Here is a 45,971-nt window from a genome sequence, read left to right as displayed (position 1 = left end):
CGCGCCCTGCTGTGGGACAAAGTGGTGGACCGCATGGCCTGGAAGGGCTTTCGCAGCGCCCAGGTTGCGCAGAAGCCTTACGTCTACCAGACCAAGAACGATTAAGAGCCTTTTCAGGCCTTGGCGCCCGCCGAATCTGCGCGGGCAGCTCCTGATTTAATAGCATCATGACCTCCAGCACCGAAGGCGTTTCCTCCGGAGCCGCCGAACTCGGGCACATGCCTGACGTGGTGGATCAGGTGGCGTTGGCGCGCCTGTATGGCGAACCCCTGTTCGCCATGCCGCAGGACCTGTACATCCCCCCTGATGCGCTGGAAGTGTTTCTGGAGGCCTTCGAAGGCCCTCTGGACCTGCTGCTCTACCTGATCCGCAAGCAGAACTTCAACATCCTCGACATCCCCATGGCGGGCTTGACTCGTCAGTACCTGCAATACGTTGAAGAGATTCGTAGTCGCAACTTGGAGCTGGCGGCCGAGTACCTGCTGATGGCGGCGATGCTGATCGAAATCAAGTCGCGCATGCTGCTGCCGCCCAAGAAGACGGCCGCGGGTGAGGAGCCCGAGGACCCACGGGCCGAGCTGCAGCGGCGCCTGATCGAGTACGAGCAGATGAAGATGGCCGCCGCCCGCCTGAACGAACTGCCCCAGGTCGGGCGCGACGTGCTGCGGGCCCAGGTCTACATCGAGCAGTCGCTGCAGCCGCGCTTTCCCGATGTGAGTGCAGGCGACCTGCAGTCGGCCTGGCGCGACATTCTCCGGCGGGCCAAGCTGGTGCAACACCACAAGATTTCGCGCGAGGAGCTGTCGGTCCGCGAGCACATGTCCATCGTGCTGCGCAAGCTCCAGGGCCGACGCTTCGTCGAGTTCGAGCAACTCTTTGACACCACCCGCGGCGTACCGGTGATGGTGGTGACCTTCATCGCCATGCTCGAGCTGGCCAAGGAGTCACTGATCGACGTGACCCAGGCCGAGGCCTTCGCGCCCATCTACGTGCGACTGGCTTACCAACCGGCCTGATCAGTCGGACTGATCGGTCGGCCTGATCAGCTGCCGCGGGCCCCGGGGCGACAGCTCCCGCAGCCCCCGCCGGCGCGACGCGCCGGCCACAATCGGTCGCATGCCGGCCACCACCACAACAGAGTTTGACGTGCTCGTCGTCGGCAGCGGCCTGGCGGGCCTTTGCGCCGCCCTCCTGCTGGCCCCGCAGCGACGCGTGGCCCTTCTCACCAAACAGACCCTGGCCGACAGCGCCAGTGGCTGGGCACAGGGCGGCATCGCTGCGGTGATGGACCCTGGCGACACCCTCGAGGCCCATGTGCAAGACACCCTGGCCGCCGGTGTCGGCCTGTGCGACCTTGAAGCCACACGCTTCGTCGTGGAGCACGCACCCGAAGCGATTGCCTGGCTGCAGTCCCAAGGCGTGCAGTTTTCCGAAGAAGCCGGTCATCTGCACCTGACCCGCGAAGGCGGCCACAGCGCACGCCGCATCGTTCATGCGACGGACGCCACTGGCGCGGCGGTGCAGGCGGCGCTGCTCGAGCGGCTGCGCGAAACAACGGGCGTCACCGTGTTCGAACGGCACATGCTGGTCGACCTGATCACGACACCGGTAGGCACCACACCGGTAGAGGTACCGGGCGAAGCAGCGCAGGACCCAGCACAGGCAACAGGCGGCGAGCCGGACGCGCGGCGCTGCTTGGGCCTGCAGGCGCTCGATGAGGCCAGCGGCAGGCTGATCAGCCTGCAAGCCCCGCACACGGTGCTGGCCACCGGCGGCGCAGGCCAGGTCTATCGGCACACCACCAACCCGCCCACGGCCACGGGGGATGGCATGGCCGCCGCTTGGCGGGCCGGCTGCCGGGTGATGAACATGGAATTCATCCAGTTCCACCCGACCTGCCTGTACCACCCGGGGGCGAGGAACTTCCTTATCTCCGAGGCGCTACGCGGCGAGGGCGGGCGGCTGCTGCTGCCCGATGGCACCCGCTTCATGCCGGCCCACGACCCGCGCGCCGAACTGGCGCCGCGCGACATCGCCGCCCGCGCGATCGACGCCGAAATGAAACGCGGCGACCTGGCCTGCGTGTACCTGGACATCACCCACCGCGGCGCCGACTTCATCCGCGCGCACTTCCCGACCATCCATGCGCGCTGCCTGCAACTGGGCATCGACATCACACGCGAGCCGATTCCGGTGGTGCCAGCCGCGCATTACGCCTGCGGCGGCGTGCTGACCGACCTCTCCGGCCGGACCGACCTGGCTGGCCTGTACGCCATTGGCGAGACCGCCTGCACCGGCCTGCAGGGTGCCAACCGGCTGGCCAGCAACTCGTTGCTCGAGTGCATCGTTCTGGCGCGCTCCGCGGCGCAAGACATCCTGGTCCACCCGCTGGCCCACCCGCTGAAGACGCCCCTCGAACCGAGATTGACGCCACCAGAAATTTCGACTGCGGCGATGGCTACCACTGCGTCCACTGCTGCGACTGCGACGCCGCAGATGCGGCCAGTGCCATCGAGGCCAGAGCGGTCGCTTCACGGCAACAACAAGGAGTCGCAGCAAGTCGCCCAAGCCCAAGAGGCGCTGCGCCGCTGCATGTGGCAAGACGTGGGCATCGTGCGCAGCGACGCGCAGCTGGCAAATGCAGCACACCGCATCAGCCAGTTGCAGCAGGCAGCCGGCGACGTGTTATCTGCCGGCAGTCCCAGCCGCAGCGGGCTCGAGCTACGCAACCTGCTTGAAGTAGCGGCCCTCATCGTTCGCTCGGCGAGCAGGCGGCAGGAGAGCCGGGGACTGCATTTCAACCGGGACCATCCGGACACCCTGGCCGAGGCCAGGCCGACGGTGCTGGGCCCCAGGCGCTAGGCCTTTTCAGACCGCGCCGAGATCAGGCACCAGCGCGCCGGCCGGCTGGCCGTTCTTGAGGGCGGCGGTGAAGGCCAGCATGCGGTCAATCGGCAGGCGTGCCCGGTCAATGATGGCGGTGTCGACCGTGATCTCATTGGCGCCCGTTTCCAGCACGCGGGCGAGGTCGGCCAGGCCGTTCATGGCCATCCACGGGCAATGCGCACAGCTCTTGCAGGTGGCGCTGTTGCCGGCAGTGGGGGCTTCGATGAAGACCTTGCCCGGATTGAGCGCGCGCAACTTGTGCATCAGCCCGTTGTCGGTGGCGACGATGAACTCGCGCGCGTCCAACTCACGGGCGGCCTGCAAGATGCCGGAGGTGGAGCCCACCGCGTCGGCCTGAGCGATCACCTCGGCTGGCGCCTCGGGGTGCACCAGGATTTTGGCGCCAGGGTGGTGCTTTTTCAGGTCACCGAGCTCGAAGCCCTTGAACTCGTCGTGCACGATGCACGAGCCGTTCCAGAACACCATGTCGGCGCCGGTCTGGCGGCGCACATAGTCGCCCAGGTGGCGGTCGGGCGCCCAAAGAATCTTGTGGCCCTTGTCCCGAAGGGCAGAGACGATCTCCAGCGCACAGCTGGAGGTGACCACCCAGTCGGCCCGCGCCTTCACCGCGGCGCTGGTGTTGGCGTAGACCACCACCGTGCGGTCCGGGTGCTGATCGCAGAAGGCGCTGAATTCATCGATCGGGCAGCCCAGGTCCAGCGAACAGGTCGCGTCCAGGTCGGGCATGAGCACGCGCTTGGAGGGGGAAATGATCTTGGCGGTCTCGCCCATGAAGCGCACGCCGGAGACCACCAGGGTCTGGGCCGCATGGTCACGGCCGAAGCGGGCCATCTCGAGCGAGTCGCTCACCAGGCCGCCGGTTTCCTCGGCCAGGTCTTGCAGGTCGGGATGCACGTAGTAGTGAGAGACCATGACCGCGTTGCGCTCCTTGAGCAGACGGCGGATACGGTCCTTGAGCGCAGCGCGCTCGGCCTGCGAGGGTTCAGTGGGCACGCGGGCCCAGGCGTGACGGGTCGAGCAGGCCTCGCCTTCGGGCTGCTCGTACTCGACATCCTTGAGCGGCGCCGGGGCTCGTAAATTGGCGGCGCTCATCACAATTTCTTGAATCGCATGTAAAAGTCGGTCGCTTGGGCGTCCTGGGTCGGGGTACCGATCACGATGGGGTCGCCACCGCATTCCGTGACCATTTTCGCAGTGGCGGACGGGGCCGCGGGGGCCCACCCGAAAAACCTGGACACCCCGCGAGCATAGCCTGCCGCCAGCGACCCCGGCCGGCACGGGACAAGCGACCTCATGGGCTGGCGGCACAATGCGCCTCATGCGCACCGCCTACCAGGACCTGGGTACCACCCGCGAACACATCGAGGCCTTGCCGGGCCCCACCCTGCTGGAGTTCGGCACCAACTGGTGCGGCTGGTGCCAGGGTGCCCAGCCCCATATCGAGGCGGCCCTGGCAGAACAAACCGGCCTGCGGCACCTGAAGGAGGAAGACGGCAAGGGCCGGCGCCTCGGACGGGCCTTCGGCGTCAAGCTCTGGCCCACGCTGGTTTTGCTGCGCGACGGCCAGGAAGTGGCTCGGGTGGTGCGCCCCGCCAGCGCCGATGACATACGGCAGGCGTTGTTGCAGGGTTTAGCGCCGGGTTGAGAGCCGGGTTGAGCGCCGAGTTTGGGGCTGGGCTCAGGGCAGTTGCCGGACTGAACGACGCCCCGGTCTTCTCCGGAAAAGACTGGACTCCAGCCCCGCAGCAGCGCGATCAGCCCCGGCCTTCGGCGCGCGCCTCGCGCCCCATCAGCGCCGCCAGGGCCTCGGCCGGTTGCAGCCGACCGTCCAAGAGACCTACCACCGCCTGCGCGATGGGCATGTCGACCCCCAGGGAGGCCGCCCGCTGTACCACCGTGCGGGCGCAGTAGACGCCCTCGGCCACATGGCCCAGGGACTCCACCGCCTGAGCCAGTGTCTGCCCCTGTGCCAGCAGCAGGCCCACCCTGCGGTTGCGGGACAGGTCTCCGGTGGCGGTGAGCACCAGGTCGCCCAGGCCCGACAGACCCATGAAGGTCTCTGCCCGCGCGCCCAGCGCCAAGCCGAGGCGGCTGATCTCGGCCAGGCCGCGGGTGATAAGCGCAGCGCGGGCATTGAGCCCGAGCCCGAGGCCGTCGCACAAACCGGTGGCAATCGCCAGCACGTTCTTGACCGCCCCACCGACCTCGACCCCGGCGAGGTCGTCGTTGGCGTAGACACGCAGGCTGGGGCTGTGGAAGGCGGCCACCAGGGCCTCGCGCACCGCCGCATGGGGGCTGGCCGCGACCAGGGCCGTCGGTTGGCCGCGGGCAACCTCGAGGGCAAAACTGGGGCCGCTCAGCGCGCCAGCTTGGAGGCCAGGCGCCACTTCGGCCTGGATCTCGTGCCCCATCAGGCCACCTGTCGACGGACCGCCGGCCTCGAAACCTTTGCACAACCAGGCTACCGGAACCCGAACCCCGGCCAGGGCCTGCAACATACCGCGCAGGCCGGCCATGGGGGTGGCGATGATGACCAGATCGTGCGCGGCGGCGAGGCGGTCGAGCGCGCCAGCAGCCGGGCCTTCCACCTGGAGATACCCGGGAAAGCCGATGCCAGTGAGGTAGCGCGCGTTCTCGCGCGCTTGGCGCATCTGCGCCACCTGGCTCGCGTCACGTGCCCAGAGGGTCACCGGGTGCCGGCCGGCGGCGCTCACCGCCAGGGCCGTGCCCCAGGCGCCAGCGCCGAGGATCAGAATGCGCACGATCCCGGCCTCGGACAAGACGCGAGGGGCGGACTCAGCATGCTCGGGTAAGCAGCATGAGCGGGCATGACGCGTTCATCTGCAGCTTCTTGCTCAGGCGTTGGTGATGATGGGCGAGCCCTGCTGAGCGGCCTGCTGCTGCTCGTACATGGCCTGGAAGTTGATCTCGGCCAGGGTCACCGGCGGGAAGCCAGCGCGGGTGGTGAGATCACTCACGTTGCTGCGCAGGTCGGGGAAGACGATTTGCGGGCACATGGCGCCAACCAGGCCGCCCACCTGCGCGTCGTCGAAACCGCGGATCTCGAACAGCCCGGCCTGCTTGCACTCAACCAGGAACAAGGTACGGTCGCCCACCTTGGCGGTGACAGTCGCACCGACCGAGACCTCAAACAAGCCCTCGCCCGCCTGCTGCGCCTCCACGCCCAGCTGGATATCAATCGCCGGCGCCTCCTGCTGCTCCAGGCGAATTGCGGGGGAGTTGGGCTGCTCGATCGATGCCTCCTTCAGGTACACGGTGAGGATCTGGAACACGGGGGCCTGAGCGTCGGACATGGAAGTTTTCTCGTGAAGAAGCGGCCCTGCTGCAACTCGAGCGGGACCAGGATGGAGGGTCGGCGGATTATGTCAGGCGGCCTGGAGCAACGGCATCAGGCCGCCACGGCCGTCGAGCGCCACCAGGTCGTCGCAACCTCCGACATGGGTGTCGCCGATGAAAATCTGGGGCACGGTACGGCGCTGGGTCAGCGCCATCATCTCGTCGCGGCGGATGGGGTCGGTATCGATGCGGATTTCTTCGATCGCATCGACGCCACGCGCCTTGAGCAACTGCTTGGCACGCACGCAGTAAGGGCAGACGGCGGTGGTGTACATCTTCACGGCTTGCATGGTGACCGGCTCCTCAGGACTTCAGGACAGGCAGGTTGGCGTCTTTCCAGGCGCGCAGGCCACCGGCCAGCACCTGGGCGTTGGGGTAGCCCAGGCGGCGGGCTGTGTCGGCGGCCTTGCGGGCCCGCGCGCCGCTGGCGCACACCATCAGGAGGGGAACCGCCTTGTTTTTCGCCTGCTCGGGCAGACGGCTGGACAAGTCGGCCAGGGGAATGTGGCGAGCACCGTTGATATGACCGGCGGCGAACTCCTCTGCGCTGCACACATCCACGACCACCGCCTTCTCGCGGTTGATCAGGTTGACGGCGGCCGCCGGGGTCAGGCCCGCGCCGACGCCCCCACGGATCACGGGCACGAGCAGCATGAGACCGGAGGTCAGGGCCACGGAGAGCAGCATCCAGTTGTCGATGAGAAATTTCACGGGAGGGCGGTCCGGATGAGGGACGCGAGGGGGTGGAAACCGCTGATTCTAAAATCCCGGGCTATCCCCTTTCTTCCACAGGCGCTTGCCCATGTACAAACTTGTCCTGATTCGTCACGGCGAATCGACCTGGAACCTCGAAAACCGCTTCACCGGCTGGACCGACGTCGACCTGACCCCCACCGGAGTCGACCAGGCCAAGGCGGCTGGCCGCCTGCTCAAGGCCGAGGGCTACGACTTCGACCTGTGCTTTACCAGCGTCCTCAAGCGCGCCACCCGCACGCTCTGGCACACCCTGGACGAGATGGACCGCACCTGGCTGCCGGTGGTGCACAGTTGGCGCCTCAACGAGCGCCACTACGGCGCCCTGCAGGGCCTGAACAAGGCCGACATGGCCAAGCAATTTGGCGACGCCCAGGTGCTGATCTGGCGCCGCAGCTACGACACGCCGCCGCCGGCCCTGGAGCCCGCAGACCCGCGCAGCGAGCGCGGTGACCGCCGCTACGCGGACCTGGGCCCCGAGGGCACACCCCTCACCGAGTGCCTGAAGGACACGGTGGCCCGGGTGGTTCCCTTCTGGAACGAGTCCATGGCGCCGGCAATCCGCGCCGGCAAGCGGGTGGTGGTGGCGGCCCATGGCAACTCGATCCGCGCCCTGATCAAGCATCTGGACGGCATCTCCGACAGCGACATCGTGAGCCTGAACATCCCCAACGGCATCCCGCTGGTCTATGAATTCGACGCCGAGATGAAGCCGCTTCACCACTACTACCTGGGCGACGCCGAGGCCGCAGCCCGAGCAGCAGCCGCCGTCGCCGCGCAGGGCAAGGCCTGAGGCGGCGAGCCCCTGAGGCCTGAACCGCGGGGCTGGGGCATCTGGACGTCTGGGTGGGCGTCGGCCTAAGGCCCGGCCGTCGACTCGGACATCGAGCGCGACGCCGGTGTCGGAGGCCAACCCCGGGTGTATATTGCCTCCTGAGGATCAGGAACCAAAGCACCTCTCACCCCCATGCGTCAGAAACTCAAGATCGCCGGCTGGATTTCCGTGGGCGCGTTTGCCGGCGCCCTGACCACCGTCTCTTTGCAGACGGTTGCTCGTGGCGCGCTCGCGCCGCTCCCACTCGAGGAGCTGCAGCAACTCGCGGCTGTTTTCGGCATGGTCAAGAGCGACTATGTTGAAGCGGTCGACGAGAAAAAGCTGATCAGCGAGGCCATCACCGGCATGGTGGCCAGCCTGGATCCGCATTCCCAGTACTTCGACAAGAAGTCCTTCAAGGAATTCCGCGAAGGCACCAGCGGCCGCTTCGTTGGCGTGGGCATCGAGATCTCGCAGGAGGACGGCCTGGTCAAGGTGGTGTCCCCGATTGAGGGCTCACCCGCTTTCCGTGCCGGCCTGCAGCCCAATGACCTGATCACCCGGGTCGACGAAACACCGGTCAAGGGCATGACCCTGAATGAGGCCGTCAAGCGCATGCGCGGCGAGCCCAATACCAAGGTCGTGCTGACCGTGCTGCGCAAGTCTGAGGACCGGACCTTCTCCGTCACCATCACCCGCGAAGAGATCAAGACGGTCTCGGTCAAGGCCAAGGTGATCGAGCCCGGCTACGGCTGGATCCGGCTGACGCAGTTCCAGGACCGCACCGTGGAGGACTTCGCACGACGGCTGGAAGAAATCTACAAGGCCGAGCCTCAGCTCAAGGGTTTGGTGCTGGACCTGCGCAACGACCCGGGCGGCCTGCTAGACGCTGCAGTCGCGGTTTCGGCAGCCTTCCTGCCTGAGAATGTGACCGTGGTCTCTACCAACGGGCAACTGGCCGAAAGCAAGTTCGTCTACAAGGCCGCGCCCGAGTTCTACCTGCGCCGCCCCGGTAACGACCCACTGCGCAAGCTGCCAGCGGCCCTCAAGAGCGTGCCGCTGGTGGTGCTGGTCAACGAAGGCTCGGCCTCGGCCAGCGAGATCGTGGCTGGCGCCCTGCAGGACCACAAGCGAGCCACCATCATGGGCAGCCAGACCTTCGGCAAGGGCTCGGTGCAGACGGTGCGTCCCCTCGGTCCCGACACCGGCCTCAAGCTCACCACCGCGCGCTACTACACCCCCAGCGGCAAATCGATCCAGGCACGCGGTATCGTTCCCGACGTGCTGGTGGACGAGAGCTCAGAGGGCAATATCTTCGCCGTGCTGCGCACCCGCGAGGCTGATCTGGAAAAGCACCTGGGGAACAATCAGGGCGCTGCCGCGGCGCGCAACACCGCGCTCGAGGCCGCACGCGAAGCAGCGCGCAAGCGGGCCGAGGAAGAGGCCCGCAAGCCGCCCTCTGAGCGCACCCTCGCGCCGGAGTTCGGCGGCCCGAAAGACTTCCAGCTGATCCAGGCAATCAACCACCTCAAGGGACGCCCAGTCGTTGTGAGCAAGACCCAGGTCGTTGCCAGCAAGGACCAGAAAAAGGACAACTGATCGCCTGAACGCGCACTTGGCAAAGCCGGCCCCGGGCCGGCTTTTTTCCAGCCAATTCCACGACGCTTCCCTCCTTCAACGTACCTGCTCCCGCTCCTTCACTGCCGCCCCACTGCTTCTCCTCGGCCCTCTCGGTTTCCACCCGGCTGCTCGCAGACTGCTTCCTGGCTGCTGCGCCTGACTCCCGAGGCTTCCTTTCACCCGCCGACCCATGAACGACGACGAGCTCTTGCGCTACTCCCGCCACATCCTCCTCGACGAAATCGGGGTGGAGGGTCAAGCACGCCTGCTGGCGGGGCATGCGGTGGTCATCGGCGCCGGAGGCCTGGGCTCCCCGGTGGCGCTGTTCCTGGGCAGTGCAGGCGTCGGCCGTCTGACCCTCGTCGACCCCGACCAGGTGGATCTCACCAACCTGCAGCGACAGCTCGCCCATGCCACCGACCGGGTCGGCCAGCCCAAGGTCGAATCCGCTCGCGCGGCGGTGGCGGCGCTCAACCCTGGGGTTCAGGTGCAGACCCTGGCAGCGCGTGCCGACGACGCCCTGCTCGACGCATTGCTGCCCACCTGCGATCTGGTGCTGGACTGCTCGGACAATTTCGCAACCCGGCAGGCCGTCAACGCGGCCAGCGTGCGCCACCGGGTGCCGCTGGTCTCGGGCTCGGCACTGCGCTTCGACGGCCAATTGGCCGTGTTCGACCCGCGCCAGGCCGAAGCGCCCTGCTACGCCTGCCTGTTTCCACCTTCGCAGGCGCCCGAAGAGGTGCAGTGCGCCACCATGGGCGTGTTTGCGCCGCTGGTCGGAGTGATCGGCAGCCTACAGGCCGCCGAGGCGCTCAAGTTGCTGGCGGGTATCGGCCAACCGTCAACCGGCCGGCTGCTGATGTTCGACAGCCTGCGCCTGCAGTGGAGCGAGGTCCGCGTGCCACGCCAGATGGCCTGCCCGGTCTGTGGCTCCCACTGAGCCAAGCCCGCGCACTCATCGCAAACCCGTGGCCAGCGCCAGCAGCGCGGCCAGCAGCAAGGTGCCGAAAAAGAGAACGAAGCCGGTGGTAACGGTTTGCACGAGTCGCATCCTGGGACTGAGGTGAAAGAGACGGCCCAAGCTCGGGGCCGTGTGCATTTCCGACAGTGTGAGATGCGACAGGGTGCCGCCGGGGTCGGCGCGACTTGCCGACGCCTGTAGGCGCGCCGGCCGCCTGGCTGGGAACTCAGTCGATCAGCTTGTTCTTGAGGGCGTAATAGGTGAGGTCGCTGTTGGAGGAGAGGCTCATCTTTTCCATCAGCCGGGTGCGGTAGGTGCTCACCGTTTTGACCGAGAGCGAGAGCGCCCGGGCGATGTCGCCTGCCGTTTCGCCCTTGGCCAGCTTGAGGAAGACCTGGAACTCGCGCTCTGACAACTGCTCATGCGGCGCGCCACCTTCCTTGCGATTGAGCTGCTGTGCCAGCAACTCGGCGACCGCAGGCGAGATGTAGCGCCTGCCCAGAGAGATGGTGCGGATGGCGTTGACGATTTCCATCGGCTCGCATTCCTTGTTGAGGTAGCCGCTGGCCCCCTGGCGAATGAGATTCATCGCGTAATGCTCCTCCGGATAACCGGAGAGGATGAGGATGCCCACGTCCGGCGCCTTCGCGCGGATCATGCCCAGCGCGTCGATGCCGCTCTGACCAGGCATGGACAGGTCCATCACCAGCACATCGAGCTCGGTGGTGCGCACCAGGTCGATGGCCTCCCGGCCGCTGGCCGCCTCGCCCACCACCCGCAGGTCGACCTGCTCGGAGAAGAACTGCTTGAGGCCCGACCGCACGATGGCATGGTCGTCCACGATACCGACTTTGATCATCTGAACACTCTTTCCTTGACGGCATCCCTGTGTCGGTCGATGGGTCCGTGGGAGGGGTGGTCCCGACACAGTTCCGAAACCCCTCGAAATACCTCATTCGCACCAAAATCGACCGCAAGAATGAATCCCATTCTATTCATTAAAGAGTGGCAATGGAGTCGTTTGGCGCAGTCGCGCAGCTCTGGGCGGCGTGACCAGGCCGATTGATCTGCGCGCAGGGCTGCAGCAGCCCGCTGGCCTACCCGGTACAGGGCCGTGGTCGCACGGCATCACGGGTCACGCGCCTATCGAGTGAGGGGCTAGCGCGTCCTAGCGTGGACTCCCCTGCCCTGCGGCCCAGCCGCCAGAGGCACCCGCAGATCAAGCCACCGGAGGTTCGCCTATGTTCAATCACCCGTTCCGCATCGCCTCCCGTCACGCAGCACGCGAGCGTGCACAGCATTGGTCCGATGAGGTTGGCCACGCGGGCAACCGCTGGGCCGATAGCGCGCGCGAGTTCGCGGCCCAGGGGCTCGAACGTGCGGCCAGCCGCATGCGAGACCTGAGAGAGGGCGTGGCCGAGACCACCAGCGCCGCGCAGCGGCACATGGGGCATTACGCAGAGGCCACCCGCCGCTACGTGTCCGACCAGCCCCTGCGCTCCACGCTCATCGCCGCGGCGGCTGGCGGGGCCTTGGCAGCGCTCATCCTCAGCATCCGCAACCGCAACCGCAACGAACACGACTGAGCCCCGCGCCCGCGTGACGCCCACACCGCTTTCGTCCGCCAAACCCACGGTATGCCCCATGGCCCATCTTGCCACCCAGGCCCGCTTGGGCCTTCCTCGCCACCTTTGAAGGAGATCCCCATGACATTGCGCAGTTTCCCGCCGAGATCCACCTCCCTGAGCCAGCCCGGATGGGTTCTGGTTCTGGCCCTGCTCGGGGGCATGACGCTGGCAACCGGTGGCTGCTCGGTCCTCCAGGGCCAGCAATCCGTTGGCACCTACATCGACGACAAGACCATCACCGCCTCGGTTAAATCCAGCCTGGTGGGGGACAAGAGCACCAGCGCGATGGCGATCGATGTCGACACCCAGGAGGGCAACGTGATCCTCTCGGGGTTTGCCAAAACAGCGGCAGAAAAATCGCAGGCTGAGACCCTGGCGCGGGGCAGCAAAGGCGTCAAGAGCGTGCGCAATCTGCTCGTCGTGCGGCCCTGAGCAAAGCGGGGTCGGCCATGTCTGTCGGTCGCCCAAGAAGGTCGGCCGCCCGTGAGGGCCGTCGGCCTGCCTCAGGCGCTGACGATCCAGCCTTCCAGCGAATCGACCTGCGCTGGCAAGCCCCAACGCGGCGGGCCCTGAAGTTCGCCCCAGGCCGCCTGCATCAGGCACAGCACCGCGTCCAGGCGGTCACCGCTGGCGTCCTCGGCGAGGGCGTCGCGCTGGGCATGGGTCAGGCGCAGACGCAGGCCCAGCCGGCTCTGACCGGTTTCGAGGGCACAGACAAGGTCCTTACGCGCAATCAGGCGCTCCGGGGTCTGCTTGGCGCGGTCGTCGCTTTTGTAGCTGCGCCGGCCGATCAACTCGCGCGCCAGCAAACCCGGGTAGGCCTCAAGCGCCACCCGCCGCGGGTCTCCTGCGCATAGCCCCGGCAAATCCACACCGGCCTGCCGCAGCAAAGGCACCGCCGCGTGCAGCATGAAGGCCACCGGGGGGTTGACCCATTTCATCGACGGACTCGAGCCTGCCAGGCGGTCGAAGGCCCGGTGGGCGAACTTGCCACCCGCAGGCCGCGCCGCGCAAAAGGCGGCGAAGCGCTCGCGAATCTCGGCGCGGGACAGGCCGCAGTAGTGGTCCATGCAGCCGGCCCAGTCGGTCGGCCAATTCAGGGACTCGACCAACTCGCGCGGCAAGCCGAAAGGCAGATCGAAACCGCCGACCCAGTCGCCGGGCTGCGCGAGCCACTGGCCGAAGCCGGGCAAGGTGTCGAAACTCAGGATGCCAGCAAGCGTGACCGCCTCGCCCTTGCGCCGGCCCTGGGCCAGCATGATGGGCTTGCGCCGGCTCGGGCTGCTGGAAAAGTCGCAGCCGAGAAGGTTTGGCGCGGCCAGAACGGCGTCTGTCGTCATGTGCGGACGCAGGGGATCGAGGGGTCAGGGCCTGCCGGCGGGCAAGGCCCCTGGGGGCCGGGTCTGGCTCAGGCCCGGCCGCAGATCGCGGCGGTGGCCATCAGGTCTTCGAGCAACGCCAGCGAGACCCGGCCAGAGACCGAGTAGGGGTCGAGCTCGGGACGCTCGGAATATTTGAGCAGGATCGAGTGGTTGACCTTGCTCAGATTGACCTGGCCCATGGTCCAGCCGCCGAAGCGGCGCTCGGTAATCTCTTCGAAGTGCAGCAGGCACACGTCCTTGTGACGGCCGTCCCCCTGAATGGTGCCGAACAGGTCGGACACCGGTTGACGCCCACCTTCAATGGCCTGCAAAAAGATGCCGCCGCCATAGCAAAGGATCCCGGTGATGCCAGACTGCGGGTTGTGCTGACGCGACTGCGTCACGATGGAGTCAATGGCCGCCTGACTGTCGTCAACGGTACGGCTGCAATAGAGAAGACGCACGAGCATGGTGTGACCTCAGGGATTCTTGGGAATCAGCGACAGGAACTCCCGGCGCAAGGCGGGGTCCTTGAGGAACACACCACGCATCACCGAGTTGATCATTCGGCTGTCCATGTCCTTCACACCACGCCAGGCCATGCAGTAGTGGCTGGCCTCCATCACGATGGCCAGGCCGTCGGGCTGGGTCTTTTCCATGATCAGGTCGGCCAATTGCACCACTGCCTCTTCCTGGATCTGAGGACGGCCCATGACCCACTCGGCCAAGCGCGCGTACTTGGACAGGCCAATCACATTGGTGTGCTCGTTGGGCAACACGCCAATCCAGATACGGCCGATGACCGGACAGAAATGGTGGCTGCAGGCCGAGCGCACGGTGATCGGGCCGACGATCATCAACTCATTGAGGTGCTCGGCGTTAGGGAATTCTGTGATGCTTGGCGGCGCCACATAGCGACCGCGGAACACCTCGTTGACGTACATCTTGGCCACCCGGCGCGCGGTGTCGCCGGTGTTGTGGTCGTTGACGGTGTCGATGACCAGGCTCTCGAGGACGCCCTTCATCTTGCCCGACACCTCATCGAGGAGCGCCTCGAGCTCGCCGGGCTTGATGAACTCAGCGATGTTGTCGTTGGCGTGGAAACGCCGGCGCGACGCCTGGATCCGCTCGCGGATCTTGACGGAGACCGGCACGCCTTCGTCGGACGAATCAGCGGCGCCTGGGGGACTGGAGGGCGAATCGGCTTTCATGAGCATAGGGGATGCTAACACCGCCCCACCCGGAGTCCGTGCTTTCGGAGACGCGCGAACTTTAGGTTTCACAAGTAGCGTTTGCCTTGCACCGCGAGTGCCAGACGCATCACCACCAGCCCCAGACGCTCAAGCACCCGCTCCCGCCAGGGACGCATGGCGTATTGCATGGGGTCGGTCTCCTCGCCCTCGATGCGAATGACCTGGAGCAGGCGCTCGCGCAAGACGCCGGCGAAAACTGCGTCTTCCACCACCAGGTTGGCCTCACGCGCCAGCAACAGGCTGAGGGGGTCGAGGTTGGAGGAGCCCACCGTGGCCCAGCAGCCGTCGATCACCGCCACCTTGGCATGTAGAAAGCTTGGCGCGTACTCGTGAATGGATACGCCCGCGCGCAGCAGGCTGGCGTACACCGGCCGGCTGGCGTAGTACTGCATGAAATACTCGTAACGGCCCTGAAGCAGCAAGCGCACCTGCACGCCCCGCTGCGCGGCGCGCTCGAGCGCCAGGCGTAGCCGGCGCCCGGGCAGGAAGTAGGCGTTAGCAATCAGCACCTCCTCCCGCGCGCGACCAATCGCTCGCAGGTAGGCGCGCTCGATACCCGCGCGGTACCGGAGGTTGTCCCGCAGCAGCAGGGCGGCGCGCACCAGGCCTGCTACGGGGTTGGCAGGGCCCGGCGCGGGGCGGCGGTCGGCCGGTTGCGGCAACCAGGCCTCGGCCAGTGCCTGCCGCTGGAAGCCGTGCACCCCTGGCTGGCGCAGCCATAGCTGGTGCATGGCTTGGTAAATGTCTGCAACCAGCGGCCCACGCAACTGCACGCAAAAGTCGAGGCGAGGCGCAGGCAAAACGCCGTGACGCGGGTCATGCATGTCGTCGAGGATATTGATACCGCCGCAGAAGGCCAGCACGCCATCCACCACGCAGAGCTTGCGGTGCAGCCGGCGCCAGCTGCCCGGCCAGGCCAGGCGCAGCCGGCTGCCCAGGGGCTCATAGACCTGCCACTGCACCCCGGCCCGTGCGAACCTCTCGCGCCACGGAAGCGGAGGTGTCTCGCTTCCGAAACCGTCGACCAGGACCCGCACTTGCAGCCCACGCAGGGCAGCGCGCTCCAAAGCCTGGGCCACACCAGCCCCAGTGCCAGTGAAGTCAAAGATATAGCTCTCCAGCCAGATCTCGTGACGGGCAGCGTCCATGGCGGCCGCCAGTGCGGGAAAGAATTCAGCCGACCCCTCGAGCAATTGCAGTTGGTGGCCAGCGCGAAGCAATCCGGTCGGGCGTGACATGCGGTGGGTGCTCGATTCGTACTCAGGCTCTGCGCGCTTCGGCCTCAGAACCTCAGATCCGCGATCAGCGGCAGGTGGTCCGACATGCGGCGCCAGACAGGACCGTGGGGCACCGTCACCTCCACCACGTGCAAGCCCCGCGAGTAGACAAAATCGAGCTGGGCCAGCGGCAGCCGCGCGGGGAAAGTCAGCGGCCGACGCCCCATTTGGGCGCCGCAATCGGCCAGGCCCAGAGCCTCCATCGGCGCCTGCAACTTAGCGCCCCAGTCGTTGAAATCGCCGGCGACCACCAGCGGTACGCCTGCTGGCACCTCGCGCTCTATGAACCGCCCGAGCTGCGCCACCTGGCGACGGCGGCTGGCCGCGATCAGACCCAGGTGGACGACGATCACATGCAACGGCACCCCCTCGACCTCGACCTCGACATGGAGCAATCCCCGTTGCTCGAAGCGGTGGTCTGACATGTCCTCGTGGCCGAAGGCCCGCACCGGCCAGCGCGTGAGCAGGGCGTTGCCATGCTCCCCGTGACGGGTGACGGCATTGGTGCGATACACGGCGTGGTAACCGTCGGGAGCGAGGTAGTCGGCCTGCGGCAGCGCCGGCCAGCGCGGCAGGCGGCGCGCCTCGCGCTGGTGGAAGCGGCGCACCTCCTGCAGGCAGACGACGTCAGCGTCGATCTGTTCCACCGCCAGCTGCAGGTTGTGGATCTCGAGGCGGCGCCCGGGACCCAGGCCCTGCACACCCTTATGGATGTTGTAAGTGGCGACCCGCAGGGAACGTGTCATGCGGCCCATTGTGGCAGCAGCAAGATGGCCTCAGCGTTGGACGGTGAGAAGCAGACGTCGGCGGCCTCGCGCCAGGACAGCCAGCGGTGGTCGGTGTGCTCGAGAGGGTTGAGCCGTACCGGCGTGCCGGTGGGGACGCACAGGCTGAACAAATGCTCGGTGTTGTGCGTGACCTCGGGCGGGTAGCGGTGGCGCCACTGGGGCCAGATCTCATAGGTATTGGTCAGGCCCCATGGCAGCAGGCCAGTGTGCAGGGGGGTTCCTGGCCCGCAAGCGATGTCGGTCTCCTCGCCGACTTCGCGCCAGGCGGTGTGGTGCAGGTCGGCGTCGGTGGCATCGCGGCTACCCGTCACGCACTGCCAGTGCTCGCCGCCATCGGCGCGGCGGATCATCAGGACCTCCAGCGCGGGGGTGTGGATCACCACCAGGACGGAGACGGGAATCTTGAGTGGGCCAGGTCGCATGGGGCTTGAATGACAAAGGGCGCCCGTGTTCTCACGGGGCGCCCTTTGATTTTGCCGCAGCCATCCGGTGGGCCGCTGCATTGTGGACCCGCGGGGTCTCAGGCAGCCTGCGTATTGCGCAAGCGGATATGCAGCTCGCGCAGTTGCTTCTCGTCGACCGGGCCGGGGGCCTGGGTCAGCAGGCACTGGGCGCGCTGAGTCTTGGGGAAAGCAATCACATCGCGCAGGCTCTCGGCGCCGGCCATGAGCATGACGAAGCGATCGAGACCGATGGCGATGCCGCCGTGCGGAGGCGCGCCGTACTGCAATGCGTCAAGCAGGAAGCCGAACTTCGCCTGGGCCTCCTCGGCGTCGATCTTGAGCGCGCGGAAGACCTTGCTTTGCACGTCCTCCCGGTGGATACGCACCGAGCCGCCGCCGAGTTCGATGCCGTTGAGCACCGCGTCGTAGGCCTTGGCGACGCAGCGACCGGGATCGGTCTCCAGCCAGTCTTCGTGGCCGTCCTTCGGGCTGGTGAAGGGGTGATGCACCGCATTCCAGCGCTGGGCATCGTCGTCATATTCGAACATGGGGAAGTCGACCACCCACAGCGGCTTCCACGCGCCGTCGATCAGACCGCGGGCCTTGCCGAACTCGCTGTGGCCGACCTTCACACGCAGGGCGCCAATGGCGTCATTGACGATCTTGGCCTTGTCGGCACCGAAGAAGATCAGGTCGCCGTCCTGGGCGCAGGTACGCTCAAGGATGGCGGCAATGGAGGCGTCGTGCAGGTTCTTCACGATGGGTGACTGCAGTCCCTCGCGACCCTTGTTTGCCTCATTGACCTTGATCCAGGCCAGGCCCTTGGCGCCGTAGATCTTCACGAACTCGGTGTAGCCGTCAATCTCGCCACGCGTCATCTCGCCGCCGCCAGGCACGCGCAGGCCCACGACGCGGCCATCGGCCTGGTTGGCCGGAGTCGAAAAGACCTTGAAGTCCACGTCCTTCATCACATCGGTGAGCTCGGTGAACTCGAGCTTCACCCGCAGGTCGGGCTTGTCGGAGCCGTACAGGCGCATCGCGTCGGAATGCTTCATCACCGGGAAGGCTGGCAGGTCGACGTCGATGACGTTCTTGAAGGTGCTACGGATCATTCCCTCGAACATGACGCGGATCTCTTCCTCGGTGAGGAAGGAGGTCTCGATGTCGATCTGGGTGAACTCGGGTTGGCGATCGGCGCGCAGATCCTCGTCGCGGAAGCACTTGGTGATCTGGTAGTAGCGGTCGAAGCCCGCCACCATCAAGAGCTGCTTGAACAGCTGCGGCGACTGGGGCAACGCGAAGAACATGCCATCGTGCACGCGGCTGGGAACCAGGTAGTCACGCGCGCCCTCTGGCGTGCTCTTGGTGAGCATCGGCGTTTCGATGTCGATGAAGCCGTTGGCGTCGAGAAACTTGCGCGTCTCCATGCTGACCTTGTAGCGCAGCATGAGGTTGTTTTGCATGTACGGGCGGCGCAGGTCCAGCACGCGGTGCACCAGGCGGGTGGTCTCGGACAGGTTCTCGTCGTCGACCTGGAAGGGCGGGGTGACCGAAGGGTTGAGCACCGTCAACTCGTGGCAAAGCACCTCAATCTTGCCGCTCTTGAGACCCTCGTTGGTGGTGCCGGCAGGCCGGGCCCGCACCAGACCGGTGACCTGGACGCAAAACTCATTGCGCAGACCCTCGGCCGTCTTGAACGTCTCCGCGCGGTCGGGGTCGCACACGATCTGGACATAGCCCTCGCGGTCACGCAGGTCAACGAAGATCACGCCCCCGTGGTCACGCCGTCGGTTGACCCACCCGCACAGGGAGACGGTCTGGCCCATGTGGGCCTCGGTCACGAGGCCGCAGTAGGTGGTACGCATTTTCTGACTGGACATGGCTTGCTTCCGGCGCCTGGAGGTGGCGCTTTACTGGGGGAGGGTCGGAGTGGTGGGCTCGGCGCCGGCGGCGGGCGGCGGCGGTGCAACAACGCCCATGGAGATCACATAGCGAAGCGCCTCGTCAACGGTCATGCGCAGCTCAATGCAATCGGACTTGCGCAGCATGACGAAGTAGCCGCCGGTGGGGTTAGGGGTGGTGGGCACGTAAACGCTCTGGTAGTCATCGCCCAGATGATTGGGAACGTCGCCACCGGGCGATCCGGTGACAAAGCCGATGGTCCACACACCCGCGCGCGGCCACTCGATGAGCACAGCGGTGCGAAAGGCGTTGCCGTTTTCGGAAAACAAGGTGTCCGACACCTGCTTGACGCCCGAGTAGATCGAGCGCACCACCGGGATGCGATGCAGCACGCCATCGCCCCAGCTAAGCAGACGGCGACCGATGAAATTGCTGGCCACCGCGCCCACCACCAGCAAAATGACGAGCGCCAGCAACACGCCAAGACCAGGGATGTGGACGCCGATCAGCAGGTCAGGCTGCCAGTTCGCGGGCAGGATCAGGAGTGTCTGGTCGAGCGTGCCCAGGATCCACTGCAGCACCCACACAGTGATAGCCAGGGGCAGCACCACCAGCAGGCCGGCGAAGAACCATTTACGCAGAGCAGACATCATGGGCAGGAAACTCCGGGGGTTAGTGGCAGGCGCAAGAGGTACCGCAGCCACCAGCAGCGGCAGGCGCATCAGAGGACGCAGCGGCGGGGGCGTTTGACGCGGAGGATTCACCAGAGGTAGCTGCTGCGGCGCTACCGGCAGTAGCCGCCCCACCGGCACCGCCGCCAGTCTCGGCGCTGGCCGGCTCCGAAGACTTGGCCGCCCCGCTCGACCCACCGCGGAAGTCGGTCACGTACCAGCCAGAGCCCTTGAGTTGGAAGCCGGCGGCAGTTACCTGCTTGGAGAAGGCTTCCGCATTGCAAGCCGGGCAGGTGTCAAGGGGTGCATCGGAGATCTTTTGCAGGACGTCCTTGGCATGGCCACAGGACCCGCACTTGTAGGCGTAAATGGGCATGGCAGGGGTTAAGGGTGCAAAACCTTCAATTATAGGCGGGCTGCTTTTACAAACCCGCGTCCCCGGCGCTGCAGGGGAGCGCGCAAAGTGCCCTCCGCCCGTGCCAAGCCAGACCCGGCTCAGAGTCCGGCGAGCTTGTGGTGAGAGGCGTGGGCGTTGCGTATCGCCTGCGGGCCCAGCGACCCAACCAGCATGCCGAAGAGCGATGCCAGCAGCCCGGCGAGCTGTCCGGGGAAGGCCTCGCCCGCGGGGGTGACCATAAATAGCAGCCAGGTCACCAACCCCAGGACGATGGCGAAGATGGCACCCTGTGTGGTAGCCCGCTTCCAGTACAGACCGAAAACCAGTGGGATAAAGGCCCCCACCAAGGTCACCTGATAGGCACCCGAGACCATCTCGTAGATCGAGGTGCCCTGCATGTAGATGGCGTAGGTCAGGACGAATGTGCTGAAAACGAGCACGGTGATCCGCATGGTGCGCAACTGCTGCTGGTCGCTGGTGTGCGGACGGAACTGGCGCCAGATGTTCTCGGTGAATGTGACGCTGGGGGCCAGCAGGGTGGCCGAGGCGGTGGACTTGATAGCCGAAAGCAGCGCACCAAAAAATAGCACCTGCATGGCAAACGGCATGTACTCAAGCACCAGGGTAGGCATGACCTTCTGCGGATCCTCCTTGAGCAGGTCTGCCGTCTTCTCGGGCATCACGATCAGGGCGCTCACCACAATGAACATCGGCACAAAAGCGAACAGGATGTAGAACACACCCCCGATCACTGCACCCTTGCGGGCAGCGCCCTCGCTATTGGCGGACATGACACGCTGGAACACATCCTGCTGCGGAATGGAGCCGAACATGATGGTCACGGCGGCCGCCAGGAAGAAGGCGATGTCTGTGAAGGTAGGCTCGGGCCAGAACTTGAACAGGTCGCGGCTGGTGGCCAAGTCGATCACCTTGTCGGCGCCGCCGGCCATGTTGCCAGCAAAAATCGCGATCGCGGTCAGCCCCACCACCAAGATAATCATCTGGATAAAGTCAGTCAGGGCCACCGACCACATGCCGCCAAAGAGGGTGTAGGCCAGGATAGAGACCACGCCGATCACCATCCCCAGTGGAACGCTGATCGCCCCGGCAGACAGCACGTTGAACACCAGGCCCAGGGCGGTCACCTGGGCAGACACCCAGCCCAGGTAGCTGACCATGATGATCACCGAGCACACGACCTCGACCGTGCGGCCGAAACGCTCGCGGTAATAGTCGCTGATGGTCAGCAGGGTCATCCGGTAGAGCTTGCCGGCGAAGAACAGGCCCACCAGGATCAGGCAGGTGCCGGCCCCGAACGGGTCCTCCACCACACCGCCGAGGCCGTTCTCGATGAACTTGGCAGGTATCCCCAGCACCGTCTCGGAGCCAAACCAGGTGGCGAAGGTGGTCGTCACCACCATGATCAGGGGGAGGTGGCGGCCGGCGATGGCGAAGTCAGTGGTGTTCTTGACTCGCTTGGCCGCGTACAGGCCAATTCCGATGGTGACCAAAAGGTAGATGATGACCAACGTGAGCAGCATCTGCAGGACTCCTTCTAGGGCGAGGCGGTAGGGTGGGGCAAGCCGAGCGCGATGATTATGGTTCAGGTCATCCTGACCACGCACTCAGTACTGGGAAAAGTGCCCCAGTACCAGCATGGCCATCGCACCCAAAGCAAAACCCAAGCCTGTGTAGACGACGGACTGCAGCAAGCGGTGCGTGCGTCGCTGCTCCTCGAGCAGTTGCTGCAGGTCTCGTCGACTGATCCCCGGGGGCTGGCGCAGATAGTCGGTCAGCAGGCGTGGCAGGTCGGGCAGCAGCTTGGCGTACCGGGGCGCCTGGTCCTTGAGTTCGCGCCAGAAGCGGCCTGGCCCCACCTGGTCCAGCATCCAGCGCTCGAGGAAGGGCCGGGCGGTACTCCAGAGATCGAGGTCCGGGTCGAGCTCGCGGCCCAGGCCCTCAATGTTCAGAAGGGTCTTTTGCAGCAGTACCAGTTGGGGCTGGATTTCAACATTGAAGCGGCGCGAGGTCTGGAACAGGCGCATCAGCACCATGCCGAGGGAAATTTCCTTGAGCGGGCGGTCGAAATACGGCTCGCAGACCGAGCGGATGGCGGACTCGAGCTCGTCGACCCGGGTCTGCGGGGGAACCCAGCCCGACTCAATGTGCAACTCGGCAACACGCTTGTAGTCCCGACGAAAGAACGCGGTGAAGTTCTGCGCCAGGTACTCTTTGTCGAACTCGGTGAGCGTGCCGATGATGCCGAAGTCCAGCGAGATGTAGCGGCCAAAGGTCGCCGGCGCGAGGCTCACCTGGATGTTGCCCGGGTGCATATCAGCGTGGAAGAAGCCGTCGCGAAATACCTGGGTGAAGAAGATGGTGACGCCGTCACGCGCCAGCGCCTTCATATCGACACCGGCCTCGCGCAGGCGATCCACCTGGGAGATGGGCACACCGAACATGCGCTCCATGACCATCACCTCGGGATGGCAGAAGTCCCAGAACATCTCCGGTACCAGCACCAGACCCAGACCGTCCATGTTGCGGCGTAATTGCGCGGCATTGGCCGCTTCCCGCACCAGGTCCAGCTCGTCGTGCAGGTACTTGTCGAACTCGGCCACCACCTCGCGGGGCTTCAGCCGCCGGCCGTCGGCCGAGAGGCGTTCAACCCAGGCCGCCATCGTCCGCATCAGTGCGAGGTCCTTGTCGATCACGGTGAGCATGCCGGGACGCAGCACCTTGACCGCAACCTCCCGCAGCTGTCCATCGCGGGTGCGCAAGGTGGCGAAGTGCACTTGGGCGATGGAAGCGCTGGCCACCGGCTCTCGCTCGAAACTGGTGAAGACCTCGTCCACTTTGCGGCCGAAGGCGCGCTCGATCGTAGCCACCGCGACCTCAGGCGGGAACGGCGGCACCCGGTCTTGCAACAAGGCCAGCTCGTCGGCGATGTCTGGCGGCAGCAAGTCGCGCCGGGTGGAGAGCACCTGCCCGAACTTGACGAAGATGGGGCCCAGGTGCTCGAGCGCCTCCCGCAGCCTTTGCCCGCGCGGGGCTTGGAGCCGTCGGCCCACAGCCAGCAGCCGGGTCAGCGCCCTCAGAACAGGGTGCCGGAGCTGATCCATCGCGAGCTGGTCCAGCCCGAAGCGAACCACAACCCCGAGAATGAAAAGAACCCGCAGGGCCCGCCTCATCGCGGACCACCCGCGTCCGGAGAGCGCGTCCTGGGACTGACATCACCCGGGGAGCCGCTGCGAAGCGGGAAGCGCTCCGCAAGGGAGACGGCAAAGGCACGCAAGGCGGCCGCGGCCTGACGGCCCCCCTCCACCAAGGCATGCGCGGGGGCGTCGCCCAGCAGCCGTGCCAGGTCCTCCTCAAGATCCCAGCGCACATGGTCCACCAGCCAGTTGACCTCTGCGGCCAGCTGCACATCGCCCGCAATGCGAACCGGGGGTTTGTCGCCGCGCAGGGCGGCCTGGGCCAGGACCCAAGGCGAATCCTCGGCGATGGTCAGAGTGAGGTGGGCGGCGGCCCCCTCGGGGGCCTGCTCCAGCAGGCCGGCAGCAGAGGCCTGTAGCCGCAGGCGCCACTCACGCCATGACAGTTCGACCACGCGGCCCCTCTGACGCGCAAGACGCGCCATGGCCTCGGGTTCCTGCCCCAGCACATGGTTGAGGAGCAGAACCAGACGGTGGCGAACCTCACCCGCCGCCGGCTGGAGCAGGGGGGTGAGCACGGGAATAACACGCTCGGCGAGCGCATCAATAAATTCGGAAGGGGACGGTGTGGCCATGGCCCCGATTATTCCCGCAGCCGCGGGCCCGACCGGCCGAAGCTGCCGCGCCCGCTTCAGCGAAGGGTCACTGGAGCGCCTGCACGCCCGCCACGAGCCAACCGCTGCGGCCGTCCTTGAGCTTGGTCATGTTCCAGACTTCGCGGAAGGGGCTGGGACCCGCCGAGGGCTCCTCGCGGATCAGACCGGAGAATTCGACGCTGGCCATGTAGCCATCGCCCAGGTCCTCAATGCCCAGGAGCTGAGCCTCGAGCATGACCACATCCGTCTGGTTGGGGCCGGTGCCGCGCAAGGCGTCGCGTTCGGCCAGCTGGTTGCGGATCTCGCCGACCATGTCGTCGGTCATCATGACCCGCAGGGCCGCGACATCGCCACGGTCCCAGGCTTGCTGGAGAAGGACGAAATTTTGTTTGGCTGCATTCACGAAACCGTCGGCGTCGAAACCGGCCGGGATGCTCCAGTTGCCGCCCGCGAGGCCAGCGCCAATCCGCAGTCCACCTTGGGATGCGGCCTGTGGCGCCGGTGCCGCCGGCTCGAAATGGGTGTTTGCGCTCTCCCAGGGCCGGGCCGAGGCGTCGTTACCGACCTTGGCCGGGTTGTATTGCGGGACGCTGGCGGCTGAATCAGGGTAGGCGCCGCCGGCGCCGGCGTAAGCCATGCGCTGCGTCGAACGCCGGCGCAGGAAGAACATTACAGCCATCGCCAGGGCCAGGCCCACCAGGGCGAAGAGCAGGAACTGTCCGAACGCCTCGCCCATTCCGAGGGAGTGCGCCAGCCAGGCCAGGCCCAGGCCGGCCGCGAGGCCGCCCAGCATGCCGGCCCAGGGGCGGGAAGGAGCGGCCTGCGGCGGCGCACCAGCCGGGCGCTGAGCGGCCGCGGTCTGCGGGGCGGCCGCGGGAGCACCAGGGGTGGCCCCCGGCGCGGCGTTGGCAGGGGCGGTGTTGGAAGGCGCGGCGGGGCGGACGGCCTCGCGCTGGGTGACGTTGCCAGATTGGCGACCGACGGAGTTGCCACCGCCCATACGGCGTGCAGCCTCGGCTTGCATAGAGGCCACCAGCAAGACGCCGGCGACAAGCGCAGTCCAGAACTTCATCTCACGTCTTCCTTCAAAAGGCGCCCGGCTGTGGGCGAAGAGGTGCAAAAGGCGACCGAAGGCGTGCTGCCCACGGCTCTCAATCCGCCCTCGGGCATTGATCTGCAAATGCCCGAACTGGATTTAGGACCGTATTCCAACATGAAGCGCGACCACTCCGCCAGTGAGGTTGTGGAAATCCACATGACTAAAACCGCTTTCCTTCATCAGGGTCTTCAAGCTTTCCTGGTCGGGATGCATGCGGATCGATTCCGCCAGGTAGCGGTAGCTCTCGGCGTCGCCCGCCACCATCTGGCCCAAGCGGGGCAGCACATTGAAGGAATACCAGTCGTAGGCCTTGGCAAGGGGCTTGGCGATGCGGGAGAACTCCAGCACCAACAACTTGCCACCTGGGCGCAGCACACGGTGCATCTCGCGCAGGGCCACATCCTTGTGGGTCATGTTGCGCAGGCCGAAGGCGACGCAGACGCGGTCAAAGCTGGCATCGGGAAAGGGCAGCTTCTCGGCGTCGCACACCAGGGTAGGCAGCACCAGACCAGCGTCAACTAGGCGGTCACGGCCGGTGCGCAGCATGGCCTCGTTGATGTCGGTGTGCACGACCCGCCCGGTGGGCCCGACCTTGCGCGCGAAGGCCTCGGCCATGTCACCGGTGCCGCCGGCGATGTCCAGCACCTGATGGCCCGGGCGCAGGTCGGCCACCATGACGGTATAGACCTTCCAGGCGCGGTGCAGGCCCATCGACATGAGGTCGTTCATCATGTCGTAGCGGGAGGCCACGGAGTCGAACACACCGCGCACGCGGCGGGCCTTGTCCTGCTCGTCGACCTGCTGGAAGCCGAAATGGGTGGAACTCATAGAGGCGATTGTAGGAGGCGTGGCCCCCGCGGGCGGGCGAAAACCCCGGCCCGGCCGGGGCATGACTGACCGCAGGGCACAAAGGCCGCCTGCGAAAAGGCCGCATTCGCAAAGGCGGCAAAGCGGCCACCCAGAGCGGCGCTCGCTCCTCAGTGACTACAGGAGCCGCCAGCCGCTACCGGCATCGGCTCGTCCCGCCCCCGGCCGGCCTCAGCCAGGCGGCGCTCGTAGTCGGCCCACAGCCGGTCTTGCTCGGCCCCTAGCCTGTAGAGGTAGGCCCAGGAAAAGAGCCCGCTCGAATGCCCGTCGGAGAAGTGCGGCTGCACCGCGTAGTTGCCCACCGGCTCGAGCGCCTCCAGCGTGACCTCGCGCTTGCCAGTCTGCAGCACCTCTTGCCCGGGGCCATGCCCCTGCACCTCGGCCGAGGGCGAGTACACGCGCATCAGTTCAAACGGAATGCGAAAGTGGGCGCCGTCGGAAAAGGCCACTTCCAGCACACGGGACTGGCCGTGGGCGGTGACGGAGGTGGGAACGGGCGTATCGGCTTGAAGACCAGCCATGAATGAAGTGCTCGCAGTCAGAATCAGAATCGGAAGAAAAGGGCCAGGTACAGCCGCTCGTCACCCCGCTGCGGCGCGCTGGGCCGCACTGCCAGCGGAATGCGGCTGCCTATGATGATACGGCCCCAATCCAGCACCAACGCGAGCCTGGGGTCGCTCCAACGCAGGCCCAGCCCTGCGCTGGCGAGCCGGTCAAGCGCCGGCTCACCGTCCTGCGCGGGTTTGCTCGCGATGCCGCCGGCGTCGACGAAGGCGACGGCTCGCCAGCCATCTCGGGGCGGGGCAGCGAGTTCCACCGAGCCCTGCCAGCCGCTGTCGCCGGACAAGGGCCGCTCGTCACGGGTGCCGCGCACCGAGTTCAGACCACCGAGGCCAAACTGCTCGCCGGCGATCAGGGCGGTGCTGGCCAATTGGCCCTGCACCCGCCAGAGCAGGCGCCAGGCGGACAGGTCCCGGCCATTGGCGATCGACAGCCGCAGGGCCTGCCATCGCACCCGGTGCACGCGCGGGTCTTCCGACTGATAGGCCGCCAGGTCATTGCCGGCACCAGACCCAGTATTCGCCAGCCACTCGGCGGCCCACTGCCATTGCCCGGCCTCGGGCCGCAGGGCTGCCATGGGGCCCGCCTCGGGGGTCGCCCCAGGCTGGCCCTCCAGCCGCCCCGCATAGCGCAAGCCCAAGGGGCGGGTGCGTCGGTCCACCTGGCCGGGAAGCAACTGGCCGTCAATCCGGGTCGTTTCGAACAGGCGGTCCTGCAGGCTCAGCGCCACACGGTGGCGGGCCTGTCCGCCGGTGGCCAGGTAGGTCGCCAGTTCAAGACCCGAGACCGAGCCCGCACCGGTGCTGCGGAAGTCGCCGAAGTCGCCAACGATGTCTGAGCGGGTGATGAAGCCGGAGAGCTGCGCGCCCAGCGGGTAAAGCGGCACCCGCAGGGAGAGCCCTGCCTGACGAACATCCTGGGGCCGCTCGAGTGAGGTGGTGTAGCTTGCCTGCAGGTCGATATCACGACCGGCCAGGTCGGCGTAGCGGCCACTGATCGTGAATCGGTCCTGCCCGGTAGCGGCGCTGCCATGGTTGGACAAGGTCGCGGTCACCGATGCGGGCCGCTGCTCGCGCACCAAAATCCTGGCGTCGACCCGGCCCGCCTCCACGCGCTCACCGGCGCCGGCGTCGCCCTCCCCCCGACCTGCGCCTGGCATGTCGGCGCGCCCTTCACGCAGCACCACCTGTACCTGCCGGACCGGACTGTCATTGGCCAGCGAGGCCTGGGCCGCGAGCTGGTGCAGGTCGGGCGTATTGCCGGTCACCAGCGCTGGCAGGCTGCGGCGGACCTGAGCCTCGCTGGAAAGGCTGTTGCCTTGCACCTCGATCCGGTCAAGTCGTTGCGGCTCGAGGGCCAGCACCACCCGTCCCTCCAGGGCCTGCGGCGGCAGCGTCACGCGGTACAAGCCCAGGCCCTTTGCCCGAAGCGCCGCCTCCAGCGCCGCCACCGCTTCACGCAGCCGCGCCAGGCTGGCGCCGGAGCCGACGAAAGGCGCGAGCACCTCGTCGGCGTGACCGGGCGGCAAGGGGTCAGGGCCACGCAGGTCGAAGGCGGTGATGTCAAAGCGGGGCCCGTCGGCCCCAGCCTCCGCCAGCGCCAAGCCTGGAGCCACCAGCGAAAGCGCCAGCGTGCCTGCGCCAGCGGCGCGGAGAGCCCATAAACACATCCAAGTTGCCTTCATCCCTGCACTCCTTGATCTGGTTCTAGCGCCGACACATCGCGCTCAGGCCACTGGTGCCAAGCAGGGAGCCCAGCCCGGTCTGCCACTGCTCACGCGCCCAGCTGATATCGGCCAGGCGCTCCACCCGACTGGCGTCGGCCAGGCCGGCCTCGCCGTTGCCCAGGTCACGCTCCCCCGCGGCGCCCGAGAGGCGCACGCTGCCCACCTCCACGTAGACCAGCAGGCCCTCGAGGGTCGCCGGCAGGGGCATGCGGGAAAACAGCGAGGCAGGCACCGTGACCGAATCGGGACGCGGCCCTTCCAGCACAAGGGGGGTGGTCAGGGGCTGGACCCCGGCCACCGCGAGCGCCGCGCAGCGGTCCTCCACCACTGGCTCAGACACCGCCTCGTCCGGCGGGCGCAGGTCGACCGCGCCGCGCCAGGTGCAGACCCTGAGCCAGTCCTCCTCGGCTGGCGCACGCCGGCCCTCGGCACAGGCACCCAGGCAAGCCAGGTCAAAGCCGGTGCCCCGGATGCCCAGGGTCGCGGTGGGGGTGGTGACGGTGACATGGCGCGGGTCGGCCCGGGCGATCAGGCCAGTGAGCGCGCGCAAGGTGCCGCGCACCACCGACAGCAGCATCCGGCCCTCCTGCGGCGCCTCCTCGTCGTAGCGGTAGTCGTCGATGCGCAACTCGGAGGCGGCGCCCAGGGTCAGGCGCGCGTCGTCGCGAAAGGCCATCACCAGGTGGCTGGCCGGTGCGGTGACGATGCGGTCTCCGGGGTAAAGGCTGGCACCGGGCAGCAGCCGTCTGCGCCGCTCGAGCGGGTCGATCGCCTCGGCACGGCCCTCGAGCGACACCACACGGGCGCTGGTGGGTGGTGCTGCGCTCCCCGCGGCACGGCGCGCCGCCGCACTCCCATCGGGGGCCGCAGCGGTGCCAGACCGGGGCGGCAGGCAGTCCGCCTCGCCTCGGCACAAGCGGGCGTACAGGTCGGTGCCGCGAATGCCGATGGCGGCCACCGGCGTCTGAATGCGCGCAGCGTCTGGTCCGCTGCGGGTGACGAGCCCGGCCACCGCCCGCAGGCCGCCGCGTAGCAAGTCGACCACTAGGCGGTTGTCGGGGGCAGGCTCCTCGCCCGGCGCCTGCGGCTGGTAGCGCCAGGTGCGCAGCACCAAGCGGGTGTCAGGGCGCAGGGTCAGGCGACTGCCGTCGTCGAGCCGCAGGACCGCGCTGCTCGAGGGCGCCGACTGGAGCTGATCGCCCTCGCGCAGGGTGTCACCCCGGGCCAGGCTGCGCGGCGGCTCGCCCGGGGCCTGGGCCACGACCACGCCGCGCAGGGATTCGACCTCGCCGGCCCGCGATTGACCTGGCGATTGACCTGGCGATTGACCTGACGATTGACTTGGCGATTGAGCTTGGAATTGAAATGGCAAACGCGGCTGCGTTTGGACCTGCGCCTGCGCCTGCCCCCCCACAAGAAGCCCTGCCAACACCGCCGCCAGCGCCCGAACCCACAACTGCCGCATGTACACCCCCTGACCCCGGAATGGGGCTCAGCTCATCAATGCGTGCTTTTATACATGCATGGGGTGCTTTTTAGCTATTAATATTTAATTCAATGGGCAATCAGACCAGCACGCGCTCGATGCCGCCCTGGTTGGCGGCCTGCACGTATTGGGGCATCCAGTCGGGACCCAGCAGGCGCTGCGCCATCTCGACCACGATGTAGTCGGCCTCGAGCAGGCCGTTTTGCAGGTCGTTGCCGTAGCGGGAGAGGCCCTGCAGGCAGCTGGGGCAGCTGGTGAGGATCTTCACCGGGCCCTCGGCCGCCACCGAGCCGGTCGCGCGCAGCACGGACTCCTCCTTGCGCAGTTGCTCCTCTTTGCGGAAGCGCACCTGGGTGGAGATGTCCGGACGGGACACCCCGAGGGTGCCCGACTCGCCGCAGCAGCGGTCGGACTTAAGCACCTGGTCACCGACCAGAGCCTTGACCGTCTTCATCGGGTCCTGGAGCTTCATGGGGGTGTGGCAGGGGTCGTGGTACAGGTAACCCTGGCCCCCCTCCAGCTTGTAGCCCTTCTCCATCAGGAACTCGTGGATGTCGATGATGCGGCAACCCGGGAAGATCTTGTCGAACTCGTAACCCTGGAGCTGGTCGTAGCAGGTGCCGCAGGAGACCACCACCGTCTTGATGTCCAGGTAGTTCAGCGTATTGGCGACGCGAGGGAACAGCACCCGGTTATCAGTGATGATTTTCTCGGCCTTGTCGAACTGGCCCGCACCGCGCTGAGGATAGCCGCAGCACAGGTAGCCCGGGGGCAGCACGGTCTGTACGCCAGCATCCCAGAGCATGGCCTGGGTGGCCAGGCCCACCTGAGAGAACAGGCGCTCCGAGCCGCAGCCCGGGAAGTAGAAAACCGCCTCCGACTCGCTGGTAGTGGCCTTCGGGTTGCGGATGATCGGGACGTAGTCCTTGTCCTCGATGTCCAGCAAGGCGCGGGCGGTGCGCTTGGGCAAACCACCGGGCAGCTTCTTGTTGATGAAATGGATCACCTGCTCCTTGATCGGGGCGGTGCCATGGGTCGACGGTGGCAGGGCGGTCTGCTTGCGCGCAAAACCACGCAGCAGGTCGCTGGCCAGGCGCTGGACCTTGAAGCCCACCCCCACCATCGCGCTGCGCGCGAGCTTGATGGTCTCGGGGTTGGTGGCGTTGAGCATGAACATCGCCGCGGCCTGGCCGGGGCGGAAGGTCTTCTGCCCCATCTTGCGCAAGAGGTTGCGCATGTTCATGGACACATCGCCGAAGTCGATCTTCACCGGGCAGGGCGATTCGCACTTGTGGCAGACCGTGCAATGGTCAGCCACGTCCTCGAACTCTTCCCAATGCTTGATCGAGACGCCGCGCCGGGTTTGCTCCTCGTAGAGGAAGGCTTCGACCAGCAGCGAAGTGGCCAAGATCTTGTTGCGCGGGCTGTACAGGAGGTTGGCGCGCGGCACGTGGGTGGCGCACACCGGCTTGCACTTGCCGCAACGCAGACAGTCCTTGACGCTGTCGGCGATGGCGCCGATGTCGGACTGCTGCATGATCAGCGACTCATGACCCATCAGCCCGAAGCTGGGCGTATAGGCATGGGCCAAATCGGCACGCAGTTCGATGCCGTTGTCGTTGCGGATGCCCGTTTCCCGCAGCAGCTTGCCGCGGTTGAAGTGGCCCTCGGGGTCGACACGGCGCTTGTAGTCGGCAAAGGGCGCCAGCTCCTCGTCGGTGAGGAACTCCAGCTTGGTGATGCCGATGCCGTGCTCGCCGGAGATCACGCCGCCGAGCGAGCGCGCCAGCTTCATGATGCGTGCCACCGCCTGGTGGGCGGCCTGCAGCATGGCGTAGTCGTCGCTGTTAACGGGAATGTTGGTGTGCACATTGCCATCGCCAGCGTGCATGTGCAGCGCAACCCAGACACGGCCTTTGAGCACGCGCTTGTGGATGGCGTTCACCTCGGCCAGCAGCGGGCCGAAGGCCTGGCCAGAGAAGATCTGCTGCAAGGGGACGCGGATTTGCGTCTTCCAGCTGGCGCGCAGGGAGTGGTCTTGCAGTTGCGGGAACAGTTCGTCCACCCGGGTGAGCCAGTCTTGCCAAAGCGCACCCACCTCGCGCAGCAGGGCCAGGGCCTGGGTGACTCGGTCTTCCAGCAATTCGGCGGACGGAATCTCGCTGGCATCGTCGTGCTTGCCCAGGGGCAGTTGGCCGCGGGCGAAGAAGGCCTCGAGTTCGCTCACCAGCTTGAGCTTGTTGCGCAGGCTCAGCTCGATGTTGATCCGCTCGATGCCGTCGGTGTAGTCGGCCATGCGGTCCAGCGGAATCACCACGTCTTCGTTGATCTTGAAGGCGTTGGTGTGGCGGCTGATGGCGGCAGTGCGCTTGCGGTCCAGCCAGAACTTCTTGCGTGCTTCCGGGCTGATGGCGGTGAAGCCCTCGCCGCTGCGCGAATTGGCCAAGCGCACCACCTCGGAGGCGGCGCGGGCCACCGCGTCGGCGTCGTCGCCGGCGATGTCACCGATCAGGACCATCTTAGGCAGCACGCCGCGCTTGGACTTGGTCGTGTAGCCCACCGCACGCAGGTAGCGGTCGTCCAGGTGCTCAAGGCCGGCCAGCACAGTGCCGGTGCGGCGCTGCTCGGCGAACATGAAGTCTTTGATCTCGACGATGCTGGGCACCGCGTCCTTGGCATGGCCGAAGAACTCCAGGCACACCGTGCGAATGTGCGAGGGCATGCGGTGCACCACCCAGCGGGCGCTGGTGATGAGGCCGTCGCAGCCTTCTTTCTGGATGCCCGGCAAGCCCGAGAGGAACTTGTCGGTCACGTCCTTGCCCAGGCCCTCCTTGCGGAAGCTCCGGCCGGGGATGACCAGGCGCTCGGTACGCGCCGGCTTGGCCCAGTCGATCTTTTTGGCGTCGGCCGGGAAGTAGCGCAGCTCGAAGGTGGCAACCTCGGCGTCGTGGATCTTGCCCAGGTTGTGGTCCATGCGCACCACCTCCAGCCACTCGGCGTCGGGGGTGACCATGCGCCAGGACAGCAGGTTGTCCAGGGCGGTACCCCAAAGCACCGCCTTTTTGCCGCCGGCGTTCATCGCGATGTTGCCGCCGATGCACGAGGCCTCGGCCGAGGTCGGGTCGACGGCAAAGACAAAGCCGGCCCGTTCGGCCGCATCCGCCACGCGTTGGGTGACCACGCCGGCTTCGGTCCACACGGTGGGCAGGGGCTGCGCGTGGCCGGGCGCGGCCACGAGCTCGACTTCGGTCATCGCCTCGAGCTTCTCGGTGTTGATGACCGCGCTTTTCCAAGTGAGCGGAATCGCGCCGCCGGTGTAGCCGGTACCGCCTCCGCGCGGGATGATGGTCAGGCCCAGTTCGATGCAACCACGCACCAGAGCGGCCATTTCGGCCTCGGTATCGGGAATGAGCACGACAAAGGGGTACTCGACACGCCAGTCGGTGGCGTCGGTCACGTGCGAGACGCGCGAAAGGCCGTCGAACTTGATGTTGTCGCGGGCGGTGAGCCGCCCGAGCTGGCGCTGGGTGCGACGGCGAAGCTCGGCCATCGCCTTGAAGCTGGCGTCGAAGGCCTGAACCGCGCGGCTGGCCGCCTCGAGCAGTTCACCCACCAACAGATCACGGACCGCAGCATGCTCCGGCGTGCGGCGCTTTTGAACCTCAGACAGGCGGTGGTGAAGGGCCTCGACCAGCTGGCGACGTCGGCCGGGGTTGTCCAGCAGGTCGTCCTGCAGATAGGGGTTGCGCTGCACCACCCAGATGTCGCCCAGCACCTCGTAAAGCATGCGGGCCGAGCGTCCGGTGGCACGCTCCTGGCGCAATTGCCCCAGCACCTCCCAGGCACGCTCGCCGAGCAGCCGGATCACGATCTCTCGGTCGGAGAACGAGGTGTAGTTGTAGGGAATTTCACGCAGGCGCGGGGACGCCTCGTCGGCCGCGGCCAGCAGGTGATGGAGGGTGGTGGGTGCGTTCATCGCGATCGGGCTTCAGCCGAAAGGATGGGAAGCGGGCGCGGCTGAGGGGTAATGGTACCAAAGGGCCACATCCCTGGCCGGGCGGGGGCTGGCGTCACCTTCCGCGTACAGGGGATTCCCCCCTGGGCCGAGGCCGGGAAACTGAACTGTCACAAACCCGAGTCAATATGCCGAACAGTGGCCAACCTAGGTTCGGCCCGGGGTCAGCGCAGCTAACCACACCGATCAACGAAGGAGTTATCAGATGCAAAAATTACTCACAAAGGCCGCGGCCGCTGCCCTCGCCGCCAGCTTTGCCTTGCCCGCCGCAGCTCAGACCGAGGTCCTTTGGTGGCACTCGATGACCGGGGCCCTCAATGACTGGGTCAACGACATCGCCAAGGATTACAACGGAAGACAAAAAGACTACAAAATCGTACCCGTCTTCAAGGGCAGCTACGACGAGTCCATGACGGCCGCGATCGCCGCCTTCCGTGCCGGCAATGCCCCCCACATCCTCCAGGTGTTCGAAGTGGGAACCGCCACCATGATGGCCTCCAAGGGCGTGGTCGTGCCGGTCGAAAAAGTCATGCGCGATGGCGGCTACAAATTCGACCCGAAGGCGTATGTGCCCGCTGTGGCCGGCTACTACACGGCGCCCAACGGGCAAATGATGTCCTTCCCGTTCAACAGCTCGACCACCGTGCTGTGGGTCAACCTTGACGCGCTCAAGGCCGCCGGCGTCTCGACCGACAAGCTGCCCCAGACTTGGCCCGAGGTGGCCCTGGCCGCGGCCAAGCTGAAGGCCTCGGGGCACAAGTGCCCTTTCACCACCGCCTGGCAGGGCTGGACCCAGCTGGAGAGCTTCTCCACCTGGCACAACACCGAACTGGCCACCAAGGGTAACGGCATGCGGGGTATGGATGCCCGTTTGGTCGTCAACTCGCCCCTGCATGTGCGTCACATCGAAAACATGGGCAACATGGCCAAGCAGGGCCTCTTCGTCTACAAGGGTCGCGGTAGCGCAGCAGGCGCCAACTTCGAATCCGGCGAGTGCGCCATCAGCGTCAACTCCTCTGCCGCCTATGCGGGCGTGAAGAAGAACGCCAAGTTCCAATTTGCCGTGGGCACCTTGCCGTACTATCCCGACGTCGCCGGCGCGCCTCAGAACACGGTCATTGGCGGCGCCAGCCTCTGGGTCATGTCGGGCAAGAAGACGGCCGAATACAAGGGCGTCGCCAGCTTCTTTGACTACCTCTCCGACCCCAAGGTGCAGGCCGTCAACCACCAGCGGACCGGCTACTTGCCGGTGACCACCGAAGCCTTCAAGATGACCGAGGCCTCCGGCTTCTACGCGCAGAACCCGGGCACCGACATCTCGGTCAACCAGATGATCCGCAAGACCACCGACAAGTCGCGCGGCATCCGCCTGGGCAACTACGTGCAGATCCGCACGATCGAGGACGAAGAACTCGAGCAGGTCTGGGCTGGCAAGAAGTCGGCCAAGGAAGCGCTGGACAGCATCGTCAAGCGCGGCAACGAGCTGCTCGAAAAATTCGAAAAGGCCAACAAGTCCTGATCCCCTGACCCGTTGCCCTCAAAGATGCCCGGGCTGGCCCCCGCCAGTTCGGGCCTATTGAATTTGTCGAACGAAACTCCCTCCAACGAAAAGCGGGTGCGCTTCCGCGGTAGCTGGCTCCCTTGGCTACTGTTGGCCCCGCAGTTACTGATCATCTCGATCTTTTTCTTCTGGCCTGCGGGCCAGGCGCTGCTGCAGTCACTCCAACTGTCGGATGCCTTCGGAACCTCTACCGAATGGGTCGGCCTGGATAACTTCCGCGCGCTGATAGCCGACGACACCTACCTTGCCTCATTCCGAACCACGGCAGTGTTCTCGCTCCTCGTGGCGACCCTGGGTATCGGCCTGTCTCTGGTGCTGGCGTTCTTCGCCGACCGCGTGGTGCGCGGAGCGCTGATCTACCGCAGCCTCCTGATACTCCCCTATGCGGTGGCCCCGGTGGTCGCCGGGGTGCTCTGGCTGTTCCTGTTCTCGCCTTCGGTCGGCGTGGTCGCTTATGCACTGGGTCGCCTGGGTTTCGAATGGAACGCCCTCCTGGACAGCGACCATGCGATGGCGCTGATCGTCATCGCCGCCGTTTGGAAGCAGATCTCCTACAACTTCCTCTTTTTTCTGGCTGGCTTCCAGAGCATCCCGAGGTCGCTCATCGAAGCGGCCGCCATCGACGGCGCGGGCGTCTGGCGCCGGCTCGCCGGCATCCAACTGCCCCTGCTCGCGCCGACCACCTTCTTCCTGCTGGTGGTCAACACGGTCTACGCCTTCTTCGACACATTCGGCATCGTCGACGCCACCACCCGCGGTGGGCCCGGCAGAGACACCGCCATCCTGGTCTACAAGGTTTACTTTGACGGCTTCAAGGCGATGGACCTCGGCAGTTCGGCAGCCCAGTCCGTGGTGCTGATGGCGATCGTGATCGCGCTGACTGCGATCCAGTTCCGTTACGTAGACCGCCGAGTCCACTACTGAAAGCGCCCCTCCATGGTGGAACGACAACGCGGGCTGGACCTGCTCTCCCACGCAGTACTGCTGCTGGGAGTGGCCGTGATCTGCTTCCCCTTGTACCTGGCGCTGGCCGCCTCCACGCACTCGGCGCAGGACGTGGCCCAGATGCCCAGCCCCTTGGGCCTGGGCGACCAAGCCTGGACCAATTTCCGATCGGTCCTGCTGGCGGAAGGCACCGGGCTCAACTCCCAGCAGCCTGTCTGGCGCATGCTGTGGGTCAGCACCGTCACCGCCCTGCTGGTTCCCGTCGGGAAGATCCTGATCTCGCTACTCAGCGCCTTCGCAATCGTCTACTTCCGGCTGCGATTCCGCAAAACGGTCTTTTGGGCGATCTTCGTGACCCTGATGCTGCCGGTCGAAGTACGTATCGTGCCCACCTACCAGGTCATGGCTGACCTCGGGCTGGTCAACACCTATGCGGGCCTGACCGTGCCCCTCATGGCCTCGGCGACGGCCACCTTCCTTTTTCGGCAATTCTTCCTCACCATCCCTGACGAACTGGTCGAGGCCGCACGCATGGACGGCGCCTCTCCCCTGCGCTTCTTTTGGGACGTACTGTTGCCACTGTCACGCACCTGCATCGCGGCCCTCTTTGTCATCCAATTCATCTATGGCTGGAATCAGTACCTTTGGCCACTCCTGATGAGTACTCGTGAGGACATGTACCCCATCGTCGTTGGCATCCGTAGCCTGGTCGCGGGGGCCGATGCGCAGGTTCAGTGGAACCTGGTCATGGTCACCGCCCTGCTCGCGCTGCTACCGCCGGCATTGGTCGTGCTCCTGATGCAGAAGTGGTTCGTCAAGGGCCTGGTTGACACTGAAAAATAAGCACAAATCCCATGTCAGGCATCTCCTTTCGCAACATCATCAAGAAGTACCCCAGCGGCAAGCAGTCCCTGCAGGTCATTCATGGCGTCAATGCCGACATCCACGCTGGCGAGTTCGTCGTCATCGTTGGACCCTCAGGCTGCGGCAAGTCCACCCTGCTGCGGATGGTCGCTGGTCTCGAGGAGATCACGGGCGGAGAGATCGCCATCGGCGGTCGCGTGGTCAATGATGTAGAGCCGGCTGACCGAGACATCGCGATGGTGTTCCAGAACTACGCGCTCTACCCACACATGAGCGTGTTCGAGAACATGGCCTATGGCCTCAAGATCCGCAAGCTGCCAGCCGCTGAAATTCGCCAGCGGGTGGACAAGGCAGCCGCCATCCTCGAACTGTCGGAGTTGCTCGCGCGAAAGCCGCGCCAGCTCTCGGGCGGCCAGCGCCAGCGGGTAGCCATGGGACGGGCCATCGTGCGCCAACCCCAGGTTTTTCTATTCGACGAGCCACTCTCGAACCTGGACGCCAAGCTGCGCGCCCAGACGCGGCTGGAGATCCAGAAACTTCACCGTGAGTTGGGTGTTACCTCACTATTCGTGACCCACGACCAGGTCGAGGCCATGACTCTGGCCCAACGCATGATGGTGATGAACGCCGGGGTGATGGAGCAGTTCGGTACGCCCGAGGAGGTGTACGCGCGGCCGGCCACCACCTTCGTCGCCAGCTTCATAGGCTCTCCGCCGATGAACCTACTCCGGAGTGCACCTGGCGGCCGCCCCGGCGCGTTGCTCGGAGTGCGACCCGAGCATCTGGATCTCGCCCACACTGGCTGGCAGGTGCAGGTTGAATCCACGGAACTCCTGGGCGCCGAACGTCTGGTCTATGGCCGGCTGGCGGGTGAAAGCCTCATCGTCCGCCTGGACGAGAGTCGGGACACACCAAAACTTGGCAGCACAGTCACCGTGTCACCGCGCGCCGATCGGCTGCACTGGTTCGACGCTGAAAGCGGCAAGCGCTTGCCCGATTGACACCGCGGCGCCCCGCCCATTCCAAGATTCCAAGCATGCGCATAGCCCAACAAAGCCACAAATAACGCCCATGACCTCCGCCACACCGCCCGCCTGGCCCTACCCCCGCTGGACCGCCCACCGCGGCGCAGGCAAGCTGGCCCCCGAAAACACCCTGGCGGCCTTCCGTCTGGGTGCCTCGCACGGCTATCGCATGTTCGAGTGCGACGCCAAGCTCTCGGCCGATGGCGTGGTCTTCCTCCTGCATGACGCGACACTCGAGCGCACCAGTAATGGCCAGGGTGTCGCGGGTGAGCAGACCTGGAGCGCCCTGTCTAGCCTGGATGCCGGGTCATGGCACTCGCGCCAATACGCCGGCGAGCCGCTGCCCACGCTGGAGGCCCTGGCACGCTGGTGCCTGGCCAATGGACACCACCTCAATATCGAAATCAAGCCCACGCCGGGTTCAGACCGCGCCACCGGTGAGGCGGTCGCCGCCGAAGCGGCACGCCTGTGGGCCGACGCGGCCGTACCGCCGTTCCTCACCTCCTTCAAGACCGACGCCCTTGAGGGCGCAAGGTCCCAGGCGCCCCATCTGTCTCGAGGATTGCTTCTCAGCACACTCTGGGAAGGCTGGTTCGAGCAGGCCCAGGCCCTGGGCTGCGTGGCAGTGGTCTGCCAGTACGGGTTGTGGGACGCGGCTAATGTCGCCCGCGTGCAGGCGGGGGGGATGCGCTGCCTGTCTTATACGGTCAACGACGAGTCGGTGGCGGCTCAGCTGCTGGCCCTGGGCACCGACGGCATCATCACCGACCGGGTGGACCTCTTCAGGCCAGACTGAGCAGAGCCGCCTCGGGAGAGTGGCTCAGCGCAGATCGCCGGCCAGCGAGGCCAGCGTTTCGGCCGCAACCGTGAGGTGCGCCGGGTAGTTGACGTGGTCGCAACCGAGCTTGACACTGGCGCCCGCCTTCACCGAGGCCTTGGCCGCGGCCGGCAGCTCGAAGCGCAGGAAGTGCACAGCCGAGGTCTTTTCCTCGTTCTCGCGGTCCAGGTCCTCGTCGGCGATGGCGTAGACGCGGGCATGGCCTTCAACCTCGACAAACATCCGGTCTTCGATGCCGATCAGGCGGGCCAGTTCGCGGCGACGCTCGTTGATGTCGGGGTACTCGATCATCAGGGTTGCCTTCCAGTTGCTGCCCTCGGGCAACAGCGCGGCGTAGGCCTCGATCTCGTGGGCGATGCCCTCTTCCTCGAAGATCTTCTCGATGCGCAGCATTTCCTGAATTTGGTAGCGGATGGTGGTCTCGCTCTCAAATTGCACGCTCACATGCTCGCCCAGTTGCACAGAGCGCAACTTGCGGTGCGCGATCACGTCCGCCTTGTGCGCCTTGCGCCACTTGGTATAGGCCTCGAGCGTCATCAGGCTGTCGGCGGTGACTTGTCCTGTCAGCTGCATAGTTCTGTCCTCGCTTCTCTTGTCTGTTTCACTTCAAGCCGTAGGCGCGCCGCACCAGGGTCAGCGGATGCTGCATCTCGGGGGCACCCAGGCCGTTGACCTCAAAGCCCTGGGCAATATGGTGACCGCCCAGTGGGCAGTCGGAGGTGATCACGTCGGGCGCACCGCCGGCGGAATGCTCCGCCATCTTTTTGAACAGCGGCTTGCCGATCTTCATCGCCTGCTGGTGCGTTGCCTTCTTCACGCCAAAGGTGCCGGCATGGCCCGAGCATCGCTCGTGCGTATGTACCTGGGTGTCCGGGATCATTTTGAGCATTTCCTCGGTCTTCTTGCCGATGTTCTGCACCCGGCCGTGGCACGGCACCTGGTAGGCCACCTTGCCCAGGGGCTCGGTGAATTCGGTCTTGAGCAGGCCGTCGCGCTTGCGAGCCATGAGGTACTCGAAGGGGTCCCACATCGCCGCCTTGACCCGCTGAACCGCTTCGTCCTCCGGGTACATCAGCGGCAGCTCCTGCTTGAACATCAGCGTGCAGCTCGGAACGGCCGAAAGGATGGCGTAGCCCTCGCGGGCGTAGCGGTCCAGCGCGGGGATGTTGACCTGCTTGTTGGCATCGACCGATTCGAGGTCGCCCAGCTCCAGCTTGGGCATGCCGCAGCACTTTTCCTTGTCGACCAGCACATACGGAACCTCGTTGTGCGCGAGGACCTTGAGCAGGTCGTGGCCGATACCCGGCTCGTTGTAGTTCACGTAGCAGGTCGCGTAGATCGCCACCTTGCCCGGGGTCTTCGCACCGGCCTTGACTGGGAAGTCGGCCGAGGAGGCCGCCTCGGAGCGGAACTTGTGCGTGGCCAAGCTCGGCAACCAGGCGTCCTTGTCCACCCCCAGGGCGGACTCCATCAGGGCGCGGGCCGGCTTGGTGGCATTGATCGCGTTGACTGCCTGCACCACGATCGGGATGCCGGCGAAGCTGCCATGGGTGTCGGTAGAGGCCAGGAATTTCTCTCCAGCGCCCACCTCACCTTTTTTGAACTTGATCGCCTTGGCCCGCAGCATGGTGTGCGGAAAGTCCAGGTTCCATTCGTGCGGCGGCACGTAGGGGCACTTGGTCAGGTAGCACAGGTCGCACAGGTAGCACTGGTCGACCACCTTCCAGAAGTCCTGCTTGTCCACTCCGTCGAGTTCGCCAGTGGGCCCCTCGTCGACCAGGTCAAACAAGGTCGGAAAGGAGCCGCACAGGCTCACGCAGCGCCGGCAACCGTGGCAAATATCAAAGATGCGCTCCATCTCATGGAAGGTCGCCTCCTCGTCATAGAAGTCGGGGTTCTTCCAATCGATCGGATGCCGAGTCGGGGCTTCCAGGCTGCCTTCGCGGGCCATGGCGTCTATCCTTGTGGTTCGAGAGCTCTGGGGAGGGATGCGGGAATCGGTGCTTGGCACTGGGCACGGCGCAAGCCATGCCCAGCACAAAACATCGCGATGCGGGTCAGTCGACCAGCTCGTTCAACGCCTTCTGGTAGCGGTTGGCGTGCGAGCGCTCGGCCTTGGCCAGGGTCTCGAACCAATCGGCGACCTCGTCAAAGCCCTCGTCGCGGGCCGTCTTGGCCATACCCGGGTACATGTCGGTGTACTCGTGGGTTTCGCCAGCAACGGCCGCGGTCAGGTTCTCGCGGGTGCCGCCAATGGGCAGGCCCGTGGCGGGGTCGCCGCACTGCTCGAGCCACTCAAGGTGGCCGTGAGCATGGCCAGTCTCGCCTTCCGCGGTGGAGCGGAACAGGGCGGCCACATCGTTTTGACCCTCGACGTCTGCCTTGTTTGCGAAATACAGATAACGGCGGTTTGCCTGGGACTCGCCGGCAAACGCTGCCTTCAAGTTCTCTTCGGTCTTGGAGCCTTTGAGAGCTGCCATGGAACACCTCCTGGTGGTTGGAAAGAATACAAAAACAACCCGCCAGCCCGACGGGCGTGGGCGAAGTCAGCGCAAATGTAGGTGTCTGCACGGGCTCCGTCCAATTGGACGCGTCAATTCAATGAATTGACTGCGACTATTTAGGGGATAACCCTGATATGTGTCTGTAATCGTGTGCTGATCAACCAACCAGGCGTGACCGGAGAGGGGCACCCAGCGGCCCAAGGGGCGCCGAATAGAATCAGGCCGAGTTCCCGAACCCCAGGACGGCACGCGGATGCCCTCTTTTCTTTTTCCGCCAGACCATGAGCGACACCCCCCAGCAGAGCGGCCTCCAAAGCCTGTCCAAATCCTTCGAGCCCGCCGCCCTGGAGGCCCACTGGGGGCCCCTGTGGGAGCAGCGTGGCTACGGGCGCGCCGGCCACCGCGGCACTGGCACGGCTCAGTCGGGCCAGGAAGCTTTCGCCATCCAACTCCCCCCGCCCAACGTAACCGGCACGCTGCACATGGGCCATGCCTTCAACCAGACCATCATGGACAGCCTCACCCGCTACCACCGGATGCGGGGCCACAACACGGTCTGGGTACCCGGCACCGACCATGCCGGCATCGCCACCCAGATCGTCGTCGAGCGCCAACTGCAGCAACAAAAGGTGAGCCGCCATGACCTGGGCCGCAAGAACTTCGTGGCCAAGGTGTGGGAATGGAAGGAGCAGTCGGGCAACACCATCACCACCCAAATGCGCCGCATGGGCGACAGCGTGGACTGGTCGCACGAGTACTTCACCATGGACGACAAGCTCTCGCGCGTCGTCACCGACACCTTCGTCAAACTCTACGAGCAGGGCCTGATTTACCGCGGCAAGCGGCTGGTCAACTGGGACCCGGAGCTCAAGACTGCCGTCTCTGACCTCGAGGTCGAGAGTGAAGAGGAAGACGGCTTTCTCTGGCACATCAACTACCCACTGCAAGACGGCTCGGGCACCCTCACCGTGGCGACCACCCGGCCTGAGACACTGCTGGGCGACGTGGCGGTGATGGTGCACCCGGAAGACGAGCGCTATGCCTCCCTGATCGGCAAGCAGGTGCACCTGCCCCTGTGCGACCGCCTGATTCCGGTCATTGCCGACGACTACGTGGACCGCGCCTTCGGCACCGGCGTGGTCAAGGTCACGCCGGCGCATGACGCCAACGACTACGCAGTCGGCCAGCGCCACGGCCTGCCCATGATCGGCGTGCTCACCCTGGACGCGAAGATCAACGAGAACGGACCTGCGCAGTACCAGGGCCTGGACCGCTTCGTCGCCCGCAAGCAGATCGTGGCGGACCTCGAGGCTCAGGGCCTGCTGGTCGAAACCAAGAAGCACCGCCTGATGGTGCCGCGCTGCGCCCGCACCGGGCAAGTGGTCGAGCCCATGCTCACTGACCAATGGTTCGTGGCCATGAGCAAGGTCAGTGCGCAGGACCCGACGGGCAAATCCATCGCGCAAAAGGCGATCGACGCAGTGCAGTCGGGCGAAGTGCGCTTTGTGCCCGAGAACTGGGTCAACACCTACAACCAGTGGATGAACAACATCCAGGACTGGTGCATCTCCCGCCAGCTCTGGTGGGGCCACCAGATCCCGGCCTGGTACGACGATGATGGCAAGGTCTACGTCGCCAAGAATGAAGCCGAGGCCCTGGCCCAGGCCCCTGGCAAGACGCTGCGGCGCGACGAGGACGTGCTCGACACCTGGTACTCCTCGGCCCTGGTGCCCTTTTCCACCTTGGGCTGGCCCGAGCAAACAGAGGACATGGAGCTGTACCTGCCCTCCACCGTGCTGGTGACCGGCTACGACATCATCTTCTTCTGGGTCGCCCGGATGATCATGATGACCACCCACTTCACCGGCAGGGTGCCGTTCAAGCATGTGTACATCCACGGCCTGGTGCGCGATGCGCAGGGCAAGAAGATGTCCAAGTCCGAGGGCAATGTGCTGGACCCGGTGGACCTGATCGATGGCATCGCCCTGCCGCCGCTGCTTGACAAGCGCACCACCGGCCTGCGCAAGCCCGAAACCGCGCCGCAGGTGCGCAAGCAGACCGAGAAGGAGTTCCCAGAGGGCATTCCGGCCTATGGCGCCGACGCGCTGCGCTTTACCTTTGCGTCGCTGGCCTCCCTGGGGCGCAGCATCAACTTCGACAGCAAGCGCTGCGAGGGCTACCGCAACTTCTGCAACAAGCTCTGGAACGCCACCCGCTTTGTGCTGATGAACTGCGAGGGGCAAGACTGCAGCGACGACAACGCCGAGCGCTCGGCCGCCGACCGCTGGATCGTCTCGCTGCTGCAGCAAGCCGAGGCCGAGGTGGCGCAGGGCTTTGCCGACTACCGCCTGGACAACGTCGCCAACACCATCTACCAGTTCGTCTGGGACCAGTACTGCGACTGGTACCTGGAAATTGCCAAGGTGCAGATCCAGACCGGCACCCCGGCCCAGCAGCGCGGCACACGCCGCACCCTGATCCGGGTGCTGGAAGCGATCTTGCGCCTGGCGCATCCGGTCATTCCCTTCATCACCGAAGAACTCTGGCAGAAGGTCGCGCCGGTAGCAGGCCTTGCGGGTGAGTCGGTGAGCATCGCGCCCTACCCGCTGTCGCAGCCCGAGCGCATCGACGCTGCCGCCATCGCCTGGATGGAGCGCCTCAAGGCGGTGGTCGACGCCTGCCGCAACCTGCGTGGCGAGATGAACGTCTCGCCCTCGACCCGGCTGCCGCTTTACGCCGTCGGCGACGCCGCCTTCCTGCGCGAGGCCGCGCCGGTGTTGCAGGCGCTGGCCAAGCTCAGCGAGGTCAAGGTCTTCGACGCCGAAGCCGACTGGTCGGCCGCCGCTGCGTCCGCCCCGGTGGCGATGGTGGGCGAGGCCCGCCTGTGCCTTTTCATGGAAATCGACGTCGCAGCCGAGAAGGCGCGCCTGTCCAAGGAAGCCGACCGGCTGCAGGCCGAAGTCGCCAAGGCCGAGGGCAAGCTGTCCAACCAGGCCTTTGTCGCCAAGGCGCCCCCGGCGGTGATCGAGCAAGAGCGCCAGCGCATCGCCCAGTTCAGCGCCACCCTGGCGCGTTTGCGCGAGCAACTGGCCCGCCTGGGCAGCTGAAGCGCCACGCGCCTGTCATCGGCCCTCGTTAAGATGCGGCCGTGACCTCTGCTGGAATGGACCCGTCCGACAGCCTGCGGTGCCGGGAGACGACACACCGTCCCCGCCGCCGCGCTCAAGGTCGAGGCTCCCTACGAACCCGCCTGAGCGGCACCGCCGGTCAGCCCACCCGAAAAGGCCCACGATGACCACGACTCGCCCCGCCATCCAAAAAGCCGTCTTCCCGGTCGCCGGGCTGGGCACGCGTTTCCTTCCCGCCACCAAGGCCCAGCCCAAGGAAATGCTGCCCATCGTCGACAAGCCGCTGATCCAGTACGCGGTGGAAGAGGCCTACGCCGCCGGCATCCGGCACATGATCTTCGTCACCGGCCGCAGCAAGCGCGCCATCGAAGACCATTTCGACACCGCCTACGAGCTCGAAAACGAACTCGAGGCCGCGCACAAGGACGCGTTGCTGGCGCTGGTGCGCTCGATCAAGCCCGACGACATGGACTGCTCCTATGTGCGTCAAGCCCGCATGCTGGGTCTGGGCCATGCGGTGCTGTGCGCCCAACCCCTGGTCGGACAAGATCCCTTTGCGGTGCTGCTGGCCGATGACCTGATGGTGGGCGCGGACGGCGGGCCCGGTGTGCTGGCGCAGATGGTCCGGGTCTTTCAGGAAGTAGGCACCAGCGTGCTGGCCGTGCGTGAGGTACCCACCGAACATGTCCGCCGCTACGGCATCGTCGCCGGCGATTCAGCCGGCCCGGGATTGATACGTGTTCGCCAAATGGTGGAAAAGCCAGCCCCCGAGATGGCCCCCTCCCGCATGGGTGTGGCCGGCCGCTACATCCTCAGCGCCAGCGTCTTCGACAAGATCCGCCAACTGCCGCGCGGTAGTGGTGGCGAGATCCAGCTCACCGACGGAATTGCCCAACTGATCGAAGGCGAGGGCGTGCACGCCTACCAGTACGCGGGCAAGTGCTACGACTGCGGCAGCAAGCAGGGGTTTCTGGAAGCGACGGTAGAGCTCGCGCTCAAACACCCCGAGGTGGGTGCGGAGTTCAGCCAGTACCTGCGGCGTACGGTCTGCTGAAGGCCTCGCGCCCATCGCAAGGCTCGACGAGGCGAGTCAAGGCGAGTCGACACCCGTTGAGGCGATCCGAAGCGGAGCCGGGCGGTTTGGGCCGTGTGGCACTGCCCGCTCAGCGGTGCCGCAGCAGGTGGATGAACTCGCTGCCGAGCGTCTGCTGTTCGACCAGTTCATGCCCGGTCTGGCGGGTAAAGGCCTGAAAGTCCCGCAAGGAGCCCGGATCGGTGGCCACCACCTTGAGCAGTTGGCCCGACTCAAGCTCGGCCAATGCCTTCTTGGCCTTCAGGATGGGCAGGGGGCAGTTCAACCCGCGGGTATCGATTTCCTTGGCGATGTCCATGGCTCCATTGTCTCCCGT

44 protein-coding genes are annotated in these 45,971 nt (G+C 65.9%); 16 read left to right on the top strand and 28 right to left on the bottom strand.

The window, feature by feature from the left end:
* The 3 genes from QE494_RS11660 to nadB all read left to right on the top strand — a co-directional run.
* On the top strand, positions 1-105 hold a 105-nt coding region (locus tag QE494_RS11660), incomplete at its 5' end, for a DUF3460 family protein (protein WP_300043544.1).
* 62 nt (positions 106-167) lie between these two features.
* On the top strand, positions 168-1,016 hold the full coding sequence (locus tag QE494_RS11655; protein WP_300043539.1) for a ScpA family protein: 849 nt from the start codon (positions 168-170) through the stop codon (positions 1,014-1,016).
* Between the two features lie 100 nt (positions 1,017-1,116).
* The gene (gene nadB / locus QE494_RS11650; protein WP_300043537.1) at positions 1,117-2,862 is read left to right on the top strand and encodes an L-aspartate oxidase; all 1,746 of its coding nucleotides are present in this window, start codon (positions 1,117-1,119) and stop codon (positions 2,860-2,862) included.
* 6 nt (positions 2,863-2,868) lie between these two features.
* Here the strand turns inward: nadB and nadA are convergent, their stop codons facing one another.
* Positions 2,869-3,999, bottom strand: a complete 1,131-nt coding sequence (nadA, locus tag QE494_RS11645; RefSeq protein WP_300043535.1) for a quinolinate synthase NadA — start codon at positions 3,997-3,999, stop codon at positions 2,869-2,871.
* 226 nt (positions 4,000-4,225) lie between these two features.
* On the opposite strand from nadA, the gene QE494_RS11640 reads away from it, so the two are divergent.
* Positions 4,226-4,552 carry a thioredoxin family protein gene (locus QE494_RS11640; RefSeq protein ID WP_300043534.1) on the top strand — a complete coding sequence of 109 codons (327 nt, stop codon included), beginning with the start codon at positions 4,226-4,228 and terminating at the stop codon, positions 4,550-4,552.
* Between the two features lie 109 nt (positions 4,553-4,661).
* Here QE494_RS11640 and QE494_RS11635 read toward each other — a convergent pair whose 3' ends face one another.
* The 4 genes from QE494_RS11635 to QE494_RS11620 all read right to left on the bottom strand — a co-directional run bounded on the left by QE494_RS11635 (position 4,662) and on the right by QE494_RS11620 (position 6,975).
* Positions 4,662-5,669 (bottom strand): NAD(P)H-dependent glycerol-3-phosphate dehydrogenase, encoded by a 1,008-nt coding sequence (locus QE494_RS11635; protein ID WP_300043533.1) that lies wholly within the window; start codon positions 5,667-5,669, stop codon positions 4,662-4,664.
* A 93-nt stretch (positions 5,670-5,762) separates the two neighbouring features.
* Positions 5,763-6,221, bottom strand: a complete 459-nt coding sequence (gene secB / locus QE494_RS11630) for a protein-export chaperone SecB (protein ID WP_300043532.1) — start codon at positions 6,219-6,221, stop codon at positions 5,763-5,765.
* 72 nt (positions 6,222-6,293) lie between these two features.
* Positions 6,294-6,554, bottom strand: coding sequence for a glutaredoxin 3 (gene grxC / locus QE494_RS11625; protein ID WP_300043530.1), 261 nt, complete (start codon positions 6,552-6,554; stop codon positions 6,294-6,296).
* A gap of 13 nt (positions 6,555-6,567) precedes the next feature.
* On the bottom strand, positions 6,568-6,975 hold the full coding sequence (locus QE494_RS11620) for a rhodanese-like domain-containing protein (RefSeq protein WP_300043529.1): 408 nt from the start codon (positions 6,973-6,975) through the stop codon (positions 6,568-6,570).
* 91 nt (positions 6,976-7,066) lie between these two features.
* Here QE494_RS11620 and gpmA point away from each other — a divergent pair, with 91 nt between their 5' ends.
* The 3 genes from gpmA (at position 7,067) to QE494_RS11605 (ending at position 10,391) form a co-directional block, all read left to right on the top strand.
* Entirely contained in the window at positions 7,067-7,810 is a 744-nt protein-coding gene (gpmA, locus tag QE494_RS11615; RefSeq protein ID WP_300043528.1) for a 2,3-diphosphoglycerate-dependent phosphoglycerate mutase, read from the top strand.
* Between the two features lie 174 nt (positions 7,811-7,984).
* The gene (locus tag QE494_RS11610; RefSeq protein WP_300043527.1) at positions 7,985-9,430 is read left to right on the top strand and encodes a S41 family peptidase; all 1,446 of its coding nucleotides are present in this window, start codon (positions 7,985-7,987) and stop codon (positions 9,428-9,430) included.
* Between the two features lie 211 nt (positions 9,431-9,641).
* Entirely contained in the window at positions 9,642-10,391 is a 750-nt protein-coding gene (locus QE494_RS11605) for a molybdopterin-synthase adenylyltransferase MoeB (protein WP_300043525.1), read from the top strand.
* 247 nt (positions 10,392-10,638) lie between these two features.
* Here the strand turns inward: QE494_RS11605 and QE494_RS11600 are convergent, their stop codons facing one another.
* Positions 10,639-11,271, bottom strand: a complete 633-nt coding sequence (locus QE494_RS11600; protein WP_300043524.1) for a response regulator transcription factor — start codon at positions 11,269-11,271, stop codon at positions 10,639-10,641.
* Positions 11,272-11,653: 382 nt separating this feature from the next.
* Between QE494_RS11600 and QE494_RS11595 the strand changes: the two genes are divergently transcribed.
* Positions 11,654-11,998: a hypothetical protein gene (locus tag QE494_RS11595; protein ID WP_300043522.1), complete on the top strand. Its 345-nt coding sequence runs from the start codon at positions 11,654-11,656 to the stop codon at positions 11,996-11,998.
* A 201-nt stretch (positions 11,999-12,199) separates the two neighbouring features.
* The gene (locus tag QE494_RS11590) at positions 12,200-12,472 is read left to right on the top strand and encodes a BON domain-containing protein (RefSeq protein WP_300043543.1); all 273 of its coding nucleotides are present in this window, start codon (positions 12,200-12,202) and stop codon (positions 12,470-12,472) included.
* Positions 12,473-12,543: 71 nt separating this feature from the next.
* On the opposite strand, the gene QE494_RS11585 is transcribed toward QE494_RS11590, so the two are convergent.
* The 18 genes from QE494_RS11585 to QE494_RS11500 all read right to left on the bottom strand — a co-directional run bounded on the left by QE494_RS11585 (position 12,544) and on the right by QE494_RS11500 (position 33,658).
* On the bottom strand, positions 12,544-13,380 hold the full coding sequence (locus tag QE494_RS11585) for a DUF429 domain-containing protein (protein ID WP_300043521.1): 837 nt from the start codon (positions 13,378-13,380) through the stop codon (positions 12,544-12,546).
* Positions 13,381-13,448: 68 nt separating this feature from the next.
* Positions 13,449-13,871, bottom strand: coding sequence for a BLUF domain-containing protein (locus QE494_RS11580; RefSeq protein WP_300043520.1), 423 nt, complete (start codon positions 13,869-13,871; stop codon positions 13,449-13,451).
* Positions 13,872-13,880: 9 nt separating this feature from the next.
* On the bottom strand, positions 13,881-14,612 hold the full coding sequence (gene folE / locus QE494_RS11575; protein ID WP_300043519.1) for a GTP cyclohydrolase I: 732 nt from the start codon (positions 14,610-14,612) through the stop codon (positions 13,881-13,883).
* Positions 14,613-14,680: 68 nt separating this feature from the next.
* Positions 14,681-15,892, bottom strand: coding sequence for a cardiolipin synthase ClsB (gene clsB, locus QE494_RS11570; RefSeq protein WP_300043518.1), 1,212 nt, complete (start codon positions 15,890-15,892; stop codon positions 14,681-14,683).
* A 44-nt stretch (positions 15,893-15,936) separates the two neighbouring features.
* Positions 15,937-16,677 (bottom strand): endonuclease/exonuclease/phosphatase family protein, encoded by a 741-nt coding sequence (locus QE494_RS11565; protein WP_300043517.1) that lies wholly within the window; start codon positions 16,675-16,677, stop codon positions 15,937-15,939.
* Entirely contained in the window at positions 16,674-17,141 is a 468-nt protein-coding gene (gene nudB / locus QE494_RS11560; RefSeq protein WP_300043516.1) for a dihydroneopterin triphosphate diphosphatase, read from the bottom strand. Before nudB ends, QE494_RS11565 begins: the two co-directional genes overlap by 4 nt.
* A gap of 98 nt (positions 17,142-17,239) precedes the next feature.
* Positions 17,240-19,042: an aspartate--tRNA ligase gene (gene aspS / locus QE494_RS11555; protein WP_300043515.1), complete on the bottom strand. Its 1,803-nt coding sequence runs from the start codon at positions 19,040-19,042 to the stop codon at positions 17,240-17,242.
* A 30-nt stretch (positions 19,043-19,072) separates the two neighbouring features.
* The gene (locus QE494_RS11550) at positions 19,073-19,714 is read right to left on the bottom strand and encodes a DUF502 domain-containing protein (RefSeq protein WP_300043542.1); all 642 of its coding nucleotides are present in this window, start codon (positions 19,712-19,714) and stop codon (positions 19,073-19,075) included.
* Positions 19,715-19,736: 22 nt separating this feature from the next.
* Positions 19,737-20,111, bottom strand: a complete 375-nt coding sequence (locus QE494_RS11545; protein ID WP_300043490.1) for an FmdB family zinc ribbon protein — start codon at positions 20,109-20,111, stop codon at positions 19,737-19,739.
* 119 nt (positions 20,112-20,230) lie between these two features.
* Positions 20,231-21,673, bottom strand: a complete 1,443-nt coding sequence (locus QE494_RS11540) for a sodium:solute symporter family protein (RefSeq protein WP_300043488.1) — start codon at positions 21,671-21,673, stop codon at positions 20,231-20,233.
* Positions 21,674-21,757: 84 nt separating this feature from the next.
* The gene (gene ubiB, locus QE494_RS11535) at positions 21,758-23,323 is read right to left on the bottom strand and encodes a ubiquinone biosynthesis regulatory protein kinase UbiB (protein WP_300043485.1); all 1,566 of its coding nucleotides are present in this window, start codon (positions 23,321-23,323) and stop codon (positions 21,758-21,760) included.
* Positions 23,320-23,922, bottom strand: coding sequence for a hypothetical protein (locus tag QE494_RS11530; RefSeq protein WP_300043484.1), 603 nt, complete (start codon positions 23,920-23,922; stop codon positions 23,320-23,322). Before QE494_RS11530 ends, ubiB begins: the two co-directional genes overlap by 4 nt.
* A 67-nt stretch (positions 23,923-23,989) precedes the next feature.
* Positions 23,990-25,015: a Tim44 domain-containing protein gene (locus QE494_RS11525; protein ID WP_300043483.1), complete on the bottom strand. Its 1,026-nt coding sequence runs from the start codon at positions 25,013-25,015 to the stop codon at positions 23,990-23,992.
* Between the two features lie 123 nt (positions 25,016-25,138).
* On the bottom strand, positions 25,139-25,870 hold the full coding sequence (gene ubiE / locus QE494_RS11520) for a bifunctional demethylmenaquinone methyltransferase/2-methoxy-6-polyprenyl-1,4-benzoquinol methylase UbiE (protein ID WP_300043481.1): 732 nt from the start codon (positions 25,868-25,870) through the stop codon (positions 25,139-25,141).
* Positions 25,871-26,019: 149 nt separating this feature from the next.
* The gene (locus QE494_RS11515; RefSeq protein ID WP_300043479.1) at positions 26,020-26,430 is read right to left on the bottom strand and encodes a DUF971 domain-containing protein; all 411 of its coding nucleotides are present in this window, start codon (positions 26,428-26,430) and stop codon (positions 26,020-26,022) included.
* A gap of 23 nt (positions 26,431-26,453) precedes the next feature.
* A complete protein-coding gene (locus QE494_RS11510) occupies positions 26,454-28,154 on the bottom strand; it encodes a ShlB/FhaC/HecB family hemolysin secretion/activation protein (RefSeq protein ID WP_300043478.1) in 1,701 nt (566 codons plus the stop codon).
* 22 nt (positions 28,155-28,176) lie between these two features.
* On the bottom strand, positions 28,177-29,457 hold the full coding sequence (locus QE494_RS11505; protein ID WP_300043476.1) for a FecR domain-containing protein: 1,281 nt from the start codon (positions 29,455-29,457) through the stop codon (positions 28,177-28,179).
* A gap of 304 nt (positions 29,458-29,761) precedes the next feature.
* On the bottom strand, positions 29,762-33,658 hold the full coding sequence (locus QE494_RS11500) for an FAD/FMN-binding oxidoreductase (protein ID WP_300043474.1): 3,897 nt from the start codon (positions 33,656-33,658) through the stop codon (positions 29,762-29,764).
* Between the two features lie 244 nt (positions 33,659-33,902).
* On the opposite strand from QE494_RS11500, the gene ugpB reads away from it, so the two are divergent.
* The 5 genes from ugpB (at position 33,903) to ugpQ (ending at position 38,888) form a co-directional block, all read left to right on the top strand.
* The gene (ugpB, locus tag QE494_RS11495; RefSeq protein ID WP_300043472.1) at positions 33,903-35,216 is read left to right on the top strand and encodes a sn-glycerol-3-phosphate ABC transporter substrate-binding protein UgpB; all 1,314 of its coding nucleotides are present in this window, start codon (positions 33,903-33,905) and stop codon (positions 35,214-35,216) included.
* Between the two features lie 63 nt (positions 35,217-35,279).
* Complete coding sequence (gene ugpA / locus QE494_RS11490) at positions 35,280-36,182, top strand: sn-glycerol-3-phosphate ABC transporter permease UgpA (RefSeq protein WP_300043470.1); 903 nt, start codon at positions 35,280-35,282, stop codon at positions 36,180-36,182.
* Positions 36,183-36,194: 12 nt separating this feature from the next.
* Positions 36,195-37,046, top strand: a complete 852-nt coding sequence (gene ugpE, locus QE494_RS11485) for a sn-glycerol-3-phosphate ABC transporter permease UgpE (RefSeq protein ID WP_300043469.1) — start codon at positions 36,195-36,197, stop codon at positions 37,044-37,046.
* 11 nt (positions 37,047-37,057) lie between these two features.
* Complete coding sequence (locus tag QE494_RS11480) at positions 37,058-38,068, top strand: sn-glycerol-3-phosphate import ATP-binding protein UgpC (RefSeq protein ID WP_300043468.1); 1,011 nt, start codon at positions 37,058-37,060, stop codon at positions 38,066-38,068.
* A 70-nt stretch (positions 38,069-38,138) separates the two neighbouring features.
* Positions 38,139-38,888, top strand: coding sequence for a glycerophosphodiester phosphodiesterase (gene ugpQ, locus QE494_RS11475; RefSeq protein WP_300043467.1), 750 nt, complete (start codon positions 38,139-38,141; stop codon positions 38,886-38,888).
* A 24-nt stretch (positions 38,889-38,912) separates the two neighbouring features.
* Here the strand turns inward: ugpQ and QE494_RS11470 are convergent, their stop codons facing one another.
* From QE494_RS11470 to QE494_RS11460, 3 genes are all read right to left on the bottom strand, one after another.
* Positions 38,913-39,503, bottom strand: a complete 591-nt coding sequence (locus QE494_RS11470; protein WP_300043465.1) for a DUF3501 family protein — start codon at positions 39,501-39,503, stop codon at positions 38,913-38,915.
* 28 nt (positions 39,504-39,531) lie between these two features.
* Positions 39,532-40,881, bottom strand: a complete 1,350-nt coding sequence (locus tag QE494_RS11465) for a (Fe-S)-binding protein (protein ID WP_300043464.1) — start codon at positions 40,879-40,881, stop codon at positions 39,532-39,534.
* A 106-nt stretch (positions 40,882-40,987) separates the two neighbouring features.
* Positions 40,988-41,410, bottom strand: a complete 423-nt coding sequence (locus QE494_RS11460; protein WP_300043461.1) for a rubrerythrin family protein — start codon at positions 41,408-41,410, stop codon at positions 40,988-40,990.
* Positions 41,411-41,715: 305 nt separating this feature from the next.
* On the opposite strand from QE494_RS11460, the gene QE494_RS11455 reads away from it, so the two are divergent.
* Positions 41,716-44,541 carry a valine--tRNA ligase gene (locus QE494_RS11455; RefSeq protein ID WP_300043458.1) on the top strand — a complete coding sequence of 942 codons (2,826 nt, stop codon included), beginning with the start codon at positions 41,716-41,718 and terminating at the stop codon, positions 44,539-44,541.
* A gap of 184 nt (positions 44,542-44,725) precedes the next feature.
* Complete coding sequence (galU, locus tag QE494_RS11450) at positions 44,726-45,616, top strand: UTP--glucose-1-phosphate uridylyltransferase GalU (RefSeq protein WP_300043457.1); 891 nt, start codon at positions 44,726-44,728, stop codon at positions 45,614-45,616.
* Between the two features lie 109 nt (positions 45,617-45,725).
* Here galU and QE494_RS11445 read toward each other — a convergent pair whose 3' ends face one another.
* Positions 45,726-45,953 carry a sulfurtransferase TusA family protein gene (locus QE494_RS11445; RefSeq protein WP_300043541.1) on the bottom strand — a complete coding sequence of 76 codons (228 nt, stop codon included), beginning with the start codon at positions 45,951-45,953 and terminating at the stop codon, positions 45,726-45,728.
* Positions 45,954-45,971: the final 18 nt, after the last annotated feature.

This window comes from Ramlibacter sp., assembly GCF_029866045.1.
GTDB lineage: Bacteria > Pseudomonadota > Gammaproteobacteria > Burkholderiales > Burkholderiaceae_C > Ramlibacter.
Note: the sequence above shows the minus strand (reverse complement) of the source record. Positions and strands in the feature narration are given on the sequence as shown.

Coding starts and splice junctions, on each gene's coding strand:
- QE494_RS11655 (WP_300043539.1), top strand. CDS start 168: ATGACCTCCAGCACCGAAGGCGTTTCCTCCGGAGCCGCCGAACTCGGG.
- nadB (WP_300043537.1), top strand. CDS start 1,117: ATGCCGGCCACCACCACAACAGAGTTTGACGTGCTCGTCGTCGGCAGC.
- nadA (WP_300043535.1), bottom strand. CDS start 3,999: ATGAGCGCCGCCAATTTACGAGCCCCGGCGCCGCTCAAGGATGTCGAG.
- QE494_RS11640 (WP_300043534.1), top strand. CDS start 4,226: ATGCGCACCGCCTACCAGGACCTGGGTACCACCCGCGAACACATCGAG.
- secB (WP_300043532.1), bottom strand. CDS start 6,221: ATGTCCGACGCTCAGGCCCCCGTGTTCCAGATCCTCACCGTGTACCTG.
- grxC (WP_300043530.1), bottom strand. CDS start 6,554: ATGCAAGCCGTGAAGATGTACACCACCGCCGTCTGCCCTTACTGCGTG.
- gpmA (WP_300043528.1), top strand. CDS start 7,067: ATGTACAAACTTGTCCTGATTCGTCACGGCGAATCGACCTGGAACCTC.
- QE494_RS11610 (WP_300043527.1), top strand. CDS start 7,985: ATGCGTCAGAAACTCAAGATCGCCGGCTGGATTTCCGTGGGCGCGTTT.
- QE494_RS11605 (WP_300043525.1), top strand. CDS start 9,642: ATGAACGACGACGAGCTCTTGCGCTACTCCCGCCACATCCTCCTCGAC.
- QE494_RS11600 (WP_300043524.1), bottom strand. CDS start 11,271: ATGATCAAAGTCGGTATCGTGGACGACCATGCCATCGTGCGGTCGGGC.
- QE494_RS11595 (WP_300043522.1), top strand. CDS start 11,654: ATGTTCAATCACCCGTTCCGCATCGCCTCCCGTCACGCAGCACGCGAG.
- QE494_RS11590 (WP_300043543.1), top strand. CDS start 12,200: ATGACGCTGGCAACCGGTGGCTGCTCGGTCCTCCAGGGCCAGCAATCC.
- QE494_RS11585 (WP_300043521.1), bottom strand. CDS start 13,380: ATGACGACAGACGCCGTTCTGGCCGCGCCAAACCTTCTCGGCTGCGAC.
- QE494_RS11580 (WP_300043520.1), bottom strand. CDS start 13,871: ATGCTCGTGCGTCTTCTCTATTGCAGCCGTACCGTTGACGACAGTCAG.
- folE (WP_300043519.1), bottom strand. CDS start 14,612: ATGAAAGCCGATTCGCCCTCCAGTCCCCCAGGCGCCGCTGATTCGTCC.
- clsB (WP_300043518.1), bottom strand. CDS start 15,892: ATGTCACGCCCGACCGGATTGCTTCGCGCTGGCCACCAACTGCAATTG.
- QE494_RS11565 (WP_300043517.1), bottom strand. CDS start 16,677: ATGACACGTTCCCTGCGGGTCGCCACTTACAACATCCATAAGGGTGTG.
- nudB (WP_300043516.1), bottom strand. CDS start 17,141: ATGCGACCTGGCCCACTCAAGATTCCCGTCTCCGTCCTGGTGGTGATC.
- aspS (WP_300043515.1), bottom strand. CDS start 19,042: ATGTCCAGTCAGAAAATGCGTACCACCTACTGCGGCCTCGTGACCGAG.
- QE494_RS11550 (WP_300043542.1), bottom strand. CDS start 19,714: ATGTCTGCTCTGCGTAAATGGTTCTTCGCCGGCCTGCTGGTGGTGCTG.
- QE494_RS11545 (WP_300043490.1), bottom strand. CDS start 20,111: ATGCCCATTTACGCCTACAAGTGCGGGTCCTGTGGCCATGCCAAGGAC.
- QE494_RS11540 (WP_300043488.1), bottom strand. CDS start 21,673: ATGCTGCTCACGTTGGTCATCATCTACCTTTTGGTCACCATCGGAATT.
- ubiB (WP_300043485.1), bottom strand. CDS start 23,323: ATGAGGCGGGCCCTGCGGGTTCTTTTCATTCTCGGGGTTGTGGTTCGC.
- QE494_RS11530 (WP_300043484.1), bottom strand. CDS start 23,922: ATGGCCACACCGTCCCCTTCCGAATTTATTGATGCGCTCGCCGAGCGT.
- QE494_RS11525 (WP_300043483.1), bottom strand. CDS start 25,015: ATGAAGTTCTGGACTGCGCTTGTCGCCGGCGTCTTGCTGGTGGCCTCT.
- ubiE (WP_300043481.1), bottom strand. CDS start 25,870: ATGAGTTCCACCCATTTCGGCTTCCAGCAGGTCGACGAGCAGGACAAG.
- QE494_RS11515 (WP_300043479.1), bottom strand. CDS start 26,430: ATGGCTGGTCTTCAAGCCGATACGCCCGTTCCCACCTCCGTCACCGCC.
- QE494_RS11510 (WP_300043478.1), bottom strand. CDS start 28,154: ATGAAGGCAACTTGGATGTGTTTATGGGCTCTCCGCGCCGCTGGCGCA.
- QE494_RS11500 (WP_300043474.1), bottom strand. CDS start 33,658: ATGAACGCACCCACCACCCTCCATCACCTGCTGGCCGCGGCCGACGAG.
- ugpB (WP_300043472.1), top strand. CDS start 33,903: ATGCAAAAATTACTCACAAAGGCCGCGGCCGCTGCCCTCGCCGCCAGC.
- ugpE (WP_300043469.1), top strand. CDS start 36,195: ATGGTGGAACGACAACGCGGGCTGGACCTGCTCTCCCACGCAGTACTG.
- QE494_RS11480 (WP_300043468.1), top strand. CDS start 37,058: ATGTCAGGCATCTCCTTTCGCAACATCATCAAGAAGTACCCCAGCGGC.
- ugpQ (WP_300043467.1), top strand. CDS start 38,139: ATGACCTCCGCCACACCGCCCGCCTGGCCCTACCCCCGCTGGACCGCC.
- QE494_RS11470 (WP_300043465.1), bottom strand. CDS start 39,503: ATGCAGCTGACAGGACAAGTCACCGCCGACAGCCTGATGACGCTCGAG.
- QE494_RS11465 (WP_300043464.1), bottom strand. CDS start 40,881: ATGGCCCGCGAAGGCAGCCTGGAAGCCCCGACTCGGCATCCGATCGAT.
- QE494_RS11460 (WP_300043461.1), bottom strand. CDS start 41,410: ATGGCAGCTCTCAAAGGCTCCAAGACCGAAGAGAACTTGAAGGCAGCG.
- QE494_RS11455 (WP_300043458.1), top strand. CDS start 41,716: ATGAGCGACACCCCCCAGCAGAGCGGCCTCCAAAGCCTGTCCAAATCC.
- galU (WP_300043457.1), top strand. CDS start 44,726: ATGACCACGACTCGCCCCGCCATCCAAAAAGCCGTCTTCCCGGTCGCC.
- QE494_RS11445 (WP_300043541.1), bottom strand. CDS start 45,953: ATGGACATCGCCAAGGAAATCGATACCCGCGGGTTGAACTGCCCCCTG.